The sequence below is a fragment of the Burkholderia mayonis genome (genome assembly GCF_001523745.2).
Lineage (GTDB): Bacteria > Pseudomonadota > Gammaproteobacteria > Burkholderiales > Burkholderiaceae > Burkholderia > Burkholderia mayonis.
In genome coordinates, this window is sequence record NZ_CP013387.1 from 2,182,206 (window position 1) to 2,238,096 (window position 55,891).

Here is a 55,891-nt window from a genome sequence, read left to right on the forward strand (position 1 = left end):
CCTGCCAGCGGCACTGATCGATACGCTGCGCGAGCAGTGGAACGGGTTGGCAAAGCTCGACGAGCAGGTTGCCGAGATCGAACGCCGGATGCGCGAATGGGAGAAGGAGGACAAGGCCGTGAAAGCGATCAGCGAGATCTCCGGTGTGGGGTTGCTGACCTCCACGGCAGCAGTCGCGATGATGGGCGATCCGAAGGCGTTCAAGTCCGGTCGCGAGTTTGCCGCGTGGGTCGGGTTGGCGCCAAAGCAGACCGGCTCGGGCGGCAAGGTGAACCTGCACGGCATCAGCAAGAGAGGCGACACGTATCTGCGCACGCTGCTGATTCACGGCGCGCGCAGCGTGGTGGCGAATGCGAAGCAGCCCGACCCGTGGATCGAGCAGATGAAGAAGCGGCGACCGACGAATATGGTGATCGTCGCGCTGGCGAACAAGATGGCACGGACGATCTGGGCGGTGCTCGCCCATGACAGGCCGTACCGGAAGGACTACGTAAGCGTGAAGCCGGCTTGAACGGCTCACGCGAGGTAGAAGTTCAACGCTTAACACAGGGTGAACGTCGAAAGGTTGCGCAGTAATCGAGTGTGATGACAAGCCAGGTAGGACCGGGACTCGCTAAACCTGCATGCCGTGTAGAGCTTCGAGCTCGCCAGGAGAATGAGGTGCGAGTCAGCGTATTTCATAGGGGTCCGCAGCGGGCAGTATCGGCTGCAACAAGGCCGAATATAGAGCTGCAGCCCATCCTGTCAAGTCTGACCACACGAAAACTGTTGCAAACGGGACGCGTTCATATAGGCAGCATGAACATTCTGTACAAGACGGCGGCAACCAGCACCGGCGGCCGCGACGGCCGCGCGACGACCCATGACCAGAAGCTCGACGTGAAGCTTGCCGCGCCGCGCGAACTCGGCGGCGCGGGCGCCGAAGGCACGAATCCCGAGCAACTCTTCGCCGCCGGTTACTCGGCATGCTTCCTGAGCGCGATGAAGTATGTCGCAGGCCAAAACAAGCAGACGCTGCCCGCCGACACGACCGTTACAGCCGAAGTGGGCATCGGCCCGAACGAGGAAGGTGGGTTTGCGCTCGACGTCGAGCTGCGCGTCGCGCTGCCCGGTCTCGACGCAGCGGCAGCAAAGGCGCTCGTCGATCGCGCGCACCAGGTGTGTCCATACTCGAACGCGACTCGCAACAACGTCGCGGTGCGCCTCGTCGTCGCGTAACGCTGCGCGCGGCGGGCGAGCGCCGAAAAGACAAAGAGGGCACGCCGGTCATCGAGCCGGCGCGCCCTCTTCAGTTTGACAACTTTATGCGTATAAATTTAATACGCGCTTAACGCGGAATCACGAGCGATCGAGCGCGGCTTCGCGGTCGAGCTTGCGCATGCGGAATTCGAGGTCGTACAGATCGGATGCGGCGGAAAGATACGCATCGGCGCGTTCCTTCGCGCGTTGCTCGGGCGACTTCGTCAGGAACAGGAACAGGCGGCTCAGCAAGTACATGATCGGTCACTCCAATCCAAGGGTTTTATCTTAGGTATTTACCCGTATTATAGGGAAAACCCTGACCTCGAGCCAACCGCTTTCGAAGCGTGCGTCGTTACGACGCGACAACCGCCCTCGCGCGCGACGCAAAAAACGACCAGATCAGCTCGCTCGCGTCCGGACCGGTCGCCGAGTGGAACGGCACGCTGTCGTCGCCGCCCGACCACGCGTGCGCGAGGCCTTGAACCCGGCAGAGGCGCACGACGGATTCACCGTCGCACCGGTAGTCGATCGTGTGCACGTCGGCCGCGCGCGCCTCGAAGCGCTTGACGCCCGTCGGTTCGCCTTCGGTGTCGGCGAGGCCGTTCAGCCGCAGAAACTGGACCGCGAGCTCGTCCGCATTCTTCGGTGCGACGACGCGGTCATCGTCGCCATGCATGATGAGGGCCGGCATCCCCGGATGCGCGCCCGGCTCCACGAGCGCGTCGACGACGACGGCAGGATTGCGGTGCAGGCCGCGGCGCATCACGTCCATCGCGGTGATCCCGGAGTGAGCGTCGCCGAACGCGGGTCCCGAATGGAGCGCCACGGCCGCAAAACGCTGCGGGAAATGCAGCGAGAGCAGCGACACGAGCCCCGCGCCCGCCGACATGCCGGCCGCATAGACACGCGACGCATCGAAGCCGCGTTCGGCAACGAGCGCGTCGACGAGCACGGCGACCGCCTGCGCTTCGCCGCGCCCACCGTGCGCGGTGTCGTCGTACCAATGCCAGCAGCCGTGTGCATGCGCGTTGAGCGATTGCTCCGGATAGAGCACCGCGAAGCCGTATCGATCGGCGAGCAGGTTCATCCGCGTGCCTTGCGCGAACTGATCCATGTCCTGCTTGCAGCCGTGCAGCATCACGACGAGCGGCAGGCCTTCCGCGTCCGCTCCGGACGGTACGTACAGGCCGTATTCGAGATGCTTGACGAAGCGCCCGAATGCGGGCGGCAGCGGGTGATCGGCGCGAGTCCATTCGCCGTCCGCCCATGCGGCCGCGCGCGGCCGGACACGGGACTCGCGCGCGACAGGCGGCGCCGGTTCAGCGGGCGCTGCGACGGCAGCGGCAATCGGTCCGGCGAACGGCCAGTCGGTCGCCATCTTTTGGGCAGCCTTCAGAGCGGACTTCGACGTCCGCGAGTTCGGCATGTGCAGCATGCGTTTCACGCCGCCCAGCCAGAGTTTCGTCAGACTTTTGGTCATCGGTCGGGGCTCGCAGTCAGAAATTAGGGACGCCGCAATGGGCGCAATCATTTTGGTTTGTGCAATGCACAATAACACTGTTTCTGGGATTTATCCCGACACCCGATAGTTCCCCACCGGCCTCCGATCGGAGCACGGCCCACGACGACCTGTATACTGGGCGCTCGCGCTTGTCTTCGTTGTAGTCGCTATTGACGGCTCATGCGTTAAGCAAGTATCCCGCATTTCCCGTACCTGCCCGCAGCCCCCGATGTTCGATTTGCCGCCCCGTCTGTGGATCTCGATCACCGCCCTAGGCGGTGCCGGCCTGACCCTGCCCCTCGCCATCACGATCGCCGTCTGGCTCGCGCTCGGCTATTCGCTTCGCCGCGCCGCCGCATGGCTCGCCGTGCTGGGCGTCGCGATCGGTATCGTCGCGCTCACGAAAATCGCGTTCCTCGGCTGGGGCATCGGCGTGCGCGCGTGGGATTTCACGGGCTTCAGCGGTCATGCGATGCTGTCGACATCAGTCTATCCGGTCGCGATGTTCCTGGCGCTCGCTCGTGCGAAACCGGCGGTGCGCATCGCCGGTATCGTGGTCGGGCTCGCGGCGGGCATCGCCGTCGGGCTGTCGCGCGTCGCGCTCGACGCGCATTCGCCGTCCGAGGCGGTCACGGGCTGCATCATCGGCGCCGTCGCCGCGCTGTCGTTCATCGCCGGCTCGTGGCATGCGATGCCGCACCGCTGGTCGGCGCCCGCCGTCGCGACGAGCCTCGTGGCCGTCACGATCGCGCTGCACGGAGTCACCGTGCCGTCGCATCGCTGGGTCACCGCGGTCGCGCTGCAGCTTTCCGGCCACGAGCGTCCGTATGTGCGGGCGCGCTGGAAAGCGAATCCGAACTACCGGCCCGCGTCGCGACCGGCCCAGCAACAGACGCTCGGCATGCCGACGGCGGTCCGCGCGTAAAGCAGGCCGGGAAGCCGCCGAGCGTTTCCGCGATCCTGCTGTTCCGCTGTTCCGCTGTTCCGCTGTTCCGCTGTTCCGCTGTTCCGCTGCCCAATTGTCCCGCTTCCCGCCGTCCTAAGCCGCCCTTCGCGCGCTGCGGCGTCATGCAGCACCAACACAGTACGAAAACCCGGGGCGTTATAACCTCGCCTATATTACGATTACGGTTTTCCTCCACGTCATTGTTTCCCGCCATGTCCGCTCCCGTCCGTTCCGCCCGCCGATTGTTCCTGCGTCTCGCGACGCTGTCCGCGCTCGCGGCCGGCTTCGCCGCTCCGGCCGCACATGCCGCCGACGAACTCGTCGTATCGGCCGCGGCGAGCCTGACCAATGCGTTCAAGGCAGTCGGCGACGCCTACGAGAAGCAGCATCCGGGCACGAAGATCCTGTTCAACTTCGGCGCGTCCGACGTGCTGATGCAGCAGATCGCGAAGGGCGCGCCGGCCGACGTGTTCGCGTCGGCCGACCAGAAGGCGATGAATCGCGCGGTCGCCGAGCGCGTGATCGCCGACGGCACGCGCCGCGACTTCGCCGAGAACTCGCTGGTACTGATCGTGTCCACCGACAGCCGCGCGACCTTCGGCTCGCTGCGCGATCTGGCGGCGCCCGCCGTGAAGCGCGTCGCGTTCGGCGATCCGGCGTCGGTGCCCGTCGGCCGCTACACCGAGGGCGCGCTGAAGGCGGCCGGCGTGTGGAACGACGTAAGCGCGAAGGGCGTGCTCGCCGCGAACGTGCGTCAGAGCCTCGACTACGTCGCGCGCGGCGAAGTCGACGCGGGCTTCGTGTTCGGCACCGATGCGGCCGTGATGCCCGAGCGCGTGAAGGTCGCGCTGACCGTCCCGACGCAAACGCCGATCACCTATCCGATCGCCGTCGTCAAGGACAGCCGGCACGCGGGCGCCGCACGAGGCTTCGTCTCCTTCGTGCTGTCGCCAGCGGGCCAGGCGGTGCTCGCGAAGTACGGCTTCAAGCCGGCCGCGAACGCCGCGAACTGATCGGGATACGCGATGCACGACGCCTGGGTTCCGCTGCTGCTGTCACTGAAGGTCGCCGGCTGGGCGACGGCGCTCGATCTCGTGCTCGGCGTCGCGACGGGCTATGCGCTCGCGCGTTGGCGCTCGGGCGCGCGCGACGTGATCGATTCGCTGCTGACGCTGCCGCTCGTGCTGCCGCCGACGGTGCTCGGCTACTACCTGCTCGTGCTGCTCGGCCGGCGCGGCGTGTTCGGCGCGTGGCTCGACGAACTCGACATCCAGCTCGTGTTCACGTGGCAAGGCGCGGTGATCGCGTCGATGGTCGTCGCGTTTCCGCTGATCCTGAAATCCGCGCGCGCCGCGTTCGAAGCGGTCGATCCGCAGCTCGAGCGCGCGGCGCGCACGCTCGGCGTCAGCGAAGCCGGGATTTTCTTTCGCGTGACGCTGCCGCTCGCCGCGCGGGGCATTCTCGCGGGCGCGCTGCTCGCATTCGCGCGCGCGCTCGGCGAATTCGGCGCGACGCTGATGATCGCGGGCAACCTGCCCGGACGCACGCAAACACTGTCCGTCGCCGTCTACGCGGCCGTGCAGGCGGGCGACGACACGACCGCGAACTTCCTCGTGCTCGTCACGTCGGTGACCTGCGTGCTGATCCTCCTCGCCGCGGGGCGGCTCGTGCCGCAGCGCGCGCTCGTCGGAGCGCGATGAGATGAGCCTCGTCGTCGACATCCGCAAGACGCTCGTCACGCCCGAACGGCATTTCACGCTCGACGTGTCGTTTGCGTCGGCCGCGCAGCGCATCGTGCTGTTCGGGCCGTCGGGCGCCGGCAAGAGTCTCACGCTGCAGGCGATTGCCGGACTGCTCGCGCCCGATTGCGGCACGATCTCGCTCGGCGGCGACACGCTGTTCGACGAAGCACGCGGCATCGACATGCCGACGCAGGCGCGCCGTGTCGCGTATCTGTTCCAGGACTACGCGCTCTTTCCGCATCTGAACGTCCGGCAAAACCTCGCGTTCGGCCTGAAGCGCGGCTGGCGCAATCCGCGCGCGAAGGCGCTGCCGGTCGAAGCCGCATACTGGCTGCGCGCGTTCGAACTCGAGGCGCTCGCCGGGCATTATCCGGCGCAGCTGTCGGGCGGACAGAAGCAGCGCGTCGCGCTCGCGCGCGCGCTGATCGCGCAACCGCGGATCCTGCTGCTCGACGAGCCGTTCTCGGCACTCGACGTCGCGATGCGCCAGCGGATGCGCAGCGAACTGACCGATCTGCAGATGCGGCTCGACATTCCGATGGTGCTGATCACGCACGATCCGGACGATGTCGCCGCGTTCGGCGATCAGGTCGTGCAGCTTCAGGAAGGGCGCGTGCTGCCCGAGGCGCCAATCGCCGAATGGGCGACGAGCATTCGGTGACGAGATCGGCTCGCGTCGTTTGCGCGGCCGGTGCTTGCCGGGATGCGATTTCGATGTCGATGCGTCGCGCGATACGGCAGCTTGGCGATCGTCCGCCGGGAACCGCGCAAATCTTTCGACATGTTCGGCCATTCCACTCCGTTCGACGCGGTTCTTAACGCCTCTCCACGAGACGGCATACGGCCGCGCGCTCGTTTCTTCGGCGAACGGACAGACGCAAAAACGCCGGCTTCGAGCCGGCTTCGTTCCGCCCTCGCTCGCGTCACCGAATACCGCCCGGCGAACACGGCCGCCGCATCAGCCGTTGACCGCCAGAATCACGCTCGACGCCTTGAACGCCGCCACCGCGCTCACGCCCTTCGCGAGCCCGAGCGCATCGACGCTATCGTTCGTCACGATCGCCGCGAGCGTCATGCCGCCGTCGAGCGCGAGCAGCACTTCGCTGTTCACCGCGCCGCGCGTGACCGTCTCGACGACGCCAGGTAGCTGATTGCGCGCCGACAGCTTGAGCGGCGCGCCGTCGTCGACCGCGAGCACGATCCACGACGCCTTCACGAGCGCGCATGCGTCGACGCCCGGCGTGAGCCCGAGCGCCTCGGTGCTCTCGTGCGTGACCACCGCGGTGATCGTGTGGTCGCCCGGCAACGCGAGCACCACTTCGTCGTTCACCGCGCCGTGCTTGACCAACAGAACCTTGCCGAACAGCTGATTGCGTGCGCTCGTCTTCATGCCTATTCTCCCGATGAGTTCCCAATTGACCGCAAAGCCTTCGACGGCTGCGCTCGCCGCGTCGATGAAGCGCCGATGCTCGCGCTCGATCGCGCGAAACGCCGCGATCAGCGCCGTCGCGCGCGGCGTGAGCGTCGTGCCGCCGCCGCCCTTGCCGCCCGTCAAACGCAACACGAGCGGCTCGCCCGCGAGGTTGTTCATCGTGTCGATCGCATCCCATGCGCCCTTGTAGCTGAGGCCGACCGCCTTCGCCGCGCGCGTGATCGAGCCAGTCTCGCCGATCGCGGCGAGCAGCGCGATGCGCGTCGCGCCGCCGAGCGTCTGGGCGCCCGCATTCAGCCACAGTTCGCCGCGCAGTGCGAGCGGCTCGTGTGCGGCGGGCGCGTCGGAACGGGGAGAGGACGAATCGGCGGTCATCGACGCAGCGAAGCAAGACGGGGAGCCATTATAGTCACGCCTTCCTGCCGCCGATCTTCGGCGGCCGCATCCCGCGCAGCATCTGCTCGGCCGCCTCCGCCGCATAGCGCTGCGCCGCCGCGCCGTAGCCGCGCGCGAAGCCGAGCTGATACGGCGGTGCGGACAGCCGCTCGAGACAGCGCAGCGCGACAGCCGCGTCGTTCGCATCGCCGAGCGCGTTCTGCACGCGCGCGAGCAGCCGCACCGTCCTCTCGCGCGTGCGGCGCGACGCAAGCGACGAGAAGAATTCCAATGCGTAGCGCAATCGCTTCGCGTCGATCCGCACGCGGTGACGCGCGGCCGCGTCGAGCGTCGTCAGCCGTCCCGAGCCGTACAGATGGCCGAACAGCCGGCTCACGCGCTTCGCCGCGTGTCGCTTGAGCGACGGCGCCTTGCCGCGCGCCGGATCGTCGTGCGTCAGCGGAAGCAGGCTCAGCCATTCGAGCCATGCGAACACGAGCTGCGCATAGCGCGCGGTGCCGAGCGCCTGCCGCAACTCGGCGCGCGCCGCGTCGCCTTGCGCGCGTGCGGCATCGAGCGTGCCGGCCCACGCGGCCTCGTCGCCGTCCGCGGCGGCAAGATCGGGTAGCGTCGACGTCACGCAGACGTCCCAGTCGCGCACCGTGCCGAGCATCCCGGCGAGCCAGCGGAGATCGCCGGAGAACGCGTCCTTCCACGCGACGTCGGCATAACGCGGGAACAGCCGTGCGAGCGTGCGCAGCCGGCGCAGCGCAACGCGCATCTGATGGACGTATTCCGGATCGCCCGCGTCGCGCACGCCGGCTTCGTTGCCGAGCCAGTGCCCGGTCACGCCGCAGCCGAGCGCGAAGAATGCCGCACGCTGCGTACGCGTCTTCGACAAATCGACCGACTGCGCCTTCACCGGCGCGGCAAGCGCGTCCGGTGCTTCGCCCGTGCACGCGCGGTCGAGGACGCTCGTCAGCGACAGCGATGCCGGCCACGCGCCGCTCAGCTCGCGGGCCGCGCTGAAGAGCGCGCGCAACGCGGCGGCGCGCGCATCGGGATCGTCCGCGTCGGCGACAGCGAGACGCAATTCGCAGACGCGCAACGGCGCGGCTTGGGTAGCGGTGGAAGACGCGGCGGCGGCCGCCGGCGCGAACGTGATGTCGTCGAGCGTCAGTTCGACTTCGATGCCGTCGGCGTCCAGCCACCGTCCGCGACGGCGATCGGCGACGAAGCCGTGCGCCCATTGATCGGCAGATTGCGAATCGGCGGAAGCCGCGCCGGAAACGGCGGCGCCGACGATCGAAGCGGAATCGGCGATCGAATCTCCGGACGCGGCGGGACCGGTTTCGGAAGATCGAGCCCCGCCCTTTGCGCCGGGTTCGCCCGGCAGCGGAGACGCGCTCGTCGACGCATGCTTCGACGAGCGTCCGGAAGCAGCTTTCGACGCCCGGCCCCGCGGCGGCGGCGCCGCTCGCACCGCCGCCGGCGAATCGGGCGGCGGCGTGCTTCCCTGCGCGGCCTCCGCCGCTGCCGGCGATGCGGCTGCCGCCCCCGACGCCTGCGATGCTATACGCACATCGCCGCGGTAGTCGTCGAAGCGCTCGCGCACCGTGACGCCCGGCACGAACGGATGGCTACGCGCCGCAAGCACCCGCCGCGCCTGCCCGCTCGTCTCGATCCAGGTCTGCCAGCGGCCGCCGTCGTCGGGCTCCGCTTCGACGAACCGGCACGGCTCAATCGTCACGCGCTCGTGCCCGCGACGCATTTTCACCGGCGGACAGATCCGCCATGCCCGCGCAAGCTCCACGCCGAAGTCGCGCGCCGCGCCGCGCGACGTGCGCGCCCGCGACCCGCGTTCGGCTTGCCAGCCCTGCAGCGGAAAATCCAACACGATTTCCAGAACACGCGCCATGGAAGCTCCGGCGATGGTCGGGCCTGTCCGCTGCGCGTCCCACGCTCGTCGACGGACTCCGACGTTCCCTATAGTAGACAGCCTCATTTACAACTTGTGAGGCGGAACGCCGCGCGCGGACGAAGTGAATCGTCTACGCGCGGGCGCGCCGCGTTTCGGCTTTTCATGTCGGCTTATCGGCCGTCAGCCGTCCGACCGGCTTCGCTGCGTCGAGTTTCAGCTCATGTACTGCGCGACGCCGTTGCCGAACGACCAATCCTCCTTCAGCACCTCGACGAGGCTGATGAACACGTCCTCGCGACGCACACCCGGACGTTCGGCGAGATGGTCGGCGATCAGTCGATACAGCTCGCGCTTCTGCTCGAGCGTGCGCGTGTCGTTCGCGGTGATCTGGATCATCACCAGATCGTCGCTGCGCTCGATGCCGAGATAGTCGCGGCCGTAGAAGAAATTATCGGCGCTGTGCTCGGTCACGGTCATGAAAATATCGTCGGCTGGCACGTCGAACGCACGCTGCAGCGCGCGATGAACGCCCTCCGACAACGCCCGGCGGTATTCGGCGGACTTGCTTTCGCGCAATGCGATACGGGTGAACGGCATCGTGTTTCTCCTCGTGGGTTGGGACACGCATGCAGCTTAGGTCTCGACATCTATAATGAATAGATATCAATCAATATTTCATCTATTTTCATTTGAAATGAAACTGCTCGACCTCGATGCCGTCCGCGCGTTCGTCCTCGTCGCCGACCTGGCAAGCTTCACGCGCGCCGCCGACGCGCTCGGCACCACGCAATCGGCCGTCAGCCTCAAGCTCAAGCGGCTCGAAGCGCAGCTCGGCAAGCCGCTGCTCGAACGCACGCCGCGGCGCGTGACGCTCGCAGCCGTCGGCGCCGCGTTCCTGCCTGCCGCGCGCGACCTGCTCGACGCGCACGAGCGCGCGCTCGCCGCGCTGTCGTCCGAGCAGCGCCGGCTGTCGATCGGCGTCAGCGAGCACGTCGCGGTGCCCGATCTGCCGGCCGTCCTCACCGGCCTCAACCGGCACGACCCGGGGCTCGCGCTCGAGATGCACGTCGGGATGTCCGCCGGGTTGCTCGTGCAATATGACGAGCGGCGCCTCGACGCGGCGTTCGTCCGCCACGAACCTGGCGAAGACCCACCGCGCGACGACGCGACGCTGCTTTTCACCGAGCCGCTCGCGTGGCTCGCCGCGCCCGGCTGGACACCGCGCACGGGCGAGCCGCTGCCGCTCGCGGTGCTGGCCGGCCCGTGCGGCGTGCGCGCGGCCGCGCTGCGCGCGCTCGATCGCGCCGGCGTGCCGTGGCGCGAACGCTTCACGGGCGGCGGTGTCGCGGCCGTCGTCGCCGCCGCCGCCGCGGGCCTTGCGGTGTGTCCGCTCGCCCGGCGCGTCGCGCCGCGCTCGCTCGTCGACGTCGGCGCGCGCCTCGGGCTGCCGGCGCTGCCGGACTCGCAGGTCGCGCTGTATTCGCGGGTGCGCGACGTGCGCTCGAAGGACACGTTGCGGCGCTTCGCCGACAGCCTGGCGGGGCCGGCGCAGTCGGCCGGACGCGAGTAGACTGTTAGGTTTCGTCTGCCGATTTACCGCCTTTCGTCTGCTTTTCCACCACCGCATGAATCACGACGCCCGCCAACACCTCCGCGCCAATCTACTGATGCTCGCCGCCGCTGCGATCTGGGGGTCCGCGTTCGTCGCGCAGCGACTGAGCCTCGCCGTGATCGGCCCGTTCCTGTTCACCGGGCTGCGCTTCCTGCTCGGCGCGGCGGTGCTCGTGCCGCTGTTGCGCCTGAACGGCGCGGCGCGCGCGCACTGCGCGGCGATCGCGCGCGACCGCACGCTGCTGCTGCCGGGGCTCGTGCTGGGCGCGCTGCTCGCGGTGTCGATCTCGATGCAGCAGATCGGCCTGCAATACACGAAGGTCGCGAACGCGGGCTTCATCAGTTCGCTTTACGTCGTGCTCGTGCCGATCATCGGCGTGTTCTTCCGGCATCGCACCGGAACGGGCACGTGGCTCGGCGCGCTCCTCGCGGCGATCGGCCTGTATTTCCTCAGCGTCGACGAGCACTTCTCGATGCTGCACGGCGACTGGTTCCAGCTTGCGGGCGCGATCGTGATCGCCGTGCACGTGATCGCGGTCGGCCATCTCGTGCGCCGGCACGATCCGCTCGTGCTGTCGTTCATGCAGTTCGTCGTCTGCGGCGCGCTGTGTCTCGCGCTCGGGCTCGCGATCGAGCCCGTTGGCGGCACGTCGATCGTGCGCGCGCTGCCGACGCTGCTGTATGGCGGGCTGCTGTCGGTCGGTGTCGGCTACACGCTGCAGGTCGTCGCGCAACGCAACGCCGCGCCCGCGCACGCGGCCGTGATCTTCAGCATGGAAGGCGTGTTCGCCGCGATCGCGGGCTGGGCCGCGCTCGGCGAGACGCTGTCGCTGCGCGCATTGATGGGCTGCACGCTGATGCTCGCGGGGCTTCTCGTCTGCCAGCTTCTGCCGGGCCAGACACGGCGCGCCGACGACAACGACGCGCTCCCCGCTTGACGCGCGCCGGGCGCCGCGCGCGCGTCCGCTCCCTATAATGTCGATTCGCCCGTCATCTCGATTTCACGCAAGGGAAACACTGTGACTCCGTCCGCCGCCGATCCGGCCGCCACGCTGCTGCGCGAACGCGCCGCGCGCTTCGCCGCCGAGGTGGCGCTGTTCGTCCGCGACCACGCGCTGTCCGTCGCGTCGCACGACCTGCGCAGCCCGCTCAACGCGATGCACAGCTGGGCATACGTGCTCGAGCGCCGGCTCGCGCCCGGCGACGACATCCTGCAACGCGCGCTCGCCGGCATCCGGATCGGGATCGAGCAACAGACGAGCTTGCTGGAAACGGTCGTCGACGCGCCGCGCGCCGAGACGCGCACGCTCCCGATCGCACGCGCCGGCGTCGCGCTCGCGCCGCTCGTCGACGAATGCGCGGCGCTCGCACGCGCCGCGCTCGGCGACGCGCGCGGCACGGGCGTGACGATCGCGCCGCTCGCGCAGCCCGGCGCTTCGCTCGATTGCGACCGCGAGCGCGTCGCGCAGGCGTTGTGGTCGATGCTGACGTTCGCGATCGAAGCAAGCGCGCCCGGCAGCGAAGTCGCGCTCCGCTGCGACGCCGCGACCGACGCGACGCGCTTCGACGTGACGCTCCACGCGCGGCCGTCGGCGCTGACCGACGCGGCGCTGCCGCACGTATTCGAAATGTTCACACGGCGCGATGCGCTCGCCGAACGCCAGGGCGAACGTCCGGCGTCGGTGTTCGCACTCGCGCAGCGCGTCGCGCGCGCGCACGGCGGCAGGTTCGCGCAAGGCCCGCTCGCGGACGGCGCGCCGGCTACGCTCACGCTGACGATTCCCGCCGCCCGCGCGTGATCGGCCGCGCGCATCACGATCACGCCGCGATACATTACGCTTTCCTTTCCAACCTTATACTGTCGCTTCGTTCATTTCCGGAGTTCCTTCGTTGATACAGATCTTCGCGCTCGTCGGCGCGTTGTTCCTCGTGGCCCTCAACGGCTTTTTCGTCGCCGCCGAATTCGGTCTCGTCAAACTGCGTGCGACGCGCGTCAAGTCTCTCGCCCGCCAGCACGGCCTGCGCGGGCGCATCCTGCGGATCGTCCATGCGCGGCTCGACGCGTATCTGTCCGCCTGCCAGCTCGGCATCACGCTCGCCTCGCTCGGCCTCGGCTGGATAGGCGAGCCGGCGTTCGCCGCGTTGCTGTCGCCGATCCTCGCGTTCGTCGGCGTCGAGTCGGAACGGCTCGTGCATCTGATCTCGCTCGTGTTCGCGTTTTCGATGATCTCGTTCCTGCACATCGTCGTCGGCGAGCTCGCACCGAAATCGATGGCGATCCGCCAGGCCGAGAAGACCGGCCTATGGGTCGCGATTCCGCTCTACGCGTTCTACTGGGCGATGTATCCGGCGATCTGGGTGCTCAACTCGAGCGCGAACGCGGTGCTGCGGCTCGCGGGGCTGTCCGCCGATCACGGCGGCGACGCGCACTACTCGACCGACGAGCTGAAGCTGATCTTGCGCAGCCGTCGAAACACGGCCGGCGCGGCGAAGGCGTCGAAGGACACGTACAGCACCGACGAATGGAACACGCTCGCGCATTCGCTCGATTTCTCGTCGATGACCGTATCGGACCTGATGCGGCCCGCGCACGAGATGGTCGGCCTGCGCCGCGACGTGCCGCTCGCGGACAACATGGAAGTCGTCGCACGCCACCGCTTCAGCCGCTACCCGCTCTTCGACGACAAGTCGCGCGAGCGCGTGAACGGCCTCATCCACCTGAAGGATCTGCTGCTCGCGCGGCACGCGGGCGCGTCGCTAGCCGACTTGTCCGACTACATGCGCCCGGTACAGTACGTGAAGCCCGACACGCCCGCGCTCGACCTGTTCCGCCGCTTTCGCAAGGGCGCGCCGCACTTCGCGCTCGTCGGCAAGAAAGGCGAGAAGCCGATTGGCTACCTGACGCTCGACAACCTGCTCGGCGCGCTCGTCGGCCAGATCCACGACGAGTTCCGTCAGGGCGATTCGGACTGGAGCCGCCTCGACGACGGCACGCTGATCGGCAAGGGCAGCCTGCCGGTCGTGTCGCTCGAACAGGCGCTCGGGATCGACATCGACGAGGGTCGTGCGGAATCGGTCGGCGGCCTCGTGATCCAGGCGCTCAACGACCTGCCGACCGAAGGCCAACGCGTGTCGTTCGATCGCTTCGACGTCGTCGTGAAGAAGATGATCGGGCCGCGGATCGTGCTCGTGCGCGTGTATCCGAAGGCGTTCAAGGAGGCGGACGAATGAGCGGGCGGCGCGCGAAAGTGCGGCTGCGGCTGCGTAGGATGGCGAAATGACCGATGTCCTCGCACTGCCGCCGTACTACCTGATCACGCCGGAGCCGGCCTCCGGTTCCGACGCGGACCTCGCGGCGTTTCTCGACCGGCTGTCGGCCGCGCTCGCGACGGGGCTCACACTTGTCCAATTGCGCGTGAAGTCGCTCGATGCCGCCGCGTACGCGGCGCTCGCCGCCGACGCGATCGCACGATGCCGCGCGCAACGCGCGCACCTGATCGTCAACGGGCCGATCGATGCCGATGCAGTGCTCGCGCTCGGCGCAAGCGGCGTGCATCTCGGCAGCGCGGCGCTGCGAAACGCGAGCGCGCGCCCCATCTCTTCGGACTACCTGCTATCGGCCGCGTGCCACTCGCTCGACGAGCTACGGCACGCGGAGCGCATCGGCGCGGATTTCGCGACGCTCTCCCCGGTCCTGCCGACGCTCACGCACCCCGGCGCGCCGACGCTCGGCTGGCGCCGCTTCGCCGAATACGCGGCGCAAGCGCGCATGCCCGTCTACGCGCTCGGCGGGATGACGCGCGAGCATCTGGCGACGGCGCGCGCGCATCGCGCGCACGGCATCGCCAGCATTCGAGGGCTCTGGTAGGAGACGATCCAGCAACGGGCGCCACGCGCCTGTCACCTCGTCACGCGCACGCCGTCTTCGGCCCGCGTTCGTTCAGCCATCCTGATCGGACGAAACGGCGCAGGCGCCGCCGGCTCGGCCGACGCGACGCCCCCCCGAGCGCTTTCGCCCGCTCAAACGCTGCCCAACGGTCGCGGCGCGACATCCGCGTAGCGACGCGCATCGTGCGTTAGCGCGTACTGATTGACGTCACCCGTCAGCCACGCGACGAGCGCATATGCCGGCAGTTCGCCGCCGTCGACGCGATCTCTCGCGCGGCCCGGTGTCTCGAACACGATCATCCCGTCCGGCGCGCCGTAGAACGGCACCGGCTGCGGCGACAGATTCAGCGCGATGCTGAGCGTCTCTCCGTCGCCGAGCCGCCACGCGGCGACTAGCGCATCGGCTTCGACGCCGTCGGCCGTGCGCAGCATGTCTGCGGTGCGTGGCTGCACGTCGGGGAGGCGCGGCGCGATCAGCTTCGCGCGCACCGCGAGCGCCGACTGCAGGAAGTGGCGTCGCGACGGGTCGCCCGCAGCTTCGTCGAAGATCAGCGGAATCTGCGGTGTCAGCAACGACAGCGCGAGCGCCGCGAGATCCGCCTCGCGCGCATCGCGCACGACACCGTCGGACAGCACGAGCGATGTGAGCGGTAGCCCAACGTCGGCCATCCCGCCGTCGCCGATCGGCTGCGCGCGCTGGAACACCGCGCCGTCCGCAGTCAATGCGCGCGCGAGCGCGTGAATCGACTGATGAGTCGACACGCCGTCACCGCGCGCGCGGTCACGGCGGCCCGTCAGCCGGTACAGCGCGCGCTCGCCGCTGCCGTTCCATTGCGCGTCGAAATGCGTATCGGCGAGATGTGACGGATGCCGCTCGCTGCCGAGCACCAGATGCACGATCCGATCGGTCGGCATCGCCGCATGCACGCGGTCGGCGATCTCGCACAGCCACGTGCTGTCGATGCGATCCGCCTCGCGGATTCGCAGCCCGTCGCATCGATATTCTTCGAGCCAGTACAGCGCGTTGTCGCAGAAAAACTCGCAGACCTGCGGATGATCGAGCGCGAGCGGCGGCGCCTGCAGCGGATCGTCGCGCGTATGGAAGAAAGGCTGTGCGTAGCGCCGCATTTCGTCGGTGCCGCAGCCGAAGCGCGCGTAATCGAGATCGAGCAGTACCGCGAGACCGAAGCCATGTGCGTCGTCGATCAGTTGCTTCAGCGCCTCGGGGCCGCCGTAAGTGGCGATCGGCGCGAACGGCAGGCTGTCGTCACGCGCTTGCGGCGCCGCGAGCAGCTCGAGCGCCGTCACGCCGAGCCGCGCGAGCTGCGGCAGACGGCGGCGCACGCCGTCGTAGCCGCCCGCCGCGCCGGGCTGGACCGCGTAGAGCGCGATCTCCTCCCACGGCCGGCCGCGCCAGAACGTATGGCGCCACGTGAACGCGCGCGGATCGATCACTTCGCTCGGCCCTTCGATGCCTTCCGGCTGCGAGCGCGAGGCAGGATCGGGAATCGTCAGAGAATCATCGAGCCGGTACCGGTAGCGCGTATGGGCGCCGCAATCGGCAAACGTCTCGAACCAGCCGTCGCCAGCGGGCGCCATCGGCAGTTCATGCGGGCCGTCCGCGGTTTCGAGCGCGAGCGTGGCGGTCGCATGCGCGGGCGCCCAGACGCGGAAATGCGTGCGTGTGGTCGCACCAGCCGCGCCGCACGGTTGTGCGCCGAACGGCAGGCAATGCGAATGGTGCCGCGCATATGGATCGTGAGGACATTCGGACATGATGCGCTCCTCCTGCGTTCAGAGGCATGACGATGCGCCGTGTGCGGCGCACATGCATGACACGCGTGGCCCGACGAAGAAGGGGCAATCAGTATGCGCCGATTCGGGCCGCGATGCGAGCGTCGCAGCAGGCTTTAAACGTGGAGTGACCCTGAAAAAGAGCGGTAGTCGCGATACCATGATCGACGCTTGACTTGTTGCGGCTCGCGCCGCCGTCTACGCTCCTGCTTCGTTTCGCACGCCACCCCGGCCGCGCATTTGATCAGGAGTCCGACCGCCATGTCCACGCCATCCGGCGCCGCAAAATTCGACCCATCGCGCGCCGCGGAATACGCGGCGCAAAGCCGAATCGCGCTCGCGGGCTACGACGCGTGTCACGATCTCGCCGCGTGCATGCTCGCGTCTTCCGCCGCGGCGGAAGACGGCGCCGCGCAGATCCTCGTCGCGGGCGCGGGCGGCACCGCGCGCGAGATCGTCGCGCTCGCGGGCCTCGAGCCCGGCTGGCGCTTCACCGCCGTCGATCCTTCACAGCCGATGCTCGACCTCGCACGCGCGAACGTCGCGGCGGCCGGCCTCGACGCGCGCGTGCGAATGCATCATGGCTATGTCGACGATCTGCCGCCCGACGCGCGCTTCGACGGCGCGACGTTGATCGGCGTGCTGCATCACGTGCCCGGCGACGACCCGAAGGCCGCGCTGCTCGGCTCGATCGCGCGGCGCTTGAAGCCGGGCGCGCCGCTCGTCGTCGCAGGCAACTACCGCCGCTACGCCGAGCATCCGCGGCTGCTGAGCGCATGGGCGCAGCGCTGGCGGATGCACGGGGCATCGCCCGACGAAGTCGCGCAGAAGCTCGCGACGATCCTGCGCGGCGCCGATCCGCCCGCGTCCGAGGACGCCGTGCTTGCGCTGCTCGACGCCGCCGGGTTTCGCGAGCCGGTGCGGTTTTTCGCGAGCCTGTTCTGGGGCGCGTGGATCGCGACGCACGGTGCGTGAGCGGTGGGGCGGGACGGGAGAGACGACGGCACCCGCGCATCGATCGATCAGGCATGCTCGCGACTCGTCCGTCGCCCGCTCGTCCCGTCGCGTCATACGTGGATTGCGTCGCTCGCCCCGTCGACGACGATCGTTCGACGCTGCACACGAACCGTGCGTCCGCTCAATGCCCCAACACCGAATACGCGAGCGAGCCCGAAAACGTCGCGAGCACGAGCGACGCACAGCGCATGAACGTCGACGTATGCGCGGCCCACGAACGCTGCGACGTCAGCAGGCCGCCGAGACTCGACCAGCCGACGCCGATCGGCGCCAGCACGACCAGGAACGCGACGACCGCCCATCCGAAGTAGCTGAGCGACCTGAACGCTTCGAGCGGGAACATCGTGCTCGCGAACAGCAGCGCCTTCGGATTCATCAGTGTCGCGACGAACAGGTCTCCGAAGCCGATCGGGCCTGCGGACAGGTCGTGCAGCGCGCGGCTCTTCGTCCACATCTTGACTGCGAGCCACAGGATGTATGCGGCGCTCAACAGCTTGATCGTGCCGAAGAGCCACGGCCGGCTGGCCGCCACCGACAGCAGGAAGAATCCCCATAGCGAGATCGCGGCGACATAGCCCAGCGCCTCCGCAATCACGAGGCGCCAGGTGCCGCGCAGGCCGACCTTCAGGCCCGACGACAGCAGCAGCGTGTTCGTCGGCCCCGGCACGATCAGCACGAGCGACACGTAGAACGACATCTTGAGCAATGCATCCTGAATGAGCACGGCGCCTCCTCGGTTCGTCGGTCTCGTTGGTAGCCGTCATCGTTCGGTCGCCGACGCGGACGAAGCCGCGGCCGACGCGCCGGCGAAATAGCGATTGCCGCCCGGCGCGAGCCAGTCGGCCCGCAGCGGCGTGAACACGTCTAGATCGACTGCGTCTTCGAGACACAGCGCGTTGTGCGGCACGTTCGCGGGAATGTGCAGGATCTCGCCCGGCCCGACCTCAGCCTCGTGCTCGAGTTGCACGCCGTAGCGGAACAGCAGGCACCCTTCCAGGATGTAAGTGAATTGCTCGTTCGGATGCGAGTGCGTCCCGACGAACGCGCCTTTCTTCAGGAACAGCTTCGCCATCATCAGCGCGTCGCCCGAGACGACCTGCCGCTCGATCCGATCGGTCAATACTTCGCGCTCGACCCAATCCCATGCGCCGAAACCTCGTTCATTCAAACCGGCCACGATTGCCTCCTCGTTCGATCGTTCGATCATGTGAAGCAGCGCCCGCGCGCCTACGCGGACAGCTCGCGAATCCGCACGCCGTCGGTCGCGCGCTGTGCGTCCCGCTCGCGCGCGAGCCGGCTCGCCTCTTCGATGATGATGTCTTCCTGTCCGGCGACGAGCTTGCGCTCCGCGAGCCGCTTGTACAGCTCGAACTCGTTGACGTCGAACTCCTGCGCCGCCTTCTGGATGTGCGGCACATAGCCGGAGAAGAGTCCGTACAGCCCGCTCGCGATGTTCGCCGGCTGGATGTGCGCCGTCTTGGGATTCAGGAATGCGTCGGTGCTGCGCGCGAGCGTCATCACAAGCTCGAACGTCGTGCGCGTGTCGTGCCCCTCCCGCTCCATCGCGGCGACGAGCGTCTCGAGCTGCGTGTTGCCCGCACCCGCGCCGAAGCCCTTCACGCATGCGTCGACGATGCGTGCGCCCGCTTCGAGCGCGACGAGACTGTTCGCGACCGCGAGCCCGAGGTTGTTGTGCGCGTGAAAGCCGACGTCGATGTCGAGGCCGTCGACGAGACATTCGACTTTCGCGCGCACGAGCGACGGCGTCGAATAGCCGGCACTGTCCATCAGCACCACCGCCTGCGCACCATAACGTTCCATCAGCCGGGCCTGCGCGAGCAACACGTCGGGCGGCGCCATGTGCGACATCATCAGCACACCGAACGCCGTCCGGCCGGCGAGCCTTGTCTGCTCGATGAAGCGCGCAGATACGTTCGCCTCGGTGCAATGCGTCGCGACGCGCACGACGTCGACGCCGGTCTCGAGCGCGAGCGCGATATCCGCCGCCTTGCCGAGCCCAGGAATGAAATGCACGCCGAGCCGACTCGTGCGCAGCGCGGCGCGCGCGGTCTCGAGCATCATGCGATCGCCAATAGGCGTCTGCCCGAGCAGGCACGACGAGCCGCCGAGGCCATTGCCATGCCCGACTTCGACGACGTCGATGCCCGCGTCGTCGGCCGCGCGCGCATACGCATGAATCTGCGCGGCGCTCAGTTGATGGCGAATCGCGTGGTTGCCGTCGCGCAAGGTCGCATCGCTGATCAGTATCATTGTGTGGCTCCTTGTCTGGCGGTTGCATGCCGATGCGAAGCGACCGCGAGCGCCGCGCAATTGATGATGTCCAGATTGCCCGCGTACTCGGGCAAATAGTCGCCGCGCCCGCGCACCGTCAGGCCGATCGTGATCCTGCCCTGGCTCTCGAGCGGTTCGACGACGAGCCGATAGCCGGGTACGTATTCGCGAACCTTCTCGACCATGTCGGCGACGCACGCTCGCACCCGGTCGAAATCTCGATAGCGCGCATACGCATAGAGCGTCGTCTGCATCCGCACGCCGGGCTCGGCAGGATTGATGTTGAGGATCGCCTTCGTCTTCTTCGCACCGCTGAACTTCGCAAGCGCGTACTCGGTCGTCGTCATGTACTCGTCGATGTTCTCGCGCGTCGCGATGCCTGCGCTGCGCGACGCGATCGCCGACACCACCTCCAGGTACTCGATCTCGTCGACCGCCTGCTTCAACGCGTACGCGAGCGGCAGGCTCGCCTGCCCGCCGCAGGTAATCAGGTTCACGTTCTGCTCGGCGCCCATGTCGTCCAGATTGATGCACGGTACGCACAGGCGTCCGAGCTTCGCCGGCGTCAGGTCGATCACGAACTTGTCCGCACCCGAGAAGAAGCGATTGTTGAGCTTGTGCGCGGCGGCGGACGTCGCGTCGAACACGAGGTCATACGCGTTCTCGTGCTCTTTCAGGAAGTCGAGCCCGTCGCTCGACGTCTCGACGTTGCAGCTTCGCGCAAGCTTGAGACCTTCGCTCTGCGCATTGCGTCCGACGACAAACTTCAGATCGAATTGTTCGGATGCCTTGATTTTGAACATCAGATCGAGGCCGATGCTGCCCGATCCGAGGATCGCCACGCGCGTTCGCGATGACTTGTTCTTCATGTTTCGCTCTCCTCCGTCAAATGACGCACGTGCGCCGTCGCATCGCGCGTGCCGCTCGGCCCGCCCGCCGCGTCGTGCGCGAGCAGACGCTCCAGTTCGCGACCGACTTCGGCAAGCACGCGGTCTTCTTCGCTGTGCATAAAGAAATGGCCGCCGGAAAACCCGGCGTAACGCACGAGCCCGCTCGTCTCCGCGAGCCAGCCTTCGAGCCCGGCATCGCTGACGAGGCCGTCGTTCGAGCCGTGCAGCACGAGCATCGGGCAATCGAGCGGCGGCGCCTCGACGTAGCGGTACATCGCCGAGATCGTCAGATCAGCGCGCAGCCGCGGCAGCCACAGGTCGCGCAACACCGGATCGGCGATCAGCGCGTCGGGCGTGCCGTTGTAATCGCGCACCGCGGCGATGAACGCGTCGTCGGGCAGCGTCTGGATGCCCGCGTCCCGCCATTTGAAGCGCGGCGCGCTGCGACCCGACGCGACGAACAGCGATGGTGTCGCGAAACCGCGCGCGCGCAGCAAGCGTGCGAGATCGAACGCGATCAGCGCGCCCATGCTGTGGCCGAAGAACGCGTAGGGAAGATCGAGCAGCGGCGGCACGGTTTCCGCGAGCGCCGCAACGATCGGCTCCGCCTGCTCGATCAACGGCTCGCCGAGCCGATACTCGCGGCCGGGCAGTTGCACCGCGACGACTTCGACCCAATCCGGCAAGGCGCCGGGCCACGTCCGGAAGATCGACGCGGTCGCGCCCGCGTAGTGGAAGCAGAAGAGACGCACGCGCGCGTTGCGCGCCGCATGGACGATCAGCCACGGCGAATCGGCCGCCGATTCACGTGCGTTCATGACCGTGCTCCGTCGCGTGCCGGCACCGGCACGGGCGTGAGCCAGTTCCACTTGTCCGCATGCGTGCCGCGCACGATGCCGAAGTACTGATCCTGGATCGCGTTCGTCACCGGGCCGCGCTTGCCGCTGCCGACCGGCATCCTGTCGACCGAGCGCACCGGGCAGATCTCGACCGCCGTCCCGGTAAAAAAGATCTCGTCGGCGAGATACAGCATTTCGCGCGGCATGCTCGTTTCGGTCACGGTGTAGCCGAGGTCGCGCGCGATCCGGATCACGCAATTGCGCGTGATGCCGCTCAGGATGCTGCTGCCGATCGAAGGCGTGAAGATCTCGTTCTTGTAGACGAGGAACACGTTCTCGCCGCTGCCTTCGCTGACGAAGCCGTTCGCGTCGAGTGCGATGCCCTCGCTCATCCCGTTCTCGTGCGCCTCCATCACGATCGCCTGACCGTTGACGTACTGGCCGCCAATCTTCGCGAGCGTGCTCGCCGCACCCGAGCCGTTGCGCCGCCAACTGCTGACCTGCACGTCGACGCCCTGCTGGAGCGCCTCGTCGCCGAGATACGCGCCCCACGGCATGGTGACGAGCAGCGCTTCGGCCGGGCACTGCCGCGCATCGAGTCCGAGCGATTCGCCCGCGCCGCGATAGACGAGCGGCCGGATGTATGCGCTGCGCTGACCGTTCGCGCGCAACGTCTCGACGGTGGCTTCCATCCACTGCCCGACGCTCATCGGCGACGGAATCCGCGCAACCTTGCAGCTGAACAGCAAGCGCTCGAAGTGCTCGCGGCCACAGAGAATCGCCGCTTTGTCGCCGATCTCGTATGCGCGCACGCCCTCGAACACGCTGGTCCCGTAATGCAGCGCATGGCTCATCACATGTATCTGCGCGCGCTCCCACGGCACCAGTTCGCCGTTCTTCCACACATAGCTCGCTTTCATCGCTGTTACGCTCCTCACATGACGTTGTATTGATTAAATGCGTCGACGACGCTGCGGCCTTCTGCGATCGCGTCCCGAACCTTGCGCTCGAGCCGGCTCTTCACGATCGCTCGCTTGATGACCTCCTGCTCGGCTTCACGCGGAATCACGCAGACGCCGTCGCCGTCGCCGAAGACCAGATCGCCGGGCCGGATCCGAACGTGGCCGACAGTAATCGAGCAGCGATAGTCGACGACGTTGTGACGGCCTTGCAGTCCGTACGCGTACGAGCCGTGTGCGAACGCCGGCAGCTTCAGATCGAGAATCGCGTTCGCGTCGCGCAGGTGCGCGTTGAGCACGACGCCCGCCGCGCCCAGCTTGCGTGCGCGCGAGATCAGCAGATCGCCGAGCCGCGCGACTGCGGTCGGACCGCCGCTCGCGATGTAAATCTCGCCGGGGCGTAGCGCCTCGACCGATTCGAACAGCAGTCCGAACGGCTTCGCGTCGTAACGCTTGAGGCCGCCGTGCGGCACGGGCGGCTCGTCCTGCACCGGCATCGCGCGGCCGATCATCACCATGTCGCGACGCAGCGGGCGGATCTCCGGCGGCAGCATCGGGTCAGCGAACCCGAGCTGCTCCATCACGTCGCTGACGGGACAGGTCGAGAGCTCGGCGCGCATCAGCGCGAACAGCTCGCCATCTGAATTCCACTGCGCCATTTGTCTGTTATCCGATTAGAGTGGAGCTCGCGTCGCTCAAGAGCGGCTCGAGCTCGCGGTTGATGTGTTCGAGCACCGACGCCTCTTCGTCGTGAATGAAGAAGTGGTCGCCGGGAAACCGGTAGCGCGCGAAACTCTGGCGCGTCTCGCGCACCCAGCCGGCGAGCCCGTCGTCGTGCACGAGACCGTCGTCGACGCCGTGAAAGACGACGATCCGGCAATCGAGCGGCGCCTGCCGCTCGTAGCGATACGTCTCGAACACCGCGCCGTCCGCGCGAATCCGCGGCAGCAGCAGCTCGAGCAGCGCCGGATCCTCCAGAATCGCATCGGGCGTGCCGTTGCAGCCGCGCAGCACCTCGACGAACTCGGCGTCCGACAGCCGATGTCGAATCACCTCCGGCTTCACGTCGGGCGCGTTCTGCGCGGACGCGATCAGCAGCCGCGGCTGCGAGTGAGCACGGGCGCGAAGCACCCGTGCGACCTCGAAGCCGATCAGCGCGCCCGTGCTGTGCCCGAAGAACGCGAACGGCCGATCGAGCAGCGGTGCGAGCGCGTCGACGAGCGGCGATGCGACTTCGTCCATCGAGTACAGGAGCGGCTCGTTCAGACGATTCTCGCGGCCGGGCATCTGCACGGCGACGAGCTCGACCTCGTCCGGCAGCGACGCGGCCCAGTGCCGGAAGATCGACCCGCCGCTGCCTGCATAGTGAAAGCAGAACAGCCGGATTCGCGCGTCGGGCTTCCGTTCGTCGGCGCCGAACAGGAACCAGCGGGCCTCGCATGCATTCATGTCGGCACCGTCCATCGCTTAAGCGAGCGCCGCCACGGCGGCGAGCGGCTTCGTCACGCGGTTATGGCCATAGCGGTCTTCGCCCGCCACCAGCACCGTCGCGTAGCGCTCGAGCGGCAGCACTTCACCGAAGTGGTGGAACGAGTCCTGGCCCGAGTAGACCTTGACGTGGGTCGGCACGAAGCGCGTGGCCCAGCCGAAGCGCACCGAATCCTTGCTCGTGTTCGCATTCGAGCCGTGCATGCAGCGCGACGTGAAGATGAAGAACTGGCCCGGCTTCACTTCCATGTGCACCGCACGCGCCTCATCCGGCTTCCAGTCAGGATCGAGCTTCAGCTTCTCGTAGTCGTAGCCGTAGAAGCCCGACTTCTGGCCGTCGTCGAGCACGCGCTTGTTGAAGTTCTCCGGCTCGAACGGGATGTTGCGCTTCTCGTCGAAGTACCAGGTGCGGTGGCTGCCCGGCATCAGCTTCAGGCAGCCGTTCTCCTTCGTCGCCTCGCTCATCGCCACCCACGCGGTCAGCTCCCATGGGTGCCCTTCTTCGGCCGCCGTCGGCTCGAGCTTCTCGGTGCCCTCGAACTCGACGAAGCTCTCGGCCTGGTGCCAGTCGGTGCCTTCGTCGCCCGGATATTTCGGGAACCATTCGGTGCGCCAGCTCAGCACGTCCGGGCCGAGGATGCTCGAGATCCGGTCGACGATCTTCGGATGACTGATGATCTGGTTCAGCGCGGGCATGTCGAGATGGCGGTCGTAGTTGAGCTTGCTGTTCGGGAACGCCGCCCTCGTCACGTCGAGCAGATCCATTCGCACGTCTTCCCAGACACGGGTCATTTCTTCCGGCTCGTACAGCGTGAACGGACCGGCATAGCCGTTCTCGTAAAAGAACTTCTGCTCGGCTTCCGACAGGTGAAAACGCTTTTGCATATCAGTTCTCCTAAATATGGCGCAAGGCGCCATGTCCTGAAAAATCCGCTTGTCGCGGCCGCCGCTCGCGCGGCTCGTGAAACGCCCTCCGGATCAGCCCGCGACCGGGGCCGCCGTGTTGCTGAGTTCGCGCAATGCGTCGATTTCGGCGCTCAACGCCATCACCGTCGAGCGCGTCTTGTCGAAGAACAGCCTCGGAGACGGCGCGACGCCCGTTTTCGCCTTGATCTGCTTCAGTACTTCGACGAGATTGAGCGAATTGCCGCCGATGTCCAGAAAACGGGCATCGCCCGTCACTTTCTTGGCGCCAATCACGCTCTCCAGAATCTGAATCAACATCGTTTCGGTTTTCATGAATTCATTTCCTCCTGGTTACTTTCGTTGATGCGTTGTTGCAATATCGACAGAAGCGCTTTGCGATCCGTCTTTCCCGACGACAACTGCGGAAACCGCTCGAGAACCGTGACGTGGCGAGGCATCATGTAGGCGGGCAGCTCCGCTGCGAGGCGTTGCTTGATCTCATCGACCTGCAGGTCGGCATCGAGCGACGCGCCCCGCTCGAACAGCACGCTGGCGGCGAGCAGCGTCTCGCCGTAGCGCGATTCGAGCAGCACGACCTCCGATCCGTACACGTGCGGCACGCTGTTGATGACCCGCTGGATTTCGCTCAAATGGATTCGATAGCCACCGATCTTCACTTCGTTGTCTTTGCGGCCCATGTAGTACAGGCTGCCGTCGGCGAGATACGTGCAGACGTCGCCCGTCCGATAGAACGGCACGCCGTCCAGACGAACGAGCCGCGCCGCCGTCTCCTCCGGCAAATTCCAGTAGCCCTGCATCACCTGCGTGCCGCCGATCATCAGCTCGCCCGGCACGCCTGGCGCCGTGATCCGCTCGCCGCGCTCGTCGACGAGCAGCGCCCGCACGTGTTCGAGCGGCTTGCCGATCGGATAGAGCGCGCGCCGCTCGGGCTCGATCTCGCGAATCACGTGCGCAGTCGACGCGCAGGTCGCCTCGGTCGGACCGTATGCATTGATCACCTGCACGCCCGCGTTCTTCCTGAGCCAGCGCTGGATCGTCTTCACGTCCGGCACGTCGGTGCCGGTGAGGATCGTCTTCAGGTGCGGCAGCGGCGCGGTCTCAAATTCGCCCGCCTGCGCGATCAAGCCGAGCATCATGCCCCACGCGGAGAAATGCGTGACGTCGTGCGTGCGAATCGCGTCGAACAGCAAGTCGGGCGCGTTCACGTCGTCGTGCACGTACAAAGACGCGCCCTGCGCGAGCGGGAACAGCATGTCCATCAGATACACGTCGAAATGCAGCGGCGAGAAGCTCGCGCATCGGGATTGCGACGTGACGTCGTAGACGACGCGCGTGCCTTCGAAGAAATCGGCGATGCTGCGGTGGTTGATCAGCACGCCTTTCGGGCGGCCGGTCGAGCCGGATGTGTAGATGCAGTACGCGATCGCGGTTTCGTCGAGCGGCGGCAGCGGCAGCGGCTGCACGAGCGCATCGAGCCGTGCCGAATCGTCGTCGGCGAGGAGCCGCTCGAGCGCGCTTACCGGCAGGATCGGCGCAGCGGACGGCAGCGCGTGCTCGAGCGCGTCGGTCGAGTCCTCGTCGGCGATCACGAGCGTCGGCGCAACGTCGTGCAGAATGTAGCGCAGACGGTCGGCCGGCAGGCGCGGATCGAGCGGCACATGTACGCAGCCCGCCCTGAACACGCCGATGATCGCCGCGACCAACAGTGCGCGGCGGCTCGCCAGCATCACGACGCGATCGCCCGGGCGGCAGCCCAGCTCCTGCAGACGCATCGCGAAACGGGTGCTGAAACGGTCGAGATCGGCGTAGCTGAGATTGCCGCGTGAATCGGACAACGCGCATTTGTACGGCGTGCCGAACGCATGAGACTGGATTGCTTGAACGATGTGTCTGGCCATCTGACTGAATCCTCTTTGCGATGTCTCTTTACGGGCACCTTCGAGATTCAGGCGGCATTGCGCACCGGCAGACGAGCGAACGACCCTGCATGCGCGCCTGCGATGCACGTCCGTTCGTCAACGACTACCGGCCCCTCGTCGTTTGACTGCTTGCTGCTTTCTCTCAGACTGCTGACTGCTTGTTCGAATCGTTCTGCCGATGCGCCGCCGATCTGTCGATGGAGCGGCGCGCCCGCGCTCGGATGCAACGCCGGCGAGCGCGCATCGAACAGGCGGGTGCGTGTTGTGCGGCGTCGGCTCGAATGCGCGTCGTTCGTCGCCGCATTCGTTGATTGATAGGCTAGATGAAATTCCCCGTGGAATTACTTAGATCACTTCCAGAATATACCTGCACGATTTCAGCGCGATCGAAGAATAAGGCCGAAGTAGTTATTTAAGCGTTTGTTGATGTCTTTTTTGGCAATCTAAATAAATACGTGGATCGAAGTGTGCCGCTTCGCATGCGGTTATGTTTGTTTGCACGACTGGAAAGCGCTGCGCCGCATTGAATGCGCGCCAAAAAAGAATGAAAGCGCATCTCGCCACAGGCTCGATGCGCTTGCCGATTCGACGCGCGACATTTTCGCATCACGCGCGTTGTAATCCGATGCGTTTCATTTCGTCAGCCAAATAATCGACGAACGACACGACTCGTGACGAGATCGCCGTATTGCGGTAATAAACCGCGTGAATCGGCTGCAACACTTCGCACGTCAGGCGTGGAAGCAATTGCACGAGCCGCCCTTCGTCGCGGGTCTCCCGCGGTCATGAAGCCGGACAGGCAAGCGATTCCCGCACCCTGCAGCGCGAGTTGCCAGAGCGTTTCGCCGCTCGACGACGTCAGCGCCGGCGCGATCCGGTACGGCTCGCCGTCCCACGCGAGCACCGGCCACTGATCCAGCGATTCCGGCTGGTTGAAGCCGAGGAGCGCGTGCTTGCCGAGGTCGTCGACACGCCGCGGAGTCCGTGCGCGTCCAGATACTCAGGGCTCGCAAGGAGCCTCACCCGGCTGCTGCCGATCGCACGGCTATGCAGCGTCGAATCCTTCAGGCGACCGATCCGGATCGCGACGTCGGTGCGGCGTTCGAGCAGATCGATGATCTCGTCGTTGCTGTTGAGCTCCAGTTCGACGTGGGGATAGCGCGAGCGATAGCCGTTTACGAGCGGCACGACGACATGCAGCACGAACGGCGTCGCGGCATCGACGCGCAGCCATCTGTTCTTCCGCACGCTCGACCGATTCGATGATTGCACGCGCGTTCTGCAGGAATGCGCGTCCCTCCTCGGTCGGTTCCAGACGACGCGTCGTCCGGCGCAGCAGCGTCCTGCATCTTCTTCTCGAGCCGGCCGAGCGTACGGCTCGTCGCCGACACGGTCAGGTCAAGCTGCTGCGCGGCCGCCGTGATCGATCCCGTGTCGACCACGATCGCGAATGTCTGCAATTCGTCGAGCGTGATTTTCATGCTTGATTTCAAATCAAAAGTATTTCGCTTATAGACCGCTTATTCATCAAAAGTAAAGGGCGCACGCTCCGCTTCGCCTCCATCGATGCCGGAACCGCCATCATGCCCGTCGCCCTCCTCGCGCTGACGCTCAGCGCCTTCGCCATCGGCACGGCCGAGTTCGTGATGCCGGCCTGATTCCCACCTTCGCAGCCGCTCTCTGGGTAAGCCTGCCGTCCGCCGGGCTGCTCGTGAGCCTTTACGCGCTGAGCGTCGCTGTCGGCGCGCCGCTGCTGACCGCATTGACTGGCCGCGTGCCGCGCAAGACGCTGCTCACCGCACTGATGGCGCTCTTCACGATCGGCAACCTCGTCGCATGGCGCGCGCCCGGCTATGAGCCGCTGATCGTCGCACGCGTGCTGACCGGGCTTGCGCACGGCGTGTTCTTCTCGATCGGCTCCGTGATCGCGACGACGTTCGTGCCGAAGGACAAGACCGCAAGCGCGATCGTGACGATGTTCAGCGGAATGACCGTCGCGTTCGGCGCCGGCATTCCGCTCGGCACTTTCATCGGCCAGCACTTCGGCTGGCGCACGACGTTCGTCGTCGTCGCAACGTTCGGCGGCGTCGCGCTCGTCGGCGCGCTCGAATTCATCCCGCGCAGCCTCCCGCATGCGCGCCCCGCGCCGCTCGTCGAGCGGGCCCGTGCGCTCGCGCATCCGCGGCTCCTGCTCGTCTATGCGATGACGGCGATCGGCTATGGCGGCTCGCTGATCGCGTTCACGTTCATGGCGCCGTTCGTCGAGCAGATCGCGGGCTTCACGCCGTCGCAGGCGAGTCTCGCGCTCGTCGCCTACGGCGTGTCGGTCGCGGCCGGCAACGTCTGGGGCGGCAAGCTCGCGGATCGTCTCCGCCCGGTCGGCGCGCTGAAGCGCATCTTCCTGCCGCTCTCGGTCGGGCTGTTCGCGCTGACCTTCACCGTCCACCACGCGGCGCTCGCGATATCGACGATGTTCGCCTGGCGCGCCGTCGCGTTCGGTAACGCGCCGGGTCTGCAAGACTACGGCGTCAAGCAGGCGCGGCACTTCGCGCCTCGATCGTCGGAAGTCGCATCGGGATTCAACATCGCCGCATTCAATCTCGGCGTCGCGGGCGATTCGTCGCTCGGCGGGCTCGTCGTCGCGCACGCCGGCCTCGGCCACACGCCGCGGATCGCAGGCACGGTCACGCTCGGCGCGCTCGCGCTAACGGCGCTGAGCGGCCGCCTCGATCGATTCGAACGCCAACATGCGAACCGACGCATACGGCGGCTCGCTCGAGAACCGCTGCGCTTCCTCGGTGGCGTCGCGCGCGCTGATCGAAGGCACAGGCGACGCCGCGCGCGTCGGCATCCGTCTCGCGCCGCTGACGACGCTCAACGGCTGCGTCGACGCCGATCCCGAGACGACGTATGCCGCGGCCGCGAAGCTGCTCGACGAAATCGGCGTCGGCTACATCCACATCGCCGAAGCCGACTGGGACGACGCGCCGCACATGCCGGTGTCGTTCAAGCAGCGGCTGCGCGCCGCCTATCGCGTCGTGATGATCTACGCGGGCAAATACACGGCGGGGCGTGCACGCGAGGCGATCGCCGCAGGCTGGGCCGACCTGATCGCGTTCGGGCGTCCGTTCGTCGCGAATCCGGATCTGCCCGCGCGGATCCGGCAGCATGCGCCGTGGAATGCGCATCGGCGCGAGACGCTGTTCGACGGCGATGCGCGCGAACTCACCAATTACCCGTCGCTCGCGGAGGAAGCCGCGATGCCGGTCGCCGAACGCGTCGAGTAAGCATGGCGAGCGGCGCTGCCGTCATTCTTCGACGGCCTGCCTGAGCCGCAGCAGCGCCTGATCCCACTGCCGCCCGATCGCTTCCAGCGCCGCCCGCGCCGCGTCGATTCGCGCGGGCTCGAAGCGCCACAGCCGCTCGCGCCCGACCCTCGTGTCGCGCACGAGCCCCGCTTCCGCAAGCACCTGCAGATGCTGCGTGACCGACTGTCGCGTGATGTCGGTGCCCGCGGTAATCTGCGCGATCGACAGCGCCGCCCCCGTGCACAGCGCGGCGACGATCCGCAGGCGGGTTTCGTCGCCGAGCGCGGCGAACACCGCCGCGCAATCGCGCAGCTGCGCGCGCTTGAGCGGCGCGCGCGACGGCCGCCCGTCAGCGCGCGTCGACATGCGCGGCGATGTTCTTCATCTGCTCGTCCCAGCCGCCGCTGTTCATCCGGAACGCGTCCGCGCGGCGCTCGATCGGCAGCTTGTCGAAGCCCGATTCGACGACGGTGAGCAGCGTGCCGGCTTCGGCGCCGGCGAGCTCGAACACGACGAGCGTCGGCGTCTCCTGCGAGTAGTCGACCGCGGGATCGACCGCGGCCGGATGCCAGCGATACGAGAAGCGATGTTCCGGCTCGATCCGCTCGACCCACGTCCGCAGCACCAGATGCTCATAGCCGGGATAGGTGATGCGGCCTTCGACGCGCGCTCCCGCTTCGAACGCCTGCCCTGTCAGGTCGACGCGAAACCACACGCCGAACTCATCGGCGTTCGTCAGCGCGCGCCACACCCGCGAGCGCGGCGCGTGCAGCACGATCCGCTTTTCGATACGATCGGTCGATGTGTTCATATGCAGCCTCCTGGCTGCAGATTCGGCAGCGCATCCGGGAAATGCAAGGATTCGGCTGCATATTACGAAAATCGCCCGGACGCCGCGGTATATGCGCGAATGCGCGACTGACGCAGCATGCAACGTCCGATCCTTCGATTTCAGCTCAGCAGCCCCGCCGCGACGTTGACCGACAGCCCGAGTACCGCCATGTTGAAATAGAACGACAGGATCGACTGCGCGAGCGCCGCGCGCCGGATCGACCGGCCGCGCAGCGATACGTCCGACGTCTGCGACGCGACCGCGATCGTGAACGAGAAGTACAGGAAATCCCAATAATCGGGCTCGAATTCGCGATCCGGAAACGATAGCGCGCGCGCTTCCTTCGGCGACAGATGGTAGAGCCGCGCATAGTGCAGCGTGAAGATCGTCGGAATCAGGAACCACGCGCCGAACATCGTCGCGCCCGTCACCGCGTAGTGCCCGAGGCCCGAACGAAATCCGACGCTCTTCACACTGACGAGCTCGAGCACGATCGCGGCGATGCTCGCGACCGTTGCAAAACAGATGATGGTCAGCACGATCGTCGCGCTCTCGTCTTCGCGCATCGCGATCTCGCGCACCTTGTAATGATGTGCGCGTACCATCCTCACCCACATCAGCACGAGATACAGCCAGATCGTGCAATCCCAACCGATCAGAATGCGCGCGAACGGCCGAAGCGGGTAAGGGAACAGCAGGCCGAGCGCGGCGCCGATGGCGACCGCGATCACCATGCGCGGGCGATTGCGCAGCACTTGCGGATAGAACGTCATGGTTTCTCGCCGGGATCTTCGAAAGTCGAGTGAAAGTTCACGCCGTCGCGTCGCGTCGCGTCGCGTCGCGTCGCAGCGATTATCGTCATGTTGTCTCGCTGCGCCAAGCGCGGCTGTGTCCTAAGATGGGCGAATGGACACCGCTCCCCTGATCCGTCGCCATACCGCGAACCATGCCGGCCGCGATTTCGTCGTCGGCGATCTGCACGGCTGCGTCGACCCGCTGCGCGTGCTGCTGCACACCGTGCGCTTCGATCCGGCGCGGGACCGGCTGTTCTCGGTCGGCGACCTCGTCGACCGCGGCGCACAGTCGGAGGCGGCGCTCGCGCTGCTCGACCGCCCGTGGTTCCACTGCGTGCTCGGCAATCACGAGGACGTGCTGTGCTCGGTCGCCGCCGGCAGGCTGCCGATGAGCGTCTGGCAGCGCATCGGCGGCGACTGGGCGGTCGATCTGCCCGCCGAGACGCTCGAACGCCACGCACGGCGGCTGCGCGAGCTGCCGCTCGTGCGCGTCGTCGGCGACGGCAACGAGCGCTTCAACGTGCTGCACGCGGAATTCTTCGGCAGCGATGCCGACCTCGACCGCGGCGACTACGCGCCGGACGTGATCACGCGCCTGCTGTGGGGCCGCGAGCTCGCGTACGGGCGCACCGATCCGGCCGCGCGGCAGAACGGCCTGTCGACCACCTACTGCGGGCACACGCCGATGCACGACGTCGTGCGCATCGGCGCGCAGACCTTCATCGACACCGGCGCGTTCGATCCGTCGGGCCGGCTCACGCTGCTCGACACGAAAAGCGGCAAATGCTGGTCGCTGTCGGTCGCGGCCGCACGCCACCAGAGCGCGGCCGACGTCCCGCTGCCTTGACGCGATTCGACTGCCTCGGTGCGCGCCGCCGCGCCGCCGCCGAGCGGCGTCGTGCCCGGCCCGCGCGCTCAGCCGACCTGATTCAGCTCGAACACCGCGTCGATCGACGCGCCGTTCCAGTTGTATTCGAGATACGCGGCATGGTGACAATCGCGCAACAGCGTCGTCCTGAACGCCGCGAGACACTCGCCGCCCGGATCCCGCACCGACGGATACGCGATGCCCGCGCCGCCCGCGTCGCGCACCGCATGGCCGAATGCCTGGCCGGCCGTATAGTCGACGGGATCGAGGAGCGCCGGATCGCGCTCGCGCCACGCGCGCACGTCGGCGACCCTGCCTTGCGCGACCACCGTGTAGAGACGCATCTGCTGACGCATCGGCAGCTCTTTCGTCGCGGCAAGGAACAGCGACGCGTGGTAGCGCGTCTCCGCGATCGCCGTATTGCGCGTGTGCGCACAATAGAACACGCCATAGCTGCCGTCCGAGAAACGGCTGCCGTTCGGATTCAGGTGCGTGAACGCCGCCATGATCGGCCCGTAGCCCGGCCCGAAGCGGCGCTCGTCGGGCGGCACGAGACCGAGCACGCCGACTTCGGTGCGCACGCGGTCGTTGGTCAGCGCCTCGAGCGCGTAGAGCGCGTCGAAATCCTCGGCCGACGCCACGCGGTCGAACAGGTTGATCGCGGGAAAGCGCGTGGGAATCACGCGATAGGCGGGCATCCAGTGAAGCGCCGCGGTGGGCCAGTTCGTCTGCCGTTCGGGGAAATTCACGCCCATCCGCCTCGCGTCGCATCGAGATATTGCCGCACCGCGACGAGATCGCTGATGTTCCCCGCGAGCATCCGGTCGAGCGCGCGTTTGCCGTTGAACGGCACGGCGTCGTTCGGACGCTTGACCCACGCGTCCGCCGCGGCCGGCTGCGGCAGCAGGATCTGCAGCGCCTTGTAGATGCCGAGCACGAGCGACAGGCGCTCGAGCGTGTCGTGCGTGAGACGCGCGGTTTGCGGCGACGCCTTCCATTTGAAGAACGTCGAGCGGCCGGGCGAGCCCAGCAGGACGATCTGCTCGTCGGTCGACAGATCCCAGTCGCGCGCGATGTTGAAGAATGCACGCAGGCCGGCCGCCGACATTTGCGCGACCGTCGCCTCCGGCGGATTCGGGAGCGGCTTCAGAGCGGGATGGGACATGGCGGTTAGTCTCAAAATGAATCTACTAACAAGATTAGTCCATTTTTGGATCATTGCAAGAAAAATGATGGCGGATCCCAATAAGCGGCGGATTGGGGCGGTTGGCGCGGTCTGAACGCCGTGAGGTGGTGGAGCTTCGGCCGATTTGGAACGGACGAGCGGCTTTGGGCAAGTTGAGCTGCGTGGGCGGCTTGGGCGGTCGACGAATCGACGGGTCGGCGAATCGGTAGGTCGGTAGGTCGGTAGGTCGGCGGCAGGCAGCAGCATCGCCGAATGACTCGACGACACGGAGAAACGAAAGGGCGACAGACCGATTCAACGGCATGGCGGCACGAAGCCGCCGAACGCGCCAGTCTGTGCCGGCCGCGAATCCGCATCACGGAAAGCGCTTTCCCGTCGCCGCCATCGCGCGCCTGCGCCGGGTGGTCACGGCTTCGTCGAACTGAAAAACAACGGATGAATCGACCACCCCGAACTCGCAACGTGCGATGTCGCCCATCCCTGATCACTTCACGCGTGTGCCCGCGATCGTCGCATACGCGTGCGCGAGGCGAAACGCATGCGTTCGTCCTTCGACACAAGCGCGCGAGACCGGCCACGCGCGCAAAGGTCAAGCGTCGAAATTTCGCTGCGTGACGAGAAAAAATGCTGCGCTCGTGAAATTTTTCTCATTGCCTTCGAGCGCGTGCGGAACCGGCCTGGAAAACCGACGACGCGCAAACGAGCGCCGTGCGACATGCGATGGCCGCGCGGCCATCGCAGGCGGCGACGCGCCATCGGGCGCGCTGTCAAATGCGACGGCCCGGCCGATCGCGCCGGCTCACGCCGGCTTCGCGCGGTCGAGATCGATCGGCGGCAGCGTCTGCGCGTCGCGCGCCTGCGTCGCCGCGACGATGCCGTCGACGCGTTTGAGATGATGGCGATTGTCGTGGTCCCACGGATGGAAGCCCGGCCGGAAGAAGCTCAGCCATTCGCGCGCGATGCTCGGGAACATCCCGTGGCGCGGTCCGTACAGCAGCTTGCTCACGCGCCAGAGGCCGCGCACGCGATGATCCGCGTAGCGGTCCGAACGAATCAGGCGCGTATGCAGCAGGAACACGGTCGGCCAAAACGTCAGCGTCGTCATGAGAAAAATGCCGACGCGAATCAGATAACGCTTCGGACCAGGCTTCATCACCGCGTTCCACACGTCGAACGACACTGCCTTGTGCTCGGTTTCCTCGAGCGCGTGCCACTGCCACATCTGCTTGTAGTCTTCGTGCGAGCCGGCGAACACGGCCGGATCGGACAGCAACCAGTTCGCGAGCATCGCCGTGTAGTGCTCGGCCGCGACCGTATGCGCGAGTTGCACCGAATGCGGCAGCACCTTCTTCAGCCAGCCGAGCACCTTCCACACGCGCTTGTCGAGCTTGCGTGCGGGCAGGCGGTTCGCCTGCATCAGTTCGTTGTACTCGATGTGCTCGCGCGTGTGCATCGCCTCCTGACCGATGAAGCCGAGCACCTGCTTTTTCAGCACGGGATCGTCGATCCGGTCGCGGTAGTTGCGCACCGAATCCATGAAAAAGCGTTCGCCCGCCGGAAACAGCAGCGACAGCGCGTTGAAGAAATGCGAGACTTGCGAGCCCTGCCCGTGCCAATTCGTCGCACGCTCGACCGGCAGATGGAAGCGCAGGTCGCGGCGCACGGGCATGACGAACACGGGGTCCGTCGACTTCGCGGGTTGATTCATCGATGTCTCCTATCTGAGCGATCGTTGGCCGTGTCGATGCGGGTCAGGCCGGCCGGCGTCGCATCCGCCGGCGAAAGGCTCGCGCAATTCGACGGTTCGACGCCGGGTCGCTCGCGCACCGGCCGCCGCATACCGTCGGCACCTGCCGAGTCACGCGGCGCCGGCCACCGCACGCTCGCAGTTCGGCCGCCAACCTTTACATTAATAACTGAAACAATATGGCGAGGATGCGCGGATAAGCAAGGCGCGTGTTAGTGGCGGCCTTCCAAACGACGGGCGGCCGCAAAGCGCCGTGAGGCGCGCCGCAGAGCCAGGTGTGGCGGACGTTTCGGCGTAGTTGTGCCCGCTATTGCCCCGTCTCGTAAACGCAATCTCGGACCGCTTTTCGGCCGCATCGCGCGAATCCGCCAAGCCGCGCGCGCCGGGAAATCCGGCCGAGATCGCGCGGCTCCCCTACAATAACGATCATTTCGTTTCCTTCAGGAGCATTTCATGGCAGTCGTCACTACCGAATCGGGCCTCAAATACGAAGACCTGACCGAAGGCGCGGGCGCCGAAGCGAGCGCGGGCCAGACGGTGAGCGTCCACTACACCGGCTGGCTCACCGACGGTCAGAAGTTCGATTCGAGCAAGGACCGCAACGACCCGTTCGCGTTCGTGCTCGGCGGCGGCATGGTCATCAAGGGCTGGGACGAAGGCGTGCAAGGGATGAAGGTGGGCGGCGTGCGCCGTCTGACGATCCCGCCGCAACTCGGCTACGGCGCGCGCGGCGCGGGCGGCGTGATTCCGCCGAACGCGACGCTCGTGTTCGAAGTCGAGCTGCTCGACGTCTGACGCCGGCATCGCTCCGTTGTCGACGACCATCGATCGTCGCCGCATCATGGCCCGCCTCGCTTCGCCGACGCTCTCGCTGCGCCGCTACAGCGCCATGCAGGAGTCGGACGTGCACGACTTCCATCAGATCGTGCTCGGCGTCGACGGCTCGATGACGATGACGGTCGACGGCGCCGACGAAAGGATCGACTGCCGCTCCGCCTGGCTGATTCCGGCAGGCTCGCGGCACGAATACGCGGGGCTCGGCAACAACAGCCAACTGGTGCTCGACCTGCCGCTCGGATCGCTCGCGGTGCCCGAGCGGCTGTTCGAGCGCGCAAAGACGACGCCGATCGATCCGAGTCTCACAACGCTCGTCGGCGAACTCGCGTCGCGCGTCGCACCCGAGCCGCGCGTCGACGTCGCGTCGGTCCGGCGCTTCCACTGGCAGGCGGCCGCGCGCCTCTGCGGTGCGCTCGTCGGCGAGTTGGGCGGCGCGTCGCCGCGGCCGGCCGCCGGGCTCGACTTCGCGCGGATCGACCGCTGGCTGCGCGCGCATCTCGCGGAGCCGCTGCGAATCGCCGATCTCGCCGCCCACTGCGGCTTCGGCATGCGGCGTTTCCATCAGCTCTTTTGCGACGCTTTCGGCGAAACGCCGCATCGCTATCTGCAACGGCTGCGGCTCGACGCCGCTGTCGTATTGCTAGGGAATCCGAAGCGTTCGCTGACCGATATTGCCGGCGAAGTCGGATTCGCCGATCAGAGCGCGTTCACGCACGCGTTCACGAAACGGTTCGGACTCGCGCCCGGGCAGTGGCGCGGCGATCGGCACTGAATTTTCGGCGCACGCAGTCGGCCGCCGGTTCGAGCGGTCCGACGATACGGGAAACGCACGACGGCCCGCGCAACGCCTGCGCACATCGTTCGAAAACGTTCGGCCGGCGGCATTGCGCCACACGGCGTCCTGCCTCGGCCAAACTCGCCAGAAAACCCACGACGATGCAGTGCGGCCCATCCGCTCGCACCGCGCATTGCGCGCGGGTAGGCGAACGCCCGAACGCCGCGTCCGCGCATCACGCTCCTGCCCGAATCGCTTCCTCGTAAACCTCCGCGACGCGCCGCGCGATCACCACGTTGTCGAAATGCTCGCGCGCATACTGCCGGCACGCATCGGCATCCGGCAGAACGAGCGAGCCCGACAACGTCGCAGTCAGCCCGTCCGCGATCGCGCGCGCGCCGATCTCGGGCAACACGAGCGCCTCGGACAAGCCGGCGACCGCCTCCGGCAACCCGCCGACGGGCGTCACGAGCACCGGCGTGCCGGACGCGAGCGATTCGACGGTGACGAGGCCGAACCCTTCGAGCGCGACGGTCGGCACGACGCTCAGCGTCGCCGCGCGATACAGCACGGCCAGATGGTTGTCCGGCACGAAGCCGAGCAGCGTCACGTTGCCGCCCAGTCCGGCGTCGTCGATCCGCTTCTGCAATTCGCCCTCGAGCCGCCCCTTGCCTGCGATCAGCAGGAGGACGTCCGGATGCCGGCGCCGCACGATCTTCACCGCGTCGATCAGATCCTCGAGCCCCATGCGCCGCACGAGCCGCCGCACCGCGAGCACGATCGGCCGGTCCTGCGGCAGTTGCAGCTTGCGGCGCGCGTCGGCGGACGTCATCGGCAGATCGAATTGCGCGGTGTCGACGCAACCCGGCACGACGCGCACACGGTCCGGATCGACGTTGTAGCGCGACGTGAGAATCTGGCCGAATGCGTTCGACAGCACGATGAGCCGCAGCGAGCGCGCGTAGACCGCCTGTTCGAGCCGGTGCTTGACCTTCTGCCCGAGCGAATCCGCGCCTTCGACATGACTCTCGTCCGCCCACGGTCCCTGGAAATGCGACACCTGCGGAATGCCGCGCGTCACGTCGAGACCGGGGAACGTGTACAGCGCGAAATGCGACGACACGACGTCCGGCCGCTCGATCCGAACCACGTCGCGCAGCGCGTGGCGCGCGGCGATCATCCGGCGCGGCAGCGACGACGTCGCCGGACCAAAGCCGCGGATCGCGCCCCCCGTGTCGGCCGCGACGCGCTCGGAGCCCGCGACGACGCCGCGCACCGCGACGCCCGCGCCCGGCAGCGCGCCGACGAGCGAGTAATACATGCGATCGAGCCCGCCCGCGCGTTCGGGAAACCAATGCATGCCGATTTGCAGTGACTTGATCGACGTTACGGTGTGCTTCATTACAATGGCTCCTGCGTCACGGCATGCTCGGCGCTGGCGAGCGACGGCGACTGCGACGAATGGCGCAGCCGCCGATACAGCGCGATGTATTGCGCGCCCATGCGCGCCCACCCGAATCCCTCCATCAGCTTGCGCGCCGCCTCGCCCATCGCGCGGCACGCTTCGCGCGAGCGCGCAAGGCGTTCGATCGCCTGCGCGAGCGCGGCCGGATCGTCGGGATCGTCGAGCACGATCCCGCAGTCCTGCGTGATGATCTCCGCGCCGCCCGCGGTGTGGGCGGTCACGACAGGCAGCCCCGCCGCCATCGCTTCGAGCAGCGACAGGCTCATTGCTTCGTAGCGCGAAGGAAACACATACGCATCGACGGACGACATCAGTGTCGGCATGTTCTTGACAAGCCCGAGGAAATGCACGCGCGAATCGATCTTGAGCGTACGCGCCTCGTCCGGATACGGGCTGCCGGGCAAGTATCCCGCGACTGCGAGATGCACGTCCGGCGGCAGCCGCGTCAGCGCCTTCAGCACGGTGCCGAGGTTCTTGCGCGGCGTGCGCAGATCGCCGACGAACAGCAGCATGAATGGTTCGGATGGCAAACCGAATGCAATGCGATCGGGCGCCGCGTTCGCGAACGCCTGCGTGTCGACGCCGTTGTAGATCACGCCGATCCGGTCGCCGTCGATGCCGATCCGCTCGATCTCGTCGGCCACCTTCCGCGACACGGCCGTGATCGCGCGCGAGCGGCGGTACGCCCAGCGTTCGAGCAGCGCATTCGTTCGCGTATAGAGGTACTGATACGCGGACCACAGCCCCTTCGACAAGCCGAACGGGTAGTAGGGGCTCGCGAACCAGCCGCCGTGGACGAAGTGCGCGGTATTCACGTCGGCGCGCACCCATGAGATGAAGCCGTTGACGTGCAGCACGTCGTACGTATCGCGATGGTTGCGCAGCCACCACCCGCTCTTGATCGCGAACACCTGCTGCTTGACGAGGTGCGACGGCCAGAAGCGGCCCACCTTCACCGGAATCCAGCGCACGCGCGCATCCGCGAGCAGTTCCGGTGCGACATGCGACGCGACGAGCGTCACCTGATAGTTCTCCTCGAGCGCCGCTCGCGCGATCTCGTAATTGACGCGTCCCTGGCCGTCGTTATGCCGCACGACGTGCGTGACGATGACGATTCTCACTGGTCGGCTCCCGGAAAACGCGCGGCGCTCGCGCGCTGTTGCTTTTGCCAGTGCGCCGCGGACAAGATCGAAAATATGCTCATGAACAGCAACAGCCCTCCCGTGCCGATGAACGAATTGGTGAAGACGAGCATCGCGAAGACAGACAAACTGAGACTCAGGCACGCGGCGACGAACTTGTCGCGGCGCAGCCGGAACGACGCGCGCAGCACGCGGCCGAGCAGCCACACGAGCCCGAACAGATAGAGCAGCGTGCCGGGCCAGCCGAGCACGAACGGCACGTTCATCACGCCGCTGTCGAAGCTGCCGTATTTGCCGAGATCGCCGTTGCTGCTCGACAACTTCGTCGACGCGCCGGTCGCGCCGAGCCCTTCGCCCGCGACGTCGGTAAACGCGGTCTGCGCGAACGTCGCATAGAACTTGTTGCGATCGTCATAGCTGCGGTCATCCTTCAGGTTCGTGATCGATTGCAGGCGCTGGCCGAGGCGGTCCGCGACGGGACCGACGGTCAAGAGCGGCACGCACAGCGCGGCCAGCACGATCGCGCTGCCGACGATCCGCACGCGCACGCGATTGCTCGATTTCGCGAGCTGGATCACGAGCGCGATCACCCAGCCGCCCCATGTCGATCGCACGAGACACAGGCAGAACGAGATGAAGCCGGCCGCGCCCGCAATCCAGCGCACGCGCCCGGTCGCGGCGATCATGAACACGAGCGCGCCCATCATCGCGAACGCGAACGGCCCCGACGAATTCATCGTGCTGAACACACGCACGCCATACGGCGCCGGATCGCCCTGCGAACTCATCTGCGCGCCGACCATCCACAGCACGTCCCACTTCGGCATCACGAAGAACTGCACGATGCCGTAAATGCCCATCACGAGCATTCCCCAGACGAACGTCGACAGAATCACCTTGCGATACTCAGGGTAGTCGCGCGAATTCACTACGATGTGAAAGCCGATCAGCACCGGGTAGAGCCAGTTCGCGAGGTCGTAGATGGCGGCAAGCGGCCCGCTCGACACGACGCCGACGAGAAACGCGTACATCAGGCCGGACAGGATCAGCAGCACTGGCAATCCGCGCCGCTCGGCGAGCACCCTGTAATGGCGCAGCAAGCCGAACCCCGCGATCATCGTGACCGCGAGCGGCGCGATCTGGATCAGGCTCGTCGGCGTATACGCCCCCTTCGACCAGTCGGCGAGGCGTCGCACCTCGGGACTCAGGAACCACATCCACCACATGAAGCCGACATAGCGCGCCGGACTCGTGAAATACAGCCACAAGCCGGCCGCGATCGCGAGGCACGGAAAACCATACGTCAAGATCGCGCCCTGATGCGCGGCGATCAGCAGTGCGGTGACGGACCACAAGCCCACCTGCGCGACCCAATGCTTCGGATCGCTCAGTAACTTTCGCCGGCTCGCGACCCGGCCGGATGCGGGAAGGGATAGGGTCGTCACGCTCATCGTCGCCGCCCTCATCCGTTCGAGCGCGAACGCGAATCCGCGAACGGCAGTGCAGCCTTCGCCGCCGCATGCGCACGGCGGCGCGTCAACAGATCGCGCGTGATCCGCATGTGCTGCGCGGCGAATTGCTGCGTCGTCAGATCGCTTTCCTGCAGCCGACGTGCGGCCGCCTGCGCGCGTGCGAGCGCCTGATCGGGCCGCGCGGCGAGCGCGTCGGCCGCGCGTCGCAGCGCGCTCACGTCGAACGGCTGCACGTAGGTCGCCGTGCCGTGAGGGAAATAATCGCGCAGCCCGCCGACGTCGCTGACGATCATCGGCTTGCCGGCCGCCGCCGCCTCGAGCATCACCGTGATGCCCGACGCGTGGTGATTCGGTCGCAGCGGCACGACGATCAGGTCCGCCCAGTCGTATAGTTCGCGCTGCCTCGCGATGCCCGACACGGATGCGATCTCGACGTTCGGCGCATGCAGCGCACGCGGAATCCGGCGACGCGTCGCGAGACGCACGTCATAGCGCGCGTCGCCGCCGAACGCAGTGACGAACGTCTTCCAGTCGCGATCGCGATCGTTGCCGATCGCCGCGATGCGCAGCGGCCGATGCGGCGACCATGCGTCCGGCATGCGCATCGGGAAATCCTGCGTGTTCAGCCCGTAATACACCTGCAACGCATCGCGCCGCAGATAGCGGCGGCACAGTTCGGCGTTGTCGCGCGCAAGCGTCGTCAGCACGTCCGCGCGGCCGAGCAGCTTCCGATATGCCCAGCGGCGCACCGCGCCATAGCCGGGCCACTTGTCGAGAAGCCACACGCTTTGCGCAAGCAGCAGCGGCTTCGCGCCGCGCGCGCCCGACAGCTTCAGCACGAGTGACGCCGCGAGATGCTCATGCTCGGTGTGCGTCCAGATCACATCCGAATCGAGCAGCGCGGCCCGGTTGCGCCACGCATGCATCAGATCGAAGCCGAGCACGTATTTCAGCGCGCGGCGGCCGACGCCGACGAGCCGGCTCTCGCGCGCGTCGTGCGAATACGTCAGTGCGAACTCTTCGGACTCCGCATGGTGATAGCCATACAGGCAGCCGATTTCGTCGCCGTTGCGATAGGTGCGCGGATCGGCGCCGTAAAACAGATGAACGTGAACCTTTGTGGCGGTCATGCGAAAACTCCAGCCCGAATCAAATGAATCTGCAATGCGTCGCTCATCGCGCGGCGCCGACATGCGGCTCGGACGCCATGCGCCGCGCATCGTGCGCACCGCGCCGCACCGCGCGCCAACGCACGCGCATGCTCGCGCCGTTCTTCGCGGCGACGGTCAGCACGACATGCACGAAGCCCGGATACGCGCGCGTGCCGACGAGCGTCCACCACCACCACGCGATCACGCGCCGCATGGGCGGCAGATGCTCGCGCAAGGTCAGATGCAGGTTGTACGCGGCGTTCGACAGCGCGGCCATCGACGCGGCGTCGCGCCGATCGTCGTCGAAGCGCTCGGCCGGATAATGGTCCACTGCGACGGCCGGGTCGTAGACGAGCTTCCAGCCCGCGCGCTTCACGCACATGCTGAACAACGTGTCGTTGTGTGTCTGCGCTCCCGCGCCGCGCAGACGCATGTCGAAGCGCAGTCCTTCGATCGCCGCGCGGCGATAGCTCATGTTCGCGCCCTTCAGCGTGTCGACTTCGCGTGCGCCGCCGACGCCCAGATGGTGATTGCCGATGATCTTGCCCGACACGGTGAGCCGGCCGACGAGCGCCTGCTCGCCGTCGAGCAGCCGGCCTTTCTCGTGCACCCAGTCGCGGCCGCCCACCGCGCCGACGCGCGGATCGGCGTCAAATATCGCGCCGATCCGTTCTAGCCAGTCGACGCGCGGCGCGGCATCGTCGTCGGTGATCGCGATCACGTCGCCGCGCGCGGCGTCGAGGCCGCGATTGAGCGCCGCCACTTGCCCCGGTACGTCGACCGCGACGATCCGCAGTGCAAGCGCGCCGCATACGCCCGGATCGGCGAGCCGCTCGTGGGTCGCATCGTCGTCGGAGCGCGCGACGACGATCACTTCTTCGGGCGCCACGCGCTGCCGCTGCAACGCGATCAGGCAGCGCGCGAGATCCGCGGGACGCCGGTAAGTCGGCACGAGTACGGAAATTTTCATCGTCACCTCGTCGATCGAAGCAGGGTCCGCGTCACGCGCTCAGATATTCGTGCACGGCCGCATAGCCGCGGCCGTAGCCGCGGGTGCGCGCCGGCACGCCGTTGAAGATCCCGCCTTGCAACTGCACGCCCGCGGTACGCAGTCGCTTGATCGCATCGCCGATCTCGCCCTCGGTATGCATGCCGGAGCGCAGCACGAGGAACGTCGAGCCGGCGAGCTCGCCGAAGATCGTCGCGTCGGTGACGGCTAAGATCGGCGGCGAATCGACGATCACCGCGTCATAGCGCTTCGCGAGGCCGTCGAGGTATTGAGACAGTCGCGGCGACATCAGCAGCTCCGACGGATTCGGCGGACGCGGGCCCGACGGGATGAACGACAGCCCCGGCACCGACGTTTCGCGGATCGCCTCTCCGAGCGCGACCTGATCGCTCAGCAGTTCCGACAGACCGTTCTTCACGCCCGTGCCGAAGTAGCGATCGAGCGAGCCGCGCCGCATGTCGGCGTCGATCAGCAGCACGCGCTTGCCCGAATGTGCGACGAGCGAGGCGAGGTTGACGGCGAGGAAGCTCTTGCCGACGCCGGGCGTCGGGCTCGTCAGCACGATCACGCGATTCTTTGCGTTCATCAGCGCAAACTGCATCGCGGTACGCAGGCTGCGCAGGCTTTCGACGCTCGGATCCTTCGGCCGCGCGCACGCGAGGATCGGCCGCACGCGATTGCCCTTGTCGGCGGCGTCGAAGCGCGTCTGCTCGGCGCTCACCGGCACGAGGCCGTACAGTGGCAGGTTGAATACGCGCTCGACGCGATCCGGATCCTCGATGCCATGGAACAGGTTGCGGCGCATGAACACGACGCTCGTGCCGAGGATCAGGCCGAGCAGCGTCGCCGCCGACAGGATCAGTACCTTCTTCGGCTTCACCGGCACGCCCGGGCGCAGCGCCGCGTCGACGAGGCGGATGTTGCCGCCCGTGCCGGCCTTCTGCACCGACAGCTCCTGTACGCGATTGAGCAGCAGCACGTAGATGTCTTCCGCGACCTTCGCGTTGCGCTGCAGCGCGACCGCCTTCACTTCGGTCGCCGGCAACCCGCGGAACTTGCCGTCGTACTTCGCGCGCTCCGCCTCGAGCTGCGCGAGCTGCTGCTTCGCCGCGACGACGAGCGGATGCTCTTCCGTGTAGCGCTGCGAGAGCGCCGCGAGCTGCAGCCGCTGCGCGGCGATCTGCTGCTCGTACTGGACACTGCCTTCGAGATAGACCTTCGCTTCGTCGCTCGCGTTGATCGAGCCCGACGTGCGCTGATATTCGGTGAGCTCCGCCTCCGCGCGCTCGAGGTCCGATTTCAGGCGCGGCTCCTCATTCTTCAGGAATTCGAGCATTTTCGTCGCTTCGGCCTGCTTGCTCGTGATGTGCTGGTGCAGGTACGACTGCGCAAGCGCGTTTGCGATCAGCGCAGTTAGCTCGGGATCCTTTCCTTCTAGCGAGATCTGGATCACGCCCGTCTGCTTGCCCTGCTCGGCCACTTGAATCGCCGACTGGAATCCGGTGATCGCATCGAGATCGTTCTGCCGGATCACCGTGAAGCGCGTGCCGGGGCGCGCGACGAGCTTCGACACGCTGATCGTCGCACCGCCACCCTGCTCATTCTCGCCAACCTTGCCGCGCAACAGCAGGTTGCCGTCCGGATCGGCGAGCGAGTAGTCGCCTCCCGCGCCTGCCGTCAGCGTCAGCTTCTTGCCTTCGAGCGCGGGCGTCACATTGATCGAATCGACGTCCGCCTCCTCGCCGCCCCATGCATACGACGACAGCCCGAGCCACGGCTTCGCCAGTTGCCCCGGCGTCGCGAGCCGCGCGGCGATCGCGCCGAGAATCGGAAATGTGTCCGGCGTGACCGACGAGTTCAGCTTGAACTGCTCGACGACCGGCGCGACGACGCCGCGGCTCTTGATGATCTCGATTTCCGCATCGGTCGGCGGCGTCGCCGGGCCGCTGTTGATGACGGCGCCCGTCTGCGTCTGCGTGAGCGCTTGCGACGTGTTGTCGCTCGCCTCGACGCGAACCTGCGCGTCGGCCGAATACACCGGCTTCGCGACATAGCAGTAGAGCCCGGCGAGCGCGATCACGAAAAGCGCGATGCCGAGAAGCAGCCAGATATCGTCGAGAATCACCTGGATCAACTGGCCCAGGACGACGTCTTCCTCGTCGGTCTTCACCACGAGGTCGGCATAAGGATGTTTCGCTTGCGTATTCACCATGCATTCCCGCTTGAGGTTGAGGCGGGCCGCGCGCGACGGCCCGGGACCGATCAGCGCGTGATCTGCTTCATGTAATAAATCGACTGGATCGTCGGAAACACCTGCTGGAGCAGACGGTTGAAGCGCACCGACTCGGTCGTGCCGACATAGACGACATCGAGCGGCTTCAGCTGAAAGCGGCTCGACAGCATCAGCGCGTCTGGCTGCGTCATGTCGAGACGGAAGATGTCGGGCGTATTCGGTTTGTCCTTCAGGTCGCGCAGCACGTAAATCTGGCGCGGGTTCGCGTCGGTATCGAGAATTCCGCCGCCTGCCGTCAGCGCATCGGCGATCGTCAGGCGGCCCTTGAGCATCGGCACCGTCGCGGGCGTCTTCACTTCGCCCATCACGAACACGCGGCTGTCGCTGCGGTCCGGCACGTTGACGATATCGCCCGGCTGCAGCATCACGTTCTGCGTGACGTCGCCGCGATCGAGCATTCCATTCGCGTCGAGCTGGTAGAACTTGCCGTCGCGCGTGAGGCGCACCCGCTGCAGGTCGGCCTCGTTGGTCGAGCCGCCCGAGCGCGTGATCGCGTCGACGAGCGTGATCGGCACGTCGGTGATCGCGAGCGGACCGGGCGTCTTCACTTCGCCCGTCACCTGCACCTTCTGACTGCGGTACGACAGCACGCGCACGTCGACCTGCGGGTTCTTCACGTAGCGCGCGAGCCGCGCGGAGAGTTCGTCGCGCACCTGGCCGACCGTCTTGCCGACCGCCCGAAGGCGGCCGACGAACGGAAAGTAGATCGTGCCGTCCGCGCCCACCGTCTGCCCGTACGGATCGGCCTGTCCGGGCAGTGCATTCGTATACGGTTGCTGCAGCGCGCCCGCGACCGTCTGCGTCGTGTTGCCGCCGCTCGAGAACGACTGACCTTGCGGCGTCGTCAGCTCTGGGTGATCCCAGACGGTGACGCCGAGAATGTCCTGCGGCGCGATCCGGTACACGTACTGCGCCGGATCGGTGTAGTTCGACGGCGGCAGCGGCTGATCCTTGCGCTGCGCTTCGGCCTGCGAAACGACCAGCTGCGCGGTGATGAGTTGCACGTTGTAGTGCTCGGTCGGTTGCGCATCCTTGTCTTCGAGGCGCGACGTATCCATATAGTTGCCTGGCGCCATCGAGCACGCCTGCAGCAACGATGCGAACGCGACGGCGAGCGCCATGGGTTTAAGCGAACGATTCAGCATATCTTTTGCAACCATCCTTGAACCAGACGTTCGATCAATGTGTAGCTCTGTCGATAATCGACCTCGGGACCGCCGTAGGGATCGGCGATCTCGGTGTCTTCCCATTTGCCGAGCAGATGCACCTTGCCGCGCGCGACCGGATCGAGCGATTCGACGTCGGCGATCTGCCGGCGCTCGGTGACGAGAACGAGATCTGCCGCACGCATGAGCGCTCGATTCAAGCGCCGCGAACGGTGCGGCGCGGCGTCGACGCCGCGCTCCGCCAACAGGCGCGACATCGTCGGATCGATGCCGTCGCCGTCGTTCGCATCGATGCCCGCCGAGTGGAATGCGAGCGCGGCGCGCGACGCCATCGACTTGAACAGCAGCTCCGCGGCCGGGCTTCGGCACACGTTCGCATGGCATACGATCAGAATATTGCGGAACATGGTCGAACTCGCGTTGTCACTCACGCTCTGGCGCGCGCGGCGCGCTTGTCGCTCGCCGCCGCGCGCGATGCGGCGCCCGGCCGTCCGATCGGGTAATACTCGATGCCGAGCTCGCGCATCGCGATCGGCTCGTACAGGTTGCGTCCGTCGAAAATCACGGGTGTTTTCCAGCGCTTGCCGAGCGCGACGAAATCCGGGCTCTTGAACGCCTTCCATTCGGTGACGATCACGAGCGCGTCCGCGTCCTGCGCGACTTGCGCCTCGTCGTCGGCAAACGCTAGTCGCGCGAGCGCGTCCTGACGATCGCCCAAGTCGAGCGCGAGCACACGCTGCGCTTCCGCCTGTGCGACCGGGTCGTACGCAGTGACGTGAGCGCCGCGCGACAGCAACTCGGCGATCAGCGCGCGGCTCGGCGCTTCGCGCATGTCGTCGGTGTTCGGCTTGAACGCGAGACCCCAGACGCCGAAGCGAAGGCCGGTCAGGTCCTCGCCGAAACGCGCGACGACCTTCTGCGCGAGCACGCGTTTCTGTTCGTCGTTGACGGCCGACACCGCCTGCAGCACGCGCAGCGCCTGCCCGTGCTCGGCCGCCGTGCGGATCAACGCTTCGACGTCCTTCGGAAAGCAGGAGCCGCCATAGCCGCAGCCCGCATACAAGAAGTGATAGCCGATCCGCGGATCGGAGCCGATCCCGCGCCGCACTGCTTCGATGTCGGCGCCGAAGCGGTCCGCCAGATTCGCGAGCTCGTTCATGAACGAGATGCGCGTCGCGAGCATCGCGTTCGCCGCGTATTTCGTGAACTCCGCCGAGCGCACGTCCATGTACAGCGTGCGCTCGTGATTGCGGTTGAACGGCGCATAGAGCTTCTTCATCAGCTCGCGCGCGCGCTCGCCGGGCACGTCGTCGTCACAGCCGATCACGATCCGATCCGGCCGCGTGAAGTCCTCGACCGCCGCGCCTTCCTTCAGGAACTCCGGATTCGACACGACCGAGAACATCGAGTCGTCGCCGCGCGCCTTCAGTTCGTCGGCGACCGCCGCGCGCACGCGCTCGGCCGTGCCGACGGGCACCGTCGACTTGTCGACGATCACCTTGAAGCCCTTCATGTAGCGGCCGATGTTCCGCGCGGCCGCGAGCACGTATTGGAGATCCGCAGAGCCGTCCTCGTCGGGCGGCGTGCCGACCGCGATGAATTGCACGTCGCCGTGCGCGACGGCCGCCTCGACATCGGTCGAGAACTGCAGCCGGCCCGCCGCGCGATTGCGCGCGATGATCTCGGCAAGGCCCGGCTCGTGTATCGGCACGCCGCCGCCGTTCAGTACGTCGATCTTTTTCCGATCGACGTCGAGACAGAACACATCGTGGCCGATGTCGGCGAGACAAGCGCCCGTGACGAGCCCCACATAACCGCTGCCGATGATAGTCAGATTCATCTGTCGAACCTCTTACCCAGTGAGTCGGAAACGCGTTGCCGCGCTCAGTACGCGTTGCTGCCGGTGAAGCCCTTCCACAGCGTCAGCGCGACGATCTTGATGTCGAGCCAGAACGACCAGTTCTGCATGTAGTACAGATCGAGTTTCACGCGGCCCATCATCTTCTCGATGCGATCGGTTTCGCCGCGAAAGCCGTTGATCTGCGCCCAGCCCGTGATGCCCGGCTTGATCCGGTAGCGGAACATGTAGCCCTTGACGAGATCCTTGTAGATGTCGTCGTGCTCGAGCGCATGCGGACGCGGACCGACCACCGACATCTCGCCCTTCAGCACGTTGATGAACTGCGGCAGTTCGTCGAGGCTCGTGCGGCGCAGGAAGCGACCGACGGACGTCACGCGCGAATCGTTCTTCCTCGCCTGCGTGACCTTCCCCTCCGCCTCGTGATGCACCTTCATCGAACGGAACTTGTAGATCTCGAATTCGTTGCCGTCGACGCCCTTGCGCTTTTGCCGGAAGAACACCGGGCCGGGCGACGTCAGCTTGACGAGCGCCGCGATCACGAGCATCGCGGGCGCCAGCATCGCGAGCGCAGCAAGCGCGAACAGCCGGTCAAACACGAACTTCGGCAGGATCCGAACGTCGGTGATCGGCGACGCGGCGAGATTGATCGCGGGCACGCCGAGCAGTTCGATGACTTCCTGATTGAAAAACGACAGGCTGCGCACGTCCGGCACGAATCGAATGTTGACGAAATCGTTTCTGAACTCGGTGACGATCCGGTGAATCTGCGGCTCCTCGGAAAGCGGCAGCACGAGCCACAGCTCGCCGATCTCGCGGCTGCGCACACGGCGCACGAGGTCGCCGAAGCGGCGCTCGATCGCGATGCCGTCGAGTTCGGCCGTCGCCGCGTCGCTGCGTCCGTCGTAGATGCACACTGGATTGAAACCCGCATCCGGACGCGCTCGCATGTGGGCGACGAGGCGCTTCGTCGCGGTCGCGTCCGCGCTGCCGACGATCGCGACCGACTTGTGATTGAAGCCGCCGCGCCGCAGTTGCCGCAGCACCGCGTACACGCCGGCCTTCGATGCGACGAGCAGCGTGATCGTCGTCATCGCCCAGTAGCCGAGCCACAGGCGCGACAGAGCGCCCGCGTGATGGACGCTGAAGCTCATCAGGATTCCCGCCAGCTCGACGACGAGCCACGCGACCGACACGCGCCACATAAGCCCGAACACCGGCTTGCCGCGCCACGACTGGTAAATGCCGAACGCCGGGAAGAACACGATGACGAGCATGCAGTCGAACACGACGACGGTGCGCCGCAGGTCGTCGAGCCACACGAAGCCGCCGCGATGAATCATGGCGGCGATCAATGCGCCTGCCACGGCCATCGCGATATCGATCATCCTAGCCAGTACGCTCAGCATGGTTCTTCCTCGTGAGACGGAAACCGGCCGCACACATCCCGTCGATGTGCATCCGATTTAAACATTGCATGCCGTTATTGAACCGGGAAGAAAATCCCTCCCGCAAGCGCACAAGTATTTCTAAAAATAATCGGAAATTTTTTCAGGGACACGACGATAATAAATCAGAATATTTTGCCGAAGCAATCACCTCGATAGACAACCAGAAGAGACGAACATGCCGACGAAAGCCTTTACCTACAAGGCTTTGACGGGTTGGAACCCAATATTTTTTTAATTTTTTATTCATTACTTCGCACGCATCCCATGCAATTTGCGTGCACCTCACGACAGCAAGCTGCCAATCGAGCGTGTCCGCACGATTCTTTTATTGTCGATTTACGTCGTGCTACAACGTCGGGACAGTCTTGTACTCGAGGAGTGTCATCATGAACACCACGCTCGCCACCGACGCCCGTCCCGCTTGCGTCGCCGCCGGCACGCACCTTTCCGTGCAACCCGTCGTGCTGGCCGGAGGCTCGGGCACGCGGCTCTGGCCGATGTCGCGCGAGCGCCATCCGAAACAATTGATCAATCTGCTCGGCGACGAGTCGCTGCTGCAATCGACCGCGCGCCGCCTCGACGGTCTGTCGACCAGTCATCCGGTATCCGAACGAATGATCATCGTGTGCGGAGAAGAACACCGCTTCACGACCGCCGAGCAACTGCGACTCGCGGGCAAGGACGCGACGCTCGTGCTCGAGCCGCTCGGCCGCGACACCGCGCCGGCGCTGACGATCGCCGCGCTACGCGCGGTCGCGGACAGCGACGACCCGGTGCTGACCGTAATGCCGGCCGACCACGCGGTCGCCGACGTCGCGCGTTTCCAGCAAGCGGTCGCAGCCGGCGTGCGCTACGCCGAACAAGGCATGATCGCGACGCTCGGCATCGTGCCGACGCACGCCGAGACGGGCTACGGCTACATCCGCGTCGGCGCGGGCGCGAGCGACGCGGAACCCGGCGTCGCGGTCAGGAAGCTCGACCGCTTCGTCGAGAAGCCGCACCTGGAACTCGCCCAGCAATATGTCGCCTCGGGCGAATACTGGTGGAACAGCGGCATCTTCATCGTCCGCGCATCGGTATGGCTGAAGGCGATTCGCCACTTCCAGCCCGCGATCCACGAAGCATGCGCGCGCGCGGTCGCGCTCGGCAGCGATGACGGTCCGTTCTTCCGCGTCGATCGCGACAGTTTCGCCGCGTCGCCGTCGAACTCGATCGACTATGCGGTGATGGAACCGCTTTCGAACCTGCCCGCCGTCTGCGAATGCGTCGTCGTGCCGCTCGACGCCGGCTGGTCCGACGTCGGCTCGTGGGACGCGCTCTGGCAGATCAGCGACAAGGACGACGACGGCAACGTCGCGCGTGGCCGCGTATGCTTCGAGCAAGCGTCGTCGACGTTCGCGCATTCGGAAGGACGCCTGATCGCCTGCGTCGGCACGCAGAATCTCGTCGTCGTCGAAACGCCCGATGCAATCCTAGTCGCCGATCGCGCGCACGTGCAGGACGTAAAGAAAATCGTCGGACGCCTGAAGGCGGAGTCCGGCCCGGAAGCGTCCGACCACCGCAAGGTGCATCGCCCGTGGGGAAACTACGATTCGGTCGACAGCGGCGAGCGCTTCCAGGTGAAGCGGATCGTCGTCAAGCCGGGCGCGCGCCTGTCGCTGCAGATGCATCATCACCGCGCCGAGCACTGGATCGTCGTGCGCGGCACCGCGCGAATCACGCGCGGCGACGAGACATTCCTGCTGTCGGAGAACGAGTCGACCTACATTCCGCTCGGCGTATCGCACCGGCTCGAGAATCCCGGCAAGATGCCGCTCGAACTGATCGAAGTGCAATCGGGCTCGTATCTCGGGGAAGACGACATCGTCCGCTTCGAAGACAACTATGGACGACACTGACGGAACGGCCGCACCGCAGCGGCCACGCGGCCCGCGCGCAAGCGGGCCGCGTGGCGAACGGCACGACCGCATTCAACCGACGCGATACGCGTACTCGCGCCGGTCGACCTGCACTTGCGGTGCATCGCCGCGTCCGTCTGCGAGTGCGCGGCGCCGTTCGGCCGCGAAGTGCTTGATATTGGTCTCGGCCAGCGCGAGCGCGGACAGCCCGGCGATCGTCGGCACCGATTTGCTCGCCTGCTCGGCAGCAGGCGCCGGCGCCTCGCGTGCATTCCGCCCGCCCGCGCATTGGCGGTCAATCCACTGGCGCGCCCAATCGAGCGCGTACTGCTCCGCCGATTCGGCATCCGTGAAACGCGGGCCAATGAGTCCCGAACGCTCGACGCGCCGATCGTCCTGCACGATCTCGGCCCATGCCCGATACATCAGGTTCTGCACGGGCTGCGCGATACCGTACACGGTATAGCCGCGATAGGTTTCGGTTTGCGGTGCATGCATCCCGAAGCTGAACGACGCGGGATGCGGCCTGCCATGTCCATGGTCGCGTACGGACGCGCCCGGCGCCGTGAAGCCGTGGTGATGCGACGCCTCGACGTCGCGATGCTCGCCTCCCTCCTCGTCGCTCGTGAAGCGTCTGACGTTCACGCCCGTGCCCGAACGGCAAACGCTGGCTTGAGCGACCGGCAATTGCCACGACTCGGGGTTTTGCCAGAACACCCCGCGCAGGCGATCGCAATCGGCGGGCGGCTCCGCACGCCGAACGAGCGCGACAGGCTCCGGCGGCGGCGGCACATACGCGAACGCACGGCCGCTTTCTTCCGATAGCACTTTCACCATCTCGCCGAGCGTACCGCTCGCGAGCCATTCTTCGAAGCGGCGTCGGCACGTCGGGCCGGATGGATAACGGCCGGGCAGCTTCGACCACGGGTCGCCCGTGGTAAGAATCCAAAGCACCGCGTTCGCGACGACCCGATTCTCTGCGCGCGGCCGGCCTCGTCGGTTCAGCCGGATGGGTTCATCGGCGATCAACGTCGACAGACGGGCCCACTCTTCATCGTTTAGCTCATCGAAGAACATAGATCTCTCCACACAGCCAGGCCGGGCTGCGATTGGCGGCACGGTCGCGAGCGAATCGCACTCGCAACCGCGGCCAGGTTGCACATGGACGCTATTCGGTTGTGCACGCCGGTTCGCTAAGCACAAACAAGGTGCCGTGACTCCCGACGATGACGCACGAACCACTGTCTCACTCGTATGCGATATTTTTTGTGCATGAAGCATACCATCATCAGGGTTTATCTCAATATGACAACGGCGTCATGTTACTCACTGAAACAAGATAGTAGTCAAGCAGGGTCAGCATTTCATTTCTATTTTTATGATGTTTTTATTTAGATCAGCTCGAAAGCCCCGCCCATAAAGGCTGAATGGAATGTGAAAAATACATTGCAAACGGGCTACGACGCAAGCTCCGACCCTGTGCGGCAGCATTTTCCGACGTCGTTGCAACATCGGTAAATAAATGGAAAATACGTGACAAATTGTTTATTGATCGGCAATTAAATCCTTTTTCAATCGTTATACTTTTCATTGCACGCAATCTCATAAATGATTGAATGCGATCGATGCCAGCTCCGTCGGCTGCGTGCCGGACTGGCTCGCCCGCTCAGTCCAGGTCGCTCGCGAGCGACGCTGCGACGTCCGGGTCGATCCGCATCGTTTGTACCGGATAGTTAGGATGGTCGCATCCGATCGACAGCGGCGCGCCCGCCTTGAGCTTCGCCTTCATCGCGTCGCTCAGCTCGAAGCGCACGAAGTGCACGGCGGAAGTCTTCTCGTCCGTGTCGCGCTCGAGATCTTCATCGGCAATCGCATAGACGGGCGTCTCATCGCCGACGACGAGGAATACACGATCTTCGATGCCGATGAGCCGTGCCAGCGCCGCGCGTCGCTCCTTTTCGTTTTCGTATTCGATCTGCATCGTCGCTTTGAAATTGCTGCCGTCGGGTACGAGCGGCAGATATGCTTCGAGCTCGCCCGAGATGCCCGCCTCGTCGAAGATCTTCTCGATGTGCAGCATCTCGTGGATCTGATAGCGGATCGTCGTCTCGTCCTCGAACAGGAAGCGCAAGTGATTGCCGAGCGACACCGCACGGCGCTTCTTGTGTGCGATCACACGTGCATGTTCTTGCCGGCGCACCTTCGCATAGGCTTCGAGCGTCAACAGCGAGTCGCGGGTGAGCGTCATGTCGTGCTCCTCGTTCGGTACGACGTGCTCAGATGCCGTATGCCTTGCGCAGCAGCGTGATCGGATGGACGAGCGGAGGCGGCGCGACGCCTTTCGCGCCGATCCCCTCTTCGATGTGATGTCCGGCGAGCGCGCAATCGGACGACATGTAGTCGGGCGTCTGCTCCGCCATCGCCTTGAACACCGGCGCGCCGATCTTCAGCGCCTGCGCATGGAATTCCTTCTTCACGCCGAACGTACCCGCGTGCCCCGAGCAGCGCTCGACAACGTTCACCTTCGTACCCGGCACGAGCGACAATGCGTCGGCCGTCTTGCGCCCGATGTTCTGCACGCGCGCATGGCACGGCACGTGGTACGACACGGTGCCGAGTTCGTGCTTGAAGTCGGTTTTCAGCAGGCCGTCGCGATGGCGCGCGATCACGTATTCGAACGGATCCCAGAACGCGTCGGCAACCGCGCGTACGTCGGGGTCGTCGGGAAACATCAGCGGCAGCTCGCTCTTGTACATCAGCACGCAGCTCGGAATCGCGCCGATCAGCGCATAGCCTTCGTGCGCATAGCGTGAGAGCACCGCGATGTTCGCCTCCTTCTTCCTCGCGACGCCTTCCAGATTGCCCTGCTCGAGAAGCGGCATCCCGCAGCATGCTTCGCTCGTGACGAGCTCGTAGGGAATGTCGTTGTGCGCGAGCACCGCGAGCAGATCGTGGCCGATGCCCGGCTCGTTGTAGTTCACGTAGCAGGTCGCGTAGATCGCGACGCGCCCCGGCGTGCGCTCGCCGTCACGCGGCAGCGGACCGGGCGAGCGCTGCGCGGCGCGGCGGAACTTGCGCGGCGCGAACGGCGGCAGCCACGCGTGCCGATCGACGCCGAGCGTCGCTTCGAGCGCACTGCGCACGGGAGGCGTGCGGTTCGCGACATTGACGGCTTGCGTGACGATCGGAATGCCGGCGAAGTAGCCGAGCATGTCGGTGTTCGACAGCAGCTTGTCGCGCAGCTTGATGTCGTTGCGCTTGTAGCGCGCGGCCTTCGCACGCAGCATCAGATGCGGGAAATCGACGTTCCAGGGATGCGGCGGCACGTACGGGCATTTCGTCATGTAGCAGAGGTCGCACAGATAACACTGGTCGACGACTTTGCCGAACGATTTCGGATCGACCGCATGCGCCTCGCCCGTCTCGGTCTCGTCGACGAGATCGAACAGCGTCGGAAACGCGCCGCACAGCGACACGCAGCGCCGGCAGCCGGCGCAGATCTCGAACACGCGGGTAAGCTCGGCGTCGATCGCGGCTTGATCGTGGAACGCGTCCGAGCGCCAATCGAGCGGATGGCGGGTGGGAGCCTCCAGACTGCCTTCTCGGTGGGACATGGGGCAGCTCCATCACGTTGCGCGCGGCCGCGCGCGTTGTGCCGGAACGCACGGCGACGCGCACGCGCTCCCGCGCAGCCGCCTCCGGCTGACGGTACGAGGAGCGAACGCTCGCGCGCCGGCGAGCGGCGCGCTCAGTCGACGAGCGCGTCGAGCGCCTTCGTATACCGATTCGCGTGGCTGCGCTCCGCTTTCGCGAGCGTCTCGAACCAGTTCGCGATTTCGTCGAAGCCTTCTTCTCG

The 55,891-nt window shown here is 66.3% G+C and carries 53 protein-coding genes and 4 pseudogenes (2 of these 57 only partly in view); 18 read left to right on the forward strand and 39 right to left on the reverse strand.

The window, feature by feature from the left end; genetic code table 11:
* Positions 1 to 511, forward strand: a pseudogene (locus WS70_RS28545) (IS110 family RNA-guided transposase) (it extends 502 nt beyond the left edge of the window).
* Positions 512 to 798: 287 nt separating this feature from the next.
* A complete protein-coding gene (locus tag WS70_RS28550) occupies positions 799 to 1,218 on the forward strand; it encodes an organic hydroperoxide resistance protein (RefSeq protein WP_059472761.1) in 420 nt (139 codons plus the stop codon).
* 120 nt (positions 1,219 to 1,338) lie between these two features.
* Here WS70_RS28550 and WS70_RS28555 read toward each other — a convergent pair whose 3' ends face one another.
* Both WS70_RS28555 and WS70_RS28560 read right to left on the reverse strand, forming a co-directional pair.
* Positions 1,339 to 1,497: a DUF3563 family protein gene (locus WS70_RS28555; RefSeq protein ID WP_082716363.1), complete on the reverse strand. Its 159-nt coding sequence runs from the start codon at positions 1,495 to 1,497 to the stop codon at positions 1,339 to 1,341.
* A gap of 97 nt (positions 1,498 to 1,594) precedes the next feature.
* Entirely contained in the window at positions 1,595 to 2,722 is a 1,128-nt protein-coding gene (locus WS70_RS28560) for an extracellular catalytic domain type 1 short-chain-length polyhydroxyalkanoate depolymerase (RefSeq protein ID WP_059472760.1), read from the reverse strand.
* Between the two features lie 250 nt (positions 2,723 to 2,972).
* Here WS70_RS28560 and WS70_RS28565 point away from each other — a divergent pair, with 250 nt between their 5' ends.
* From WS70_RS28565 to WS70_RS28580, 4 genes are all read left to right on the forward strand, one after another.
* Positions 2,973 to 3,668 (forward strand): phosphatase PAP2 family protein, encoded by a 696-nt coding sequence (locus WS70_RS28565; RefSeq protein ID WP_059472759.1) that lies wholly within the window; start codon positions 2,973 to 2,975, stop codon positions 3,666 to 3,668.
* 233 nt (positions 3,669 to 3,901) lie between these two features.
* Complete coding sequence (modA, locus tag WS70_RS28570) at positions 3,902 to 4,702, forward strand: molybdate ABC transporter substrate-binding protein (RefSeq protein WP_059472758.1); 801 nt, start codon at positions 3,902 to 3,904, stop codon at positions 4,700 to 4,702.
* Between the two features lie 12 nt (positions 4,703 to 4,714).
* Positions 4,715 to 5,389, forward strand: a complete 675-nt coding sequence (gene modB / locus WS70_RS28575) for a molybdate ABC transporter permease subunit (protein ID WP_059598578.1) — start codon at positions 4,715 to 4,717, stop codon at positions 5,387 to 5,389.
* A 1-nt stretch (position 5,390) separates the two neighbouring features.
* A complete protein-coding gene (locus WS70_RS28580; protein ID WP_059472756.1) occupies positions 5,391 to 6,092 on the forward strand; it encodes an ATP-binding cassette domain-containing protein in 702 nt (233 codons plus the stop codon).
* A 297-nt stretch (positions 6,093 to 6,389) separates the two neighbouring features.
* Here WS70_RS28580 and WS70_RS28585 read toward each other — a convergent pair whose 3' ends face one another.
* The 3 genes from WS70_RS28585 to WS70_RS28595 all read right to left on the reverse strand — a co-directional run bounded on the left by WS70_RS28585 (position 6,390) and on the right by WS70_RS28595 (position 9,756).
* On the reverse strand, positions 6,390 to 7,238 hold the full coding sequence (locus WS70_RS28585) for a TOBE domain-containing protein (protein WP_059472755.1): 849 nt from the start codon (positions 7,236 to 7,238) through the stop codon (positions 6,390 to 6,392).
* A 34-nt stretch (positions 7,239 to 7,272) separates the two neighbouring features.
* Positions 7,273 to 9,156 carry a CHAD domain-containing protein gene (locus tag WS70_RS28590; RefSeq protein ID WP_059598577.1) on the reverse strand — a complete coding sequence of 628 codons (1,884 nt, stop codon included), beginning with the start codon at positions 9,154 to 9,156 and terminating at the stop codon, positions 7,273 to 7,275.
* A 216-nt stretch (positions 9,157 to 9,372) separates the two neighbouring features.
* On the reverse strand, positions 9,373 to 9,756 hold the full coding sequence (locus WS70_RS28595; protein ID WP_059598576.1) for a tautomerase family protein: 384 nt from the start codon (positions 9,754 to 9,756) through the stop codon (positions 9,373 to 9,375).
* A gap of 97 nt (positions 9,757 to 9,853) precedes the next feature.
* On the opposite strand from WS70_RS28595, the gene WS70_RS28600 reads away from it, so the two are divergent.
* From WS70_RS28600 to WS70_RS28620, 5 genes are all read left to right on the forward strand, one after another.
* Positions 9,854 to 10,729 (forward strand): LysR family transcriptional regulator, encoded by an 876-nt coding sequence (locus tag WS70_RS28600; protein ID WP_059598575.1) that lies wholly within the window; start codon positions 9,854 to 9,856, stop codon positions 10,727 to 10,729.
* A gap of 55 nt (positions 10,730 to 10,784) precedes the next feature.
* The gene (locus WS70_RS28605; protein WP_059598574.1) at positions 10,785 to 11,708 is read left to right on the forward strand and encodes a DMT family transporter; all 924 of its coding nucleotides are present in this window, start codon (positions 10,785 to 10,787) and stop codon (positions 11,706 to 11,708) included.
* A gap of 81 nt (positions 11,709 to 11,789) precedes the next feature.
* Complete coding sequence (locus tag WS70_RS28610; protein WP_059472750.1) at positions 11,790 to 12,569, forward strand: sensor histidine kinase; 780 nt, start codon at positions 11,790 to 11,792, stop codon at positions 12,567 to 12,569.
* A gap of 91 nt (positions 12,570 to 12,660) precedes the next feature.
* Positions 12,661 to 14,001, forward strand: coding sequence for a hemolysin family protein (locus WS70_RS28615; RefSeq protein WP_059472749.1), 1,341 nt, complete (start codon positions 12,661 to 12,663; stop codon positions 13,999 to 14,001).
* A 46-nt stretch (positions 14,002 to 14,047) separates the two neighbouring features.
* Positions 14,048 to 14,638 carry a thiamine phosphate synthase gene (locus tag WS70_RS28620; RefSeq protein WP_059598573.1) on the forward strand — a complete coding sequence of 197 codons (591 nt, stop codon included), beginning with the start codon at positions 14,048 to 14,050 and terminating at the stop codon, positions 14,636 to 14,638.
* 152 nt (positions 14,639 to 14,790) lie between these two features.
* On the opposite strand, the gene WS70_RS28625 is transcribed toward WS70_RS28620, so the two are convergent.
* Entirely contained in the window at positions 14,791 to 16,434 is a 1,644-nt protein-coding gene (locus tag WS70_RS28625; RefSeq protein ID WP_059598572.1) for a DUF3459 domain-containing protein, read from the reverse strand.
* Positions 16,435 to 16,713: 279 nt separating this feature from the next.
* On the opposite strand from WS70_RS28625, the gene WS70_RS28635 reads away from it, so the two are divergent.
* Positions 16,714 to 17,427, forward strand: a complete 714-nt coding sequence (locus WS70_RS28635) for a methyltransferase domain-containing protein (protein ID WP_059598571.1) — start codon at positions 16,714 to 16,716, stop codon at positions 17,425 to 17,427.
* A 163-nt stretch (positions 17,428 to 17,590) separates the two neighbouring features.
* Here the strand turns inward: WS70_RS28635 and WS70_RS28640 are convergent, their stop codons facing one another.
* The 12 genes and pseudogenes from WS70_RS28640 to WS70_RS28700 form a co-directional block, all read right to left on the reverse strand.
* Positions 17,591 to 18,193 carry a LysE family translocator gene (locus tag WS70_RS28640; RefSeq protein WP_059472745.1) on the reverse strand — a complete coding sequence of 201 codons (603 nt, stop codon included), beginning with the start codon at positions 18,191 to 18,193 and terminating at the stop codon, positions 17,591 to 17,593.
* A gap of 36 nt (positions 18,194 to 18,229) precedes the next feature.
* Complete coding sequence (locus WS70_RS28645; RefSeq protein ID WP_059598587.1) at positions 18,230 to 18,637, reverse strand: cupin domain-containing protein; 408 nt, start codon at positions 18,635 to 18,637, stop codon at positions 18,230 to 18,232.
* Positions 18,638 to 18,696: 59 nt separating this feature from the next.
* On the reverse strand, positions 18,697 to 19,740 hold the full coding sequence (dmpG, locus tag WS70_RS28650) for a 4-hydroxy-2-oxovalerate aldolase (protein WP_059472744.1): 1,044 nt from the start codon (positions 19,738 to 19,740) through the stop codon (positions 18,697 to 18,699).
* Positions 19,737 to 20,630 (reverse strand): acetaldehyde dehydrogenase (acetylating), encoded by an 894-nt coding sequence (locus WS70_RS28655; protein ID WP_059472743.1) that lies wholly within the window; start codon positions 20,628 to 20,630, stop codon positions 19,737 to 19,739. The genes dmpG and WS70_RS28655 overlap by 4 nt, the downstream gene beginning before the upstream one ends.
* Positions 20,627 to 21,469 carry a thioesterase II family protein gene (locus tag WS70_RS28660; protein WP_059598570.1) on the reverse strand — a complete coding sequence of 281 codons (843 nt, stop codon included), beginning with the start codon at positions 21,467 to 21,469 and terminating at the stop codon, positions 20,627 to 20,629. The genes WS70_RS28655 and WS70_RS28660 overlap by 4 nt, the downstream gene beginning before the upstream one ends.
* Positions 21,466 to 22,410, reverse strand: coding sequence for a branched-chain amino acid transaminase (locus tag WS70_RS28665; RefSeq protein WP_059472741.1), 945 nt, complete (start codon positions 22,408 to 22,410; stop codon positions 21,466 to 21,468). The genes WS70_RS28660 and WS70_RS28665 overlap by 4 nt, the downstream gene beginning before the upstream one ends.
* A gap of 14 nt (positions 22,411 to 22,424) precedes the next feature.
* The gene (locus tag WS70_RS28670) at positions 22,425 to 23,108 is read right to left on the reverse strand and encodes an RraA family protein (protein ID WP_059472740.1); all 684 of its coding nucleotides are present in this window, start codon (positions 23,106 to 23,108) and stop codon (positions 22,425 to 22,427) included.
* Between the two features lie 7 nt (positions 23,109 to 23,115).
* The gene (locus WS70_RS28675; RefSeq protein WP_059472739.1) at positions 23,116 to 23,913 is read right to left on the reverse strand and encodes a thioesterase II family protein; all 798 of its coding nucleotides are present in this window, start codon (positions 23,911 to 23,913) and stop codon (positions 23,116 to 23,118) included.
* Between the two features lie 3 nt (positions 23,914 to 23,916).
* Complete coding sequence (locus tag WS70_RS28680; RefSeq protein WP_059472738.1) at positions 23,917 to 24,822, reverse strand: chlorinating enzyme; 906 nt, start codon at positions 24,820 to 24,822, stop codon at positions 23,917 to 23,919.
* 93 nt (positions 24,823 to 24,915) lie between these two features.
* The gene (locus WS70_RS28685; protein ID WP_059472737.1) at positions 24,916 to 25,176 is read right to left on the reverse strand and encodes an acyl carrier protein; all 261 of its coding nucleotides are present in this window, start codon (positions 25,174 to 25,176) and stop codon (positions 24,916 to 24,918) included.
* Positions 25,173 to 26,762 carry an amino acid adenylation domain-containing protein gene (locus tag WS70_RS28690; protein ID WP_059598569.1) on the reverse strand — a complete coding sequence of 530 codons (1,590 nt, stop codon included), beginning with the start codon at positions 26,760 to 26,762 and terminating at the stop codon, positions 25,173 to 25,175. Before WS70_RS28690 ends, WS70_RS28685 begins: the two co-directional genes overlap by 4 nt.
* Before the next feature lie 627 nt (positions 26,763 to 27,389).
* Positions 27,390 to 28,264 (reverse strand): annotated as a pseudogene (locus tag WS70_RS28700) (LysR substrate-binding domain-containing protein).
* Positions 28,265 to 28,366: 102 nt separating this feature from the next.
* Here WS70_RS28700 and WS70_RS28705 point away from each other — a divergent pair.
* Positions 28,367 to 29,517 (forward strand): annotated as a pseudogene (locus WS70_RS28705) (MFS transporter); the annotation flags it as partial.
* Positions 29,513 to 30,070, forward strand: a pseudogene (locus WS70_RS28710) (oxidoreductase); the annotation flags it as partial. The pseudogenes WS70_RS28705 and WS70_RS28710, both read left to right, overlap by 5 nt.
* Positions 30,071 to 30,091: 21 nt before the next feature.
* Here the strand turns inward: WS70_RS28710 and WS70_RS28715 are convergent.
* From WS70_RS28715 to WS70_RS28725, 3 genes are all read right to left on the reverse strand, one after another.
* Positions 30,092 to 30,457 carry an ArsR/SmtB family transcription factor gene (locus WS70_RS28715; protein ID WP_059472734.1) on the reverse strand — a complete coding sequence of 122 codons (366 nt, stop codon included), beginning with the start codon at positions 30,455 to 30,457 and terminating at the stop codon, positions 30,092 to 30,094.
* Positions 30,441 to 30,902, reverse strand: coding sequence for an SRPBCC family protein (locus WS70_RS28720; RefSeq protein ID WP_059472733.1), 462 nt, complete (start codon positions 30,900 to 30,902; stop codon positions 30,441 to 30,443). Before WS70_RS28720 ends, WS70_RS28715 begins: the two co-directional genes overlap by 17 nt.
* A 140-nt stretch (positions 30,903 to 31,042) precedes the next feature.
* Entirely contained in the window at positions 31,043 to 31,696 is a 654-nt protein-coding gene (locus tag WS70_RS28725; protein WP_059598567.1) for a DUF1345 domain-containing protein, read from the reverse strand.
* 133 nt (positions 31,697 to 31,829) lie between these two features.
* Between WS70_RS28725 and WS70_RS28730 the strand changes: the two genes are divergently transcribed.
* Positions 31,830 to 32,564, forward strand: coding sequence for a metallophosphoesterase (locus WS70_RS28730; protein WP_059598566.1), 735 nt, complete (start codon positions 31,830 to 31,832; stop codon positions 32,562 to 32,564).
* A gap of 68 nt (positions 32,565 to 32,632) precedes the next feature.
* Here the strand turns inward: WS70_RS28730 and WS70_RS28735 are convergent, their stop codons facing one another.
* The 4 genes from WS70_RS28735 to WS70_RS28745 all read right to left on the reverse strand — a co-directional run bounded on the left by WS70_RS28735 (position 32,633) and on the right by WS70_RS28745 (position 35,479).
* Positions 32,633 to 33,340 carry an RES family NAD+ phosphorylase gene (locus WS70_RS28735; protein WP_059598565.1) on the reverse strand — a complete coding sequence of 236 codons (708 nt, stop codon included), beginning with the start codon at positions 33,338 to 33,340 and terminating at the stop codon, positions 32,633 to 32,635.
* Positions 33,331 to 33,750 carry an MbcA/ParS/Xre antitoxin family protein gene (locus WS70_RS28740; protein ID WP_059472729.1) on the reverse strand — a complete coding sequence of 140 codons (420 nt, stop codon included), beginning with the start codon at positions 33,748 to 33,750 and terminating at the stop codon, positions 33,331 to 33,333. The genes WS70_RS28735 and WS70_RS28740 overlap by 10 nt, the downstream gene beginning before the upstream one ends.
* Positions 33,751 to 34,126: 376 nt before the next feature.
* Positions 34,127 to 34,249, reverse strand: a complete 123-nt coding sequence (locus tag WS70_RS33495) for a hypothetical protein (RefSeq protein ID WP_257791898.1) — start codon at positions 34,247 to 34,249, stop codon at positions 34,127 to 34,129.
* A gap of 321 nt (positions 34,250 to 34,570) precedes the next feature.
* Positions 34,571 to 35,479 carry a metal-dependent hydrolase gene (locus WS70_RS28745; RefSeq protein ID WP_059598564.1) on the reverse strand — a complete coding sequence of 303 codons (909 nt, stop codon included), beginning with the start codon at positions 35,477 to 35,479 and terminating at the stop codon, positions 34,571 to 34,573.
* 492 nt (positions 35,480 to 35,971) lie between these two features.
* Here WS70_RS28745 and WS70_RS28755 point away from each other — a divergent pair, with 492 nt between their 5' ends.
* Positions 35,972 to 36,313, forward strand: coding sequence for an FKBP-type peptidyl-prolyl cis-trans isomerase (locus WS70_RS28755; protein WP_059472727.1), 342 nt, complete (start codon positions 35,972 to 35,974; stop codon positions 36,311 to 36,313).
* A gap of 46 nt (positions 36,314 to 36,359) precedes the next feature.
* Positions 36,360 to 37,127, forward strand: coding sequence for an AraC family transcriptional regulator (locus WS70_RS28760; RefSeq protein ID WP_059598563.1), 768 nt, complete (start codon positions 36,360 to 36,362; stop codon positions 37,125 to 37,127).
* A gap of 238 nt (positions 37,128 to 37,365) precedes the next feature.
* On the opposite strand, the gene WS70_RS28765 is transcribed toward WS70_RS28760, so the two are convergent.
* From WS70_RS28765 to WS70_RS28810, 10 genes are read right to left on the reverse strand one after another with little or no spacing between them, the layout of a single operon-like run.
* Entirely contained in the window at positions 37,366 to 38,532 is a 1,167-nt protein-coding gene (locus WS70_RS28765) for a glycosyltransferase family 4 protein (RefSeq protein ID WP_059598562.1), read from the reverse strand.
* Positions 38,532 to 39,716, reverse strand: coding sequence for a glycosyltransferase family 4 protein (locus WS70_RS28770; RefSeq protein WP_059472724.1), 1,185 nt, complete (start codon positions 39,714 to 39,716; stop codon positions 38,532 to 38,534). Before WS70_RS28770 ends, WS70_RS28765 begins: the two co-directional genes overlap by 1 nt.
* The gene (locus WS70_RS28775) at positions 39,713 to 41,188 is read right to left on the reverse strand and encodes a glucose-6-phosphate isomerase (RefSeq protein WP_059598585.1); all 1,476 of its coding nucleotides are present in this window, start codon (positions 41,186 to 41,188) and stop codon (positions 39,713 to 39,715) included. Before WS70_RS28775 ends, WS70_RS28770 begins: the two co-directional genes overlap by 4 nt.
* Before the next feature lie 11 nt (positions 41,189 to 41,199).
* Positions 41,200 to 42,339 carry a glycosyltransferase gene (locus WS70_RS28780; RefSeq protein WP_059598586.1) on the reverse strand — a complete coding sequence of 380 codons (1,140 nt, stop codon included), beginning with the start codon at positions 42,337 to 42,339 and terminating at the stop codon, positions 41,200 to 41,202.
* Between the two features lie 43 nt (positions 42,340 to 42,382).
* The gene (locus tag WS70_RS28785) at positions 42,383 to 43,330 is read right to left on the reverse strand and encodes a glycosyltransferase family 2 protein (RefSeq protein ID WP_059598561.1); all 948 of its coding nucleotides are present in this window, start codon (positions 43,328 to 43,330) and stop codon (positions 42,383 to 42,385) included.
* 31 nt (positions 43,331 to 43,361) lie between these two features.
* Entirely contained in the window at positions 43,362 to 45,581 is a 2,220-nt protein-coding gene (locus WS70_RS28790; RefSeq protein WP_059598560.1) for a polysaccharide biosynthesis tyrosine autokinase, read from the reverse strand.
* A gap of 50 nt (positions 45,582 to 45,631) precedes the next feature.
* Positions 45,632 to 46,807, reverse strand: a complete 1,176-nt coding sequence (locus WS70_RS28795; protein ID WP_059472721.1) for a polysaccharide biosynthesis/export family protein — start codon at positions 46,805 to 46,807, stop codon at positions 45,632 to 45,634.
* Positions 46,801 to 47,235 carry a low molecular weight protein-tyrosine-phosphatase gene (locus tag WS70_RS28800; RefSeq protein ID WP_059472720.1) on the reverse strand — a complete coding sequence of 145 codons (435 nt, stop codon included), beginning with the start codon at positions 47,233 to 47,235 and terminating at the stop codon, positions 46,801 to 46,803. The genes WS70_RS28795 and WS70_RS28800 overlap by 7 nt, the downstream gene beginning before the upstream one ends.
* A 20-nt stretch (positions 47,236 to 47,255) precedes the next feature.
* Positions 47,256 to 48,668 carry a UDP-glucose dehydrogenase family protein gene (locus WS70_RS28805; RefSeq protein ID WP_059472719.1) on the reverse strand — a complete coding sequence of 471 codons (1,413 nt, stop codon included), beginning with the start codon at positions 48,666 to 48,668 and terminating at the stop codon, positions 47,256 to 47,258.
* 44 nt (positions 48,669 to 48,712) lie between these two features.
* On the reverse strand, positions 48,713 to 50,095 hold the full coding sequence (locus WS70_RS28810) for an undecaprenyl-phosphate glucose phosphotransferase (RefSeq protein WP_059598559.1): 1,383 nt from the start codon (positions 50,093 to 50,095) through the stop codon (positions 48,713 to 48,715).
* Between the two features lie 428 nt (positions 50,096 to 50,523).
* Between WS70_RS28810 and WS70_RS28820 the strand changes: the two genes are divergently transcribed.
* The gene (locus WS70_RS28820) at positions 50,524 to 52,035 is read left to right on the forward strand and encodes a mannose-1-phosphate guanylyltransferase/mannose-6-phosphate isomerase (RefSeq protein ID WP_059472717.1); all 1,512 of its coding nucleotides are present in this window, start codon (positions 50,524 to 50,526) and stop codon (positions 52,033 to 52,035) included.
* Between the two features lie 72 nt (positions 52,036 to 52,107).
* Here WS70_RS28820 and WS70_RS28825 read toward each other — a convergent pair whose 3' ends face one another.
* From WS70_RS28825 to WS70_RS28845, 4 genes are all read right to left on the reverse strand, one after another.
* On the reverse strand, positions 52,108 to 53,112 hold the full coding sequence (locus WS70_RS28825) for a transposase (RefSeq protein ID WP_059472716.1): 1,005 nt from the start codon (positions 53,110 to 53,112) through the stop codon (positions 52,108 to 52,110).
* Positions 53,113 to 53,701: 589 nt separating this feature from the next.
* The gene (locus WS70_RS28835; protein WP_059598558.1) at positions 53,702 to 54,283 is read right to left on the reverse strand and encodes a DUF3501 family protein; all 582 of its coding nucleotides are present in this window, start codon (positions 54,281 to 54,283) and stop codon (positions 53,702 to 53,704) included.
* Between the two features lie 28 nt (positions 54,284 to 54,311).
* Positions 54,312 to 55,649: a heterodisulfide reductase-related iron-sulfur binding cluster gene (locus WS70_RS28840; RefSeq protein ID WP_059598557.1), complete on the reverse strand. Its 1,338-nt coding sequence runs from the start codon at positions 55,647 to 55,649 to the stop codon at positions 54,312 to 54,314.
* 134 nt (positions 55,650 to 55,783) lie between these two features.
* Positions 55,784 to 55,891, reverse strand: partial view of a rubrerythrin family protein gene (locus WS70_RS28845; RefSeq protein ID WP_010110230.1) — the 3' end only. 315 nt of this gene lie beyond the right edge of the window; the window shows 108 of its 423 coding nt (coding positions 316-423); the start codon falls outside the window, past its right edge — the gene reads right to left on this strand; its stop codon occupies positions 55,784 to 55,786.

Coding starts and splice junctions, on each gene's coding strand:
- WS70_RS28685 (WP_059472737.1), bottom strand. CDS start 25,176: ATGAAAACCGAAACGATGTTGATTCAGATTCTGGAGAGCGTGATTGGC.
- WS70_RS28820 (WP_059472717.1), top strand. CDS start 50,524: ATGAACACCACGCTCGCCACCGACGCCCGTCCCGCTTGCGTCGCCGCC.
- WS70_RS28675 (WP_059472739.1), bottom strand. CDS start 23,913: ATGGACGGTGCCGACATGAATGCATGCGAGGCCCGCTGGTTCCTGTTC.
- WS70_RS28790 (WP_059598560.1), bottom strand. CDS start 45,581: ATGGTGAATACGCAAGCGAAACATCCTTATGCCGACCTCGTGGTGAAG.
- WS70_RS28765 (WP_059598562.1), bottom strand. CDS start 38,532: ATGAAGCACACCGTAACGTCGATCAAGTCACTGCAAATCGGCATGCAT.
- WS70_RS28585 (WP_059472755.1), bottom strand. CDS start 7,238: ATGACCGCCGATTCGTCCTCTCCCCGTTCCGACGCGCCCGCCGCACAC.
- WS70_RS28580 (WP_059472756.1), top strand. CDS start 5,391: ATGAGCCTCGTCGTCGACATCCGCAAGACGCTCGTCACGCCCGAACGG.
- WS70_RS28560 (WP_059472760.1), bottom strand. CDS start 2,722: ATGACCAAAAGTCTGACGAAACTCTGGCTGGGCGGCGTGAAACGCATG.
- WS70_RS28660 (WP_059598570.1), bottom strand. CDS start 21,469: ATGAACGCACGTGAATCGGCGGCCGATTCGCCGTGGCTGATCGTCCAT.
- WS70_RS28720 (WP_059472733.1), bottom strand. CDS start 30,902: ATGAACACATCGACCGATCGTATCGAAAAGCGGATCGTGCTGCACGCG.
- WS70_RS28735 (WP_059598565.1), bottom strand. CDS start 33,340: ATGGGCGTGAATTTCCCCGAACGGCAGACGAACTGGCCCACCGCGGCG.
- WS70_RS28600 (WP_059598575.1), top strand. CDS start 9,854: ATGAAACTGCTCGACCTCGATGCCGTCCGCGCGTTCGTCCTCGTCGCC.
- WS70_RS28755 (WP_059472727.1), top strand. CDS start 35,972: ATGGCAGTCGTCACTACCGAATCGGGCCTCAAATACGAAGACCTGACC.
- WS70_RS28740 (WP_059472729.1), bottom strand. CDS start 33,750: ATGTCCCATCCCGCTCTGAAGCCGCTCCCGAATCCGCCGGAGGCGACG.
- WS70_RS28620 (WP_059598573.1), top strand. CDS start 14,048: ATGACCGATGTCCTCGCACTGCCGCCGTACTACCTGATCACGCCGGAG.
- WS70_RS28595 (WP_059598576.1), bottom strand. CDS start 9,756: ATGCCGTTCACCCGTATCGCATTGCGCGAAAGCAAGTCCGCCGAATAC.
- WS70_RS28805 (WP_059472719.1), bottom strand. CDS start 48,668: ATGAATCTGACTATCATCGGCAGCGGTTATGTGGGGCTCGTCACGGGC.
- WS70_RS28625 (WP_059598572.1), bottom strand. CDS start 16,434: ATGTCCGAATGTCCTCACGATCCATATGCGCGGCACCATTCGCATTGC.
- WS70_RS28715 (WP_059472734.1), bottom strand. CDS start 30,457: ATGTCGACGCGCGCTGACGGGCGGCCGTCGCGCGCGCCGCTCAAGCGC.
- modB (WP_059598578.1), top strand. CDS start 4,715: ATGCACGACGCCTGGGTTCCGCTGCTGCTGTCACTGAAGGTCGCCGGC.
- WS70_RS28690 (WP_059598569.1), bottom strand. CDS start 26,762: ATGGCCAGACACATCGTTCAAGCAATCCAGTCTCATGCGTTCGGCACG.
- WS70_RS28565 (WP_059472759.1), top strand. CDS start 2,973: ATGTTCGATTTGCCGCCCCGTCTGTGGATCTCGATCACCGCCCTAGGC.
- WS70_RS28665 (WP_059472741.1), bottom strand. CDS start 22,410: ATGAAAGCGAGCTATGTGTGGAAGAACGGCGAACTGGTGCCGTGGGAG.
- WS70_RS28800 (WP_059472720.1), bottom strand. CDS start 47,235: ATGTTCCGCAATATTCTGATCGTATGCCATGCGAACGTGTGCCGAAGC.
- WS70_RS28785 (WP_059598561.1), bottom strand. CDS start 43,330: ATGAAAATTTCCGTACTCGTGCCGACTTACCGGCGTCCCGCGGATCTC.
- WS70_RS28635 (WP_059598571.1), top strand. CDS start 16,714: ATGTCCACGCCATCCGGCGCCGCAAAATTCGACCCATCGCGCGCCGCG.
- WS70_RS28835 (WP_059598558.1), bottom strand. CDS start 54,283: ATGACGCTCACCCGCGACTCGCTGTTGACGCTCGAAGCCTATGCGAAG.
- modA (WP_059472758.1), top strand. CDS start 3,902: ATGTCCGCTCCCGTCCGTTCCGCCCGCCGATTGTTCCTGCGTCTCGCG.
- WS70_RS28670 (WP_059472740.1), bottom strand. CDS start 23,108: ATGGCGCAGTGGAATTCAGATGGCGAGCTGTTCGCGCTGATGCGCGCC.
- WS70_RS28840 (WP_059598557.1), bottom strand. CDS start 55,649: ATGTCCCACCGAGAAGGCAGTCTGGAGGCTCCCACCCGCCATCCGCTC.
- WS70_RS28725 (WP_059598567.1), bottom strand. CDS start 31,696: ATGACGTTCTATCCGCAAGTGCTGCGCAATCGCCCGCGCATGGTGATC.
- WS70_RS28550 (WP_059472761.1), top strand. CDS start 799: ATGAACATTCTGTACAAGACGGCGGCAACCAGCACCGGCGGCCGCGAC.
- WS70_RS28795 (WP_059472721.1), bottom strand. CDS start 46,807: ATGCTGAATCGTTCGCTTAAACCCATGGCGCTCGCCGTCGCGTTCGCA.
- WS70_RS28780 (WP_059598586.1), bottom strand. CDS start 42,339: ATGACCGCCACAAAGGTTCACGTTCATCTGTTTTACGGCGCCGATCCG.
- WS70_RS28590 (WP_059598577.1), bottom strand. CDS start 9,156: ATGGCGCGTGTTCTGGAAATCGTGTTGGATTTTCCGCTGCAGGGCTGG.
- WS70_RS28825 (WP_059472716.1), bottom strand. CDS start 53,112: ATGTTCTTCGATGAGCTAAACGATGAAGAGTGGGCCCGTCTGTCGACG.
- WS70_RS28555 (WP_082716363.1), bottom strand. CDS start 1,497: ATGTACTTGCTGAGCCGCCTGTTCCTGTTCCTGACGAAGTCGCCCGAG.
- WS70_RS28745 (WP_059598564.1), bottom strand. CDS start 35,479: ATGAATCAACCCGCGAAGTCGACGGACCCCGTGTTCGTCATGCCCGTG.
- WS70_RS28760 (WP_059598563.1), top strand. CDS start 36,360: ATGGCCCGCCTCGCTTCGCCGACGCTCTCGCTGCGCCGCTACAGCGCC.
- WS70_RS28775 (WP_059598585.1), bottom strand. CDS start 41,188: ATGAGCGTGACGACCCTATCCCTTCCCGCATCCGGCCGGGTCGCGAGC.
- WS70_RS33495 (WP_257791898.1), bottom strand. CDS start 34,249: ATGGGCGACATCGCACGTTGCGAGTTCGGGGTGGTCGATTCATCCGTT.
- WS70_RS28680 (WP_059472738.1), bottom strand. CDS start 24,822: ATGCAAAAGCGTTTTCACCTGTCGGAAGCCGAGCAGAAGTTCTTTTAC.
- WS70_RS28730 (WP_059598566.1), top strand. CDS start 31,830: ATGGACACCGCTCCCCTGATCCGTCGCCATACCGCGAACCATGCCGGC.
- WS70_RS28810 (WP_059598559.1), bottom strand. CDS start 50,095: ATGCTGAGCGTACTGGCTAGGATGATCGATATCGCGATGGCCGTGGCA.
- dmpG (WP_059472744.1), bottom strand. CDS start 19,740: ATGATACTGATCAGCGATGCGACCTTGCGCGACGGCAACCACGCGATT.
- WS70_RS28605 (WP_059598574.1), top strand. CDS start 10,785: ATGAATCACGACGCCCGCCAACACCTCCGCGCCAATCTACTGATGCTC.
- WS70_RS28655 (WP_059472743.1), bottom strand. CDS start 20,630: ATGAAGAACAAGTCATCGCGAACGCGCGTGGCGATCCTCGGATCGGGC.